Source organism: Acuticoccus sediminis, assembly GCF_003258595.1.
In the GTDB taxonomy this organism is placed as follows: Bacteria; Pseudomonadota; Alphaproteobacteria; order Rhizobiales; family Amorphaceae; genus Acuticoccus; species Acuticoccus sediminis.
In genome coordinates this window covers 224,253-279,018 of record NZ_QHHQ01000005.1, presented here as the reverse complement: position 1 = coordinate 279,018, position 54,766 = coordinate 224,253, and the positions used below count along the sequence as shown (strand labels likewise).

Genomic DNA, 54,766 nt, shown 5'->3' with positions numbered 1-54,766 from the left:
CCCGTTCGAGCGCATGGTGGACCCGTTCGCCGACTATGGGGACACCCGTCCCCCCTCGACGCTGGTCGCCTTCCTCAAGTGGAGCCTGCGCGACGTGCGCTGGACGATCGCACTCCTCGCCTTCTTCTCGCTGGCCGTCGGGGCGACGGAGGGCCTGACGTTCTACCTCGTCGGCGGCCTCGTCGACCGCGCGACCGAGGCGGGGCCGGAGCGGCTCTTCGCCGAGGAATGGAAGTGGCTCCTCGGGATCCTCGTCATCGTCGTCATCGGCAAGCCGATCACGACGCTGGGGCAGAGCGCGATGTCCTCGCTCGCCATCGGGCCGGGCCTCAACCCGATGTCGATCTGGCGCCTGCACCGGCACACGCTCGGCCAGTCCATGCGCTTCTTCGAGGAGGACTTCACCGGCCGCATCGCCCAGAAACAGACGCAGACCTCGAACGCGCTCACCTCCGTCGTGATCGACTCGCTGTCCTCGCTCGGCATGCTGGGGGCCTACATCGTGACGATCACGCTTCTGCTGGCGGCGGCGGAGCCGCTGCTCGCGGCGGTGGTGGTGGTGTGGACCATCGGTTTCGCCTTCGCGCTGCGGTGGGGCGTGCCGCGCATCCGCGCCCGCGCCAAGGCGAGGGCGGCGGCCCGCGCCATGGTGACCGGCCAGCTCGTCGACAGCCTCAGCCACATCAAGACGGTGAAGCTCTTCGCCCACGCGAACCGCGAGCAGGAGGCCGCGCGCAAGGCGATCGCCACCTTCCGCAAGACAGGCATCGAGTTCGGCCGCTCGATGATGGCGATGCGGATGATCCTGACGGTGATGAACGTCCTGCTCACGCTGGCGCTCATCGGCATCGCGCTGTGGCTCTACCACGTGGGCGCCGGGACCATCGGCGTGATCGCCATGGCCTCCATCATGACCCTGCGGCTGACGGCGATGTCGAACTGGATCGCGCAGTCGGCGCTGTCGATCTTCGGCGAGCTCGGCACGATCGAGGACGGGGCGCACACGCTCTCCCCGCCGCACGACATCGTCGATGCGCCGGACGCGGTGGACCCGAAGGCGACGCGCGGCCACGTCGATTTCCAGAACGTCACCTTCCGCTACGGCCGGCCCATCGGCGGTGTCGCGGGCCTGTCGCTGGACATCGCGCCGGGCGAGAAGGTGGGGCTCGTCGGCCGATCGGGTGCCGGCAAGTCGACGGCGGTGTCACTGCTCCTGCGGCTCCACGACGTGGAGGAGGGGCGCATCCTGCTGGACGGCACGGACATCCGCGACCTGTCGCAGGACGGGCTGCGCCGCGCGATCGCGACGGTCACGCAGGAGACCGCGATCTTCAACCGCTCGGCGCTCGACAACATCCTCTACGGCCGCCCGGAGGCGGGACGGGAGGCGGCGGTCGCAGCGGCCCGCCGCGCGAAGGCGCACGACTTCATCACCGACCTCGCCGACATGAAGGGCCGGCTCGGCTACGAGGCGCACCTCGGCGAGCGCGGCGTGAAGCTCTCCGGCGGCCAGCGCCAGCGCATCGCGCTCGCGCGCGCCATCCTCAAGGACGCGCCGGTTCTGGTGCTGGACGAGGCGACGAGCGCGCTCGACTCGGAGGTCGAGGCCGACATCCAGGAGGCGCTGACGGAGGTCATGGCAGGCAAGACCGTGATCGCCATCGCGCACCGCCTGTCGACCATCGCGGCGATGGACCGCATCGTCGTGCTCGACGCCGGCCGCGTCGTCGAGAGCGGCCCGCATGGCGAGCTGCTCGACCGGGGCGGTCTTTATGCCGAGCTCTGGGCCCGCCAGTCCGGAGGCTTCCTGCAGGCGGCGGAGTAGGCCGCCTCAGTTGGTCGCCGGGATCGTCCCGGCGTAGGCGTTGACGCCGATGGCGATGGGGCCGCCGAAGTGCAGCTCCGGCAGCCGCTCGAACGCGGGGCGGGCGAAATAGAAGCCCTGGAACAGCTCGACTCCCATGTCGACGAGGAAGCCGAATTCCTCGTTCGTCTCGATCCCCTCCGCGACGATCGCGATGTCGAGGTCGCGGGCGGTGGCGAGGATCCCGCCGACGATCGCCTGGCGCACCCGGTCGTGCTGGATCTCGTGGACGAGGTGCCCGTCGAGCTTCACGACGTGCGGCACGAAGTCGGCGAGGAAGCGCAGCCCCGCGAAGCCCGCGCCGAAGTCGTCGATGGCGGTGGTGAAGCCGCAGGAGGAATAGTGCCGGGCGATCCGCCTCAGGTGGGCGATGTCGGCGACGCGCTCGTGCTCGGTGAACTCGAACATCAGCCGCTTGAGGGGGAAGCCGTGCTCCTTCGCCGCCCGCAGGGTCGCGCGCAGGCACCGCACGGGGTCGTAGATGGCGTTGGGCATGATGTTGAGCGAGAGCCGCGCGTCCGTCTCGCCGAAGAGCCGGGCGGCCATCTCGATCGCCTTGACGCGGGCCTGCTGGTCGAACTGGTACCGGTTCGTGGTGTCCAGCCGGGAGAGGATGGTCTCGGCGCCTTCGCCCTCGGGCCCGCGCACGAGCGCCTCGTAGGCGAAGACCGAGCGGGTCATCACGTTGACGATCGGCTGAAAGGCGAACGAAAATTCGAAGCCCAGGCTGTCGCCGGATTGGCATTGGTCACAAAAGTCTCGCGGCATCGCCGAACGCGCTCCCAGTCCGTCCGCCCTGCCTAGCAGGCGAGACTGGCGGCAGCGTTGCCTGCGACGGCGTCAGCGCGGGAGGCGGGCGAGGATCTCCTGCGCGCCGACGCTCGGCGCAAGGTTGCCGGACCTGACGGCGTCGGTCGTGGCGGCGAGCGCGTCGCCGGCATACTGCGCGAGGTAGGCCTGGAGGCCGTCGGCGATCATGTCGCGCATCCAGACGACGTTCTGTTCGCGCCGCCGCACGTCGAGGGCGCCCGAGGACGCGAGTCGGTCGCGGTGCCCGACGATCGATGCCCACAGCGCGGCGAGCTTCTCGCCGGTGCGGGCGGAGACGGTGAGGACCTCCGGCGGCGCGTCGGTGGCGAGGATCTTCACGGCGCTGATCAGCTCGGCGGCCGCGATGCGCGCGGCCGAGACCGCGTCGCCGTCCGCCTTGTTGACGGCGATGATGTCCGCACGCTCCAGAAGGCCCTTCTTGATGCCCTGCAGCTCGTCGCCCGCGCCGGGCAGCATCAGCGCGAGGTACGTGTCGACCATGTCCGCCACGGCGAGCTCGGACTGCCCGACGCCCACGGTCTCGACGATGATCACCGTGAAGCCAGCGGCCTCCGCGAGCAGCATCGCCTCGCGCGTGCGGGCCGCGACGCCACCGAGCGATCCGGCCGAGGGGGAGGGGCGGATGAACGCCTCGCGCCGCGCAGAAAGGTTCGCCATGCGCGTCTTGTCGCCGAGGATGGCGCCGCCGGTGCGCGTCGAGGAGGGGTCGATGGCGAGAACCGCGACGCGCTCGCCCTGCTCGATCAGCATCGTGCCGAGGGCGTCGATGAGCGTCGACTTGCCGACGCCCGGGACGCCGGTGATACCGACGCGCAGGGCCTTGCCGGTGGCCGGCAGAACCTCCTGGATCAGCGCGGCGGCGTCGGCGCGGTGCTCGGCCCGGCGCGATTCGACGAGGGTGATCGCGCGCGCCAGGGCCGCGCGTTCCCCCGCGCGGACGCGGACGGCGAGGTCGGTCAGCTCTTGGCGTGCCACACGATCCGCTGCAGTTCGGCGCGTTGCAGGTCCTCGGACGAGGGGAGCTCGTCGAACGGACCGTCATATTGCGGGATGGAAAACACGAGCTGGATATGGGGCGCGCCGCGCGCCTTGCACACCGCCATGCCGCGCCAGAGCGACTCGCCGTTGCGGCAGTCGCGGCGGGAGACGCGGGCCTGCGCCATCGTCATGCCGATCCGCTCGCCGTTGGGGCCGATGAGGTGCTGCGAGACGCCGTGGATCTCGCCGATCGTGTTGTTCGGACCCTTGAAGAACTGCACCGCCTGCACTTCGCCGATGAACGCGGCCTGCGTCCATTCGGTCCGCGTCTCGTTCGCGGTCTGGATCGAACGGATCTCGGCGTTCGGCGCGACGACCGACATCGCATCTTCGCGGAACGGCGTGCCGGTGCGCAGCGTGCCGATCCCGTCGTCGGTCATCTGGAGCCAGGTGTCGGACGAGACCCGGTCCGCCGAGAGCGGTTCGGCCGCGACACATCCACCGAGTGCGGCACAAGCGAGGAGAAGAGGAAGAAATCGAGACATGTTCAGAACGCCCAGGAGGCCAAAGCGTCCGCACCCTGTGCATTGCACCCTTGAACGAAGCCCGAAGCGCTTGTGCGCAATTGTTCGGACCGGCGGGCAGCGGGCAAGCCTCGTTGTCGCACGTTGCCAATTCGCCACAATACCGTCCACCAAAAAAGCGCCGCTCCGGAGAGACCGGAGCGACGCGACCGACTGAAATCAATTCGGTCTAAATTGAGCCACACGCCGAAAACCATTGGCTGTGGGCCGCTCCCGGGCCGGCTTCGCCTTGAAAATCGGAACGAAGCGTGCCCGGGCAACTCCAACGGGATACTGAAACGACCGCAGACACTGAAAACCGATCCGTCCGCGGTGTCGGTGGGCGCTGTGCCCTTCGACACCACTGATATGGTCCCGTTGAGCCGCGAATGCTGTGGTCTGCATCACACTTCGGATGATCGAGGCCGCGTCAGGCGCCCGGGGCGTGCGGACCCGCGCGACGCCAGGGCCTCGCCGTTCCTGCGCAACGCCTTCATCGCGGCGATGGACTACTGCGACGGCGCGCCGGACCAGCCGGTCATCGGCATCGCCAACACCACACCTCCGGCGACAACGCCTGCCACCGCGACACGCCGGGCATCATCGAGGCGCTGAAGCGCGGCATCACGCTGGCGGGCGGGCCGCCGGTGGACGTCACCATCGTGTCGGGGCGCGAGGCGGGGACGTCCCGAAGCCCCGAGACGGGTCGGCCCCGCTTGGGGGGCGGCGGCAGCACGCACAGGTTCGTGAACGCTGCGGTTAACGTGTGGGGTGTGACGCTCCACACAGCCCGATCGCGCGGGCGGCGCGATCTGCTCCGTCATGGCGCCCTGACAGAGGGGGCCGCAACCGGAGAACGAGCATGGACAACAAAAGCCATTTCGACGTCTTCGTTGACCGCGACTCGCTGATGGGACCTGGATCGGAGCTGTCCTGGCGCAGCTTCAATCCGCAACCCGACCCGCCCATCGACGAGCGGGGCCTCAACCCGCAGCCGATCCCGCCCGGTGAGTTCGTGGGGCTCAATCCGCAGCCGATCCCTCCGGGGGAGATTGCCGGGCTGAACCCGCAACCGATCCCTCCCGGCGAGTTCGTCGGCCTCAACCCCCAGCCGATTCCGCCGGGCGAGCTGGTGGGCTTCAACCCCCAGCCGGAGCCGCCACCGTTCGACTTCGGCACCGTGGGCTTCAACCCCCAGCCGGAACCGCCGCCGTTCGACTTCGGCATCTTCGGCTTCAATCCGCAGCCGGAACCGCCCGCGGCCGGCGATCTCTTCCTCTTCTGAGGATGTCGGCCCCGGTTCGCTCAGGCGGATCGGGGCTTTCGTTCAGGGCTCGAGTTGCCGCGGACCGAAGGCGTGTGGGAGGAGCTCGCCGAGGGTGAGCGCGAGGACGCTGCTGCCGTCCGCGTCACCGATGATGACGCGCGCCTCGGGACCGGCGAACTCGTTGAGGACCTGCCGGCAGCGCCCGCACGGCGTGGCGAGCGCCGGTGCCGTCGGCGTCGCGGCGCGGTAGCCGACGACGGCGACATGGGTGAGGCGGCGCACGCCCGCGACGGCGGCCGCCATCGCCGCGTTGGTCTCGGCGCAGAGCGACAGGCCGTAGGAGGCGTTCTCGACATTGGCGGCGGTGAAGACGCGGCCGTCCTCCGCCCGGATCGCGGCGCCGACGTGGAAGCCCGAATACGGGGCGTACGCGCGCGCCGCGACCTCGCGGGCGGCCGCGAGGAGGGCGGTCTCGTCGGCCGAGAGCTCGGCCATCGCTACTCGGCGGCCTGGCGCGGGACGTAGCCGAGCCGGCGGTTCAGCTCCAGGATGAGCCCCTCCGCGGCGTCGGCGATGACCGTGCCCGGCGGGAAGATCGCCGCGGCGCCCATCTCCTTCAGCTCCGCGACGTCGCCCGGGGGGATGACGCCGCCGATGGCGATGAGGACGTCGCCGGCGCCCTCCTTGGCGAGCGCCGCCTTCAGCTCCGGCAGGAGCGTCAGGTGCGAGCCGGCGAGGGACGAGACGCCGACGATGTGGACGTCGTTGTCGACGGCCTGGCGGGCGCATTCCTCGGGGGTGGCGAAGAGGGGGCCGATGTCGACGTCGAAGCCGAGGTCGGCGAACGCGGAGGCGATGACCTTCTGGCCGCGGTCGTGCCCGTCCTGGCCCATCTTGGCGACGAGGATGCGCGGGCGACGGCCGTCGGCCTCCGCGAAGGCGTCGGCCATGCGGCGGACGTCGTCGATGCGCTTGCCCATCTTCCCGGCCTCCCGTTTGTAGACGCCGGTGATCGCCTTGATCTCGGCGGTGTGGCGGCCGAAGGCGCGCTCCATGGCGTCGCTCATCTCGCCGACGGTGGCGTGCGCGCGGGCCGCGTCGATGCAGAGCGCGAGGAGGTTGCCGCCGCCCTTCGCGCCGTTCTCCAGCGCGGCGAGTGCGGCCTTGGTGGCGACTTCGTCCCGCTCGGAGCGCAGCTTCTCCAGCTTGGCGAGCTGGCGGCGGCGCACGTCGGCATTGTCCACCTTGAGGACGTCGACGCCGGGGTCGACGTCGGGCTTGTACTTGTTGACGCCAACGACGGTCTGCTCGCCGGAATCGATCTTCGCCTGGGCGCGCGCGGCCGCCTCCTCGATGCGCAGCTTGGGCGTGCCGGCCTCGATCGCCTTGGCCATGCCGCCGAGGCTCTCGACCTCCGCGATGTGGGTCATGGCGCGGGCGACGAGGTCGTGCGTCAGCCGCTCCACCGCGGGCGCGCCGCCCCAGGGGTCGATGAAGCGCGTCGTGCCGCTCTCCTCGGCGATGACGAGCTGCGTGTTGCGGGCGATGCGGGCGGAGAAGTCCGTCGGCAGGGCAAGAGCCTCGTCGAGCGCGTTGGTGTGGAGCGACTGGGTGCCGCCCTGGGTCGCGGCCATCGCCTCGATCATGGTGCGGGCGACGTTGTTGTAGACGTCCTGCGCCGTCAGCGACCAGCCGGAGGTCTGGCAGTGCGTGCGCAGGGACGTGGAGCGCGGGTCCTTCGGCCCGAACTCCTTCTGCACCAGCGAGGCCCAGAGGTAGCGGGCGGCGCGCATCTTCGCGACTTCCATGAAGAAGTGCATGCCGATCGCCCAGAAGAACGAGAGGCGCGGCGCGAAGCTGTCGACGTCGAGGCCCGCCGCGACGCCGGTGCGGATGTACTCGAGGCCGTCGGCGATGGTGTAGGCGAGCTCGAGGTCCGCCGTCGCTCCGGCCTCCTGCATGTGGTAGCCGGAGATCGAGATCGAGTTGTACCGCGGCATGTGCTCGGCGGTGTAGGCGAAGATGTCCGACACGATCCGCATCGACGGGCGAGGCGGGTAGATGAACGTGTTGCGGACCATGAACTCCTTCAGAATGTCGTTCTGAATGGTTCCGGAGAGGGCCTTCTGCGGGACGCCCTGCTCCTCCGCCGCGACGATGTAGAGGGCCAGGACCGGCAGAACGGCCCCGTTCATCGTCATCGACACGGACATCTGGTCCAGCGGGATCCCGTCGAAGAGGGTCCGCATGTCGAGGATCGAGTCGATCGCGACGCCCGCCATGCCGACGTCGCCGGTGACGCGCGGGTGGTCCGAATCGTAGCCGCGGTGGGTGGCGAGGTCGAACGCCACCGAGAGGCCCTTCTGACCCGCGGCGAGGTTGCGGCGGTAGAAGGCGTTGGACTCCTCGGCGGTCGAGAAGCCGGCGTACTGGCGGATCGTCCAGGGCTTCTGGACATACATCGTCGGGTACGGCCCGCGGATGTAGGGCGCCTTGCCGGGGACGCTGTCGAGGGGGAGGCCCTCGACCGCGTCGGCGCCGGTCATCGGGGCGATGGCGATTCCTTCGGCCGTCATCCAGGGCTCGCCCGCGGCGGGCGCCCGGGCGGCGGCTTTCCTGTAGGCGAGGGTGCGGAAGTCAGGGACCATGGGTCAGCCTCCGAAGGACGCCGCGACGCGCGAGGGCGTCAGCGGGGGACAGGTGGCCGCGTCGGCAGGCGGCGCGATCGCGAGATCGGCGAGGCTCGAGCCGTCGGCGCTCGCCGCCTTGAGGCTCGCGAAGTCGCCGGCGGCGAAGGTGCCGGTGGGGAGCGGCGAGGCGGCCGGCTCCGGCGGCACCGGGGTCGCGGTCGTCGGCGGATGGATCGTGACGCCGATCATGACACGGTCCTTCGCCGCGAGCTTCTTTTCCGCGGACGCGCGGTCGGAGGCGACCATCTCGGCGACCTTGCCGCTCGCCACCGCGTCGCCCTCGCTCTCGAAGAGCTGGAAGCGCGTCCACGCGGCCTCGGCGAGGGCGTCGGTGTAGGCCTCGACCGCGCCCGACCCGGCACCCGCGTCAGACAGGCGGCCGACGTGGGACTCCTCGATGAGGAGCGACTGGATGTTGCGGGCCATGCGGCGGGCGAAAGGGCTCGCCTCGGCGTCGAAGGGGAGCACCGAGACGCTGTCCGCCCCGCCGACACCGGCGGCGAAGGTCGCGATGGTGAGGCGCAGGAGGTTCGTCTGCGGGTCGGAGTAGGCGAGCATCCGCCGCGCCGTCTCGCCGTGCAGCACGAGCGGGGCGTCGGAGCCGCACGCGTCGGCCACGAGGCGGTGCAGACGCCGCGCGGCGCGGAACTTGGCGATGGTCGCGAACTGGTTCTCGTTCGCCGACAGCGCCATCGACGTCGCGGCGAGCGCATCGGCGGCCGCGAGGCCGCCTGCGTCGGCGAGGCGCAGCATCGCGGCGAGGCTGTGCAGCGCGAAGGCGAGCTCGGTGGCGGGGGCGGCGCCGGCCTCGGCGGCGATGCGTCCGTCGGCGAGGAGGGCGGTGCCGGGCGCGCCGATCGCCTTTACGCCGGCGACGGCGTCGGCGAGCGCGGACGGGTCGGACCACGTCGGCGCGATGCCGGTGAAGGCGAAGGTGCCGACGGGGTCGATGCCGGCGTGGAGCGCGGCGGGCCGGGTGCCGCGCTTGTCCGCGAGCGCCGCGACCATGGCGGCGGCGGCGAGCGCGCCGTGGCCGGCCTCGAGGCGGAGCGGGACGATGTCTAGCATCACCCCGCCGAGCGCGGCGTCGAGCTCGCCGAGACTGCCGATGGCGAGGCCGCGGCCGAAGGCGGACGGCGCTCCGGCGAAGACGAGGGCGAGGGCGGCGACGCCGTTCTCGAGGTCGGTCCTGGCCTGCTCGGCGGCGTCGGCCGCGTCGGCGCGGGCGACGACCTGCCATGGGCCGAGCGTCGGACGGCCGAGATAGGAGGGGTCCGCGGCCGCGAAGAGCGGGCCCAGTCGGATGCCGCTCGCGGTCTCGGTATCGAGCGTGTCAAGGCTTTGGCCTTTCAACGCCTTTTCGGCCAGCGGCCGCCAGGCCCCCAGCAACGACTCTTGCGCTGTGCTACTCATATTGCTTTCCCCCCGGGTGCATTATTGTCAGACGACCCCGGAAGGCAACCTGAAGGACCCTCATGAACATCGACGCGATCCTGAAGCGCATCGACGACAACATCGACGAGAGCCTGGAGCGCCTGTTCGCCCTGCTCAGGATCCCGTCGATCTCGACCGATCCCGCCTACGACGAGCAATGCCGCGAAGCCGCCCACTGGCTCAAGGAGGACCTGGCGGCGCTCGGTTTCCTGGCGGAGGTGCGTGACACGGACGGCAAGCCCATGGTCCTCGCCAAGCCGGCGGAGCCGACCACGGGCGACAAGCCGCACATTCTTTTCTACGGCCACTACGACGTGCAGCCGGTCGACCCGCTGGAGCTGTGGGACGAGGACCCCTTCGCGCCGCGCATCGTCACCCGTGAGGACGGCTCGAAGATCATCGTCGCGCGCGGGGCCTGCGACGATAAGGGGCAGCTCATGACCTTCATCGAGGCCATGCGCGCAATCCTCGCCGTCGAGGGACGCCTGCCGGTGCCGGTGTCGGTGCTCATCGAGGGCGAGGAGGAGTCCGGCTCGCCGAGCCTTCCCGGCTTCCTGGCGAAGTCCGGCGAGGAGATCCGCTGCGACGCGGCCTTCGTGTGCGACACCGGGATGTGGGACGCCGAGACGCCGGCGATCGCGCTCAGCCTGCGCGGCCTCGTCGGCGACGAGATTACCGTGAAGTGCGCCAGCCGCGACCTGCATTCCGGCCAGTTCGGCGGTCCGGCCCGCAACCCGAACCACGTGCTGGCGAGCATCCTCGCCGCCCTCCACGACGAGACCGGCCGCGTCACCGTGCCCGGTTTCTACGAGGGCGTGACCGAGACGCCTGCCGAGACGATGGAGAACTGGGCCGGCCTCGACATGACGGCCGAGAAGTTCCTCGGACCGATCGGCCTCGAGACGCCGGCGGGCGAGGAGGGGCGGACCGTCCTCGAGCAGGTCTGGGCGCGTCCGACGCTGGAAGTGAACGGCATGTGGGGCGGCTACACCGGCACGGGCTTCAAGACCGTGATCCCCGCCGAGGCGCACGCGAAGGTCTCCTTCCGCCTCGTCGGCGACCAGGATCCCGACAAGCTCCGCGAGGCCTTCCGCGCCTTCGTGCGCGAGCGGGTGCCGGCGGACTGCACGGTCGAGTTCAAGAAGCACGGCAACGGCCCGGCCTTCCGCGTGCCGTCCGACTGGCCGATCCTGAAGATCGGCGAGGAGGCGCTGAACGCGGAGTGGGGCAAGCAGACCGCCATGGTCGGCATGGGCGGCTCCATCCCGATCGTGCACGACTTCAAGTACGGCCTCGGGATGGACACGCTGATGATCGGCTTCGCGCTCGAGGACGACAACGTCCACTCGCCGAACGAGAAGTTCAACCTGTCCTCGTTCCACAAGGGCATCCGCTCCTGGGCGCGGGTGTTGGCCGCGCTCTAGACCGTGCAGGCCCGGACCGCCGCGGACTGCGGCGGCCCGACGGTCGTTTCCGGGAGGACCGGCGCTCCCGGCCGGGGACGAAAGAGCGCGCGTTGCCGGCGCGCTCTACCGGCGCGGCGGCGTGTGTGCGACACTCCGCGGGACGGACTTGGTGCGGCCGGCGCGGACGGACGCGGCGGCGCCTCTGGGATGGGTGGACCTCCCGCGGCAACGCGACATTAACCAGTCCTCGTAACATTTGAGAAAGCATAGTTTCTAAAGGCCAACGCATGAGATCGCCGCTTCCTGCTGCGTTCCTCGCCCTCGTCGCGGTACTTCTCGCCGGGTGCCAATCGTCGAAGACGACCGGTTTCGCCTACAACAACCCGACAACCCTCACCATCGCCGCACCGACGGCCCCGGCTCCGGTCTATTCCGCGCCGCCGGTCTACTCGGCTCCGCCGTCGACCGCCGGCGCGCCGCAGTGCGGCCCGGTCCCGCAGCAGCCCGGCATGCTCGCCGGCCGCACGCTGCCGGTGAGCCGCGTCAGCGACATCAAGCTGGCGCGCGGCGAAGTGGTGCTGACCTTCGACGACGGGCCGCGCCCCGGCACGACGCCGCACATCCTCGACACCCTCGACGCGGCCGGCGTGAAGGCGACGTTCATGATGGTCGGGCAGATGGCCGAGGCCCATCCCCAGCTCGTGCGCAAGGTGGCCTCGCGCGGGCACACCATCGGCTCGCACTCCTACGACCACGCCAACCTGAAGCGGATGAGCCGGGCCGACGCGCTCGCCGAAATCGGGCGCGGGGAGCGGGCGATCGCGGCGGCGCTGAGCGGCACCGGCCATGGCCTCTCGCCGTTCTTCCGCTTCCCCTACCTCGCCGACACGCCGGGGCTGCGCAGCGCCATGGCCCAGCGCGGCACGGTGGTGATCGACGTCGACATCGACTCCAAGGACTACCTGCGCACCGACGGTACGACGGTGATGAACCGCACCCTGGCGGAGCTTCGCCAGCGCGGGCGCGGCATCATCCTGTTCCACGACATCCACCCGCGCACCGCGTCGATGCTGCCGGGATTCCTGAATGCGCTGCAGAGCGAAGGCTTCAGGGTCGTGCGGCTGGTCCCGGGCGGGGCGACCGCCTGCGGTGGCCGCACCTCGTAGGCCGCACGCGGGCTCGGCACGGGCCCGCTGCACCGCAAGGCCGTCGCGCGGTCAGCCGGCGAGTGGTCAGCCGGCGAGGGCGGTGCCGGCCTCCGCCGCCTCGTAGGCCTCGGACGCCTCGAGCCACGCCTCCTCGGCGGCCTCGCGGGCGCGGACCCACTGGGCGCGATCCTTGGAGATCTGCGCCGCCTTGGCGGGGTCCCTGGTGTAGAGCGCCGGGTCCTCGAGCCTGGCGTCGAGCCGGGCGATCTCCGCCTCCGCCCTGGCGATCTCCTTCTCCGCCGCCTGCACCTGCTTGCGCAGCGGGGCGAGCTGGGCCCGCGCCTCGGCGGCTTCGCGGCGGCGGTCGGCGGCGCTGACCTTGTCGGCCGGCTTCTCGTCGCCCGCCTTGCCCTTGCGGGCGTTGCCGAGGATCAGCGCGCGGTAGGCCTCCATGTCGTCGTCGAACGGGCTCACCGTCCCGTCCGCCACGAGCCACAGGCGGTCGACGCACGCCTCCACGAGGTAGCGGTCGTGGCTGATGAGGATCACGGCGCCCTCGTAGCCGTTGATCGCCTCGACCAGGGCGGCTCGCGAGTCGATGTCGAGGTGGTTGGTCGGCTCGTCGAGGATGAGGAGGTTGGCACCCCCCATCGTCGCGAGGCCGAGGAGGAGCTTGGCCCGTTCGCCGCCCGAGAGGTCCTTGGCGGGCGTGTCCATCCGCTCGCCGGGGAGGCCCATCTGGGCGACGCGCGCCCGCACGTCCTTCTCGTCCTCCTCGAACTTCAGCCGGGCCTGGACGTGGGCGACCGGCGTCTCCTTCGGCCGCAGCTCGTCGAGCTGGTGCTGGGCGAAGTAGGCGATCTGCATCCGGTCGGCGCGGGTGACGGAGCCTTCCATCGGGTCGAGGCGACCGGCGAGCAACTTGGCGAGCGTCGACTTGCCGTTGCCGTTGGCGCCAAGCAGCGCGATCCTGTCGTCGTCGTCGACGCGGATGTTCACCCGCCGCAGCACCGACTTGCCGTCGTAGCCGAGGACGACGCGGTCGGCCGCGATGATCGGCGGCGACAGGGCGCGCTTCGGGTTGGGGATCCTGATGGGTGGCATCGTCTCGTCGAGCACCGGCTCGATCGCGCCCATCTTCTCCAGCTTCTTGATGCGGCTCTGCGCCTGCTTGGCCTTGGAGGCCTTGTAGCGGAAGCGGTCGACGAAGGACTGCAGGTGCGCCCGCTCCACCGCCTGCTTCTCGGCCCGGCGGGCCTGCAGCTCGGCCTTCTCCCGGCGCTGGCGCTCGAACTCGGAGTAGTTGCCGCGGTAGGCGACGAGCTTGCCGTTGTCGACGTGGACGATCTGCCGGGCCACGCTGTCCAGCATGTCGCGGTCGTGGCTGATCACGATGACGGTGTGCGGGTAGCGCTGGAGATAGGTCTCCAGCCACACGGTGCCTTCGAGGTCGAGGTAGTTGGTCGGCTCGTCGAGGAGCAGGAGGTCCGGCTCCAGGAAGAGGATCGCCGCGAGGGCCACGCGCATCCGCCACCCGCCCGAGAAGGACGAGCAGGAGCGCCGCTGCGCCGCGTCGTCGAAGCCGAGGCCGGCGAGGATCGACGCCGCGCGCGACTCGGCCGAATAGGCGTCGATGTCGGCGAGGCGGTTGTGGATCTCGCCGATGCGGTGCGGGTCGGTGGCCGACTCGGACTCGGCGAGGAGGGCGGTGCGCTCGGTATCGGCGGCGAGCACGGTCTCGATCAGCGAGGCCTCGGTGCCCGGCGCCTCCTGCGCCACGCGGCCGATGCGCTGGCCCTCGGCGAGGGAGATGTCGCCGGATTCGGGCGAGAGGTCGCCGCAGATGAGGTTGAAGAGCGTGGTCTTGCCGCAGCCGTTACGCCCGACGAGACCGACCTTGGCGCCGGCCGGCACGATCGCGTCCGCCCCCTCAAGGAGAGTGCGTCCGTCGATGCGGTAGGTGAGGTTGCGGATCGTCAGCATGGCGCGCCTTATCGCGCCTGTGCCGGCCCCAACGCAAGGTCGCGAAGGCCACACCAGACCCGCACTTTGACGTGGGTCTCGCCGGCGCCCGCGACGGGCTCAGAAGCGGATGCACTCGGGGTGTTTGACGTAGAGCTGGTGGATCACCATGAGGTGCAGCGCCGAGCCGAAATAGGTCTCGGGGGTGACGTTGAGGAGGTCGGCCGGAATGGGGTTGCCGTCCGCCACGCAGTCCACCGCCGCGGCGATGAGCCGGTAGCCGCTCCCGGTGAGGTCGCCGACCCTCTCGCCGCGCTTCGGATCGTAGATCCCCGGCATGCCGCCGTTCATCTTGAGGCGGTTGTCGATGATGTCGACGTAGTCCCGGTTCGACGCCCACGGGACGGCGAGCATGTTCACCGGACCGCGCACCGCGTCGTACGACGCCTTGACCGGGAAATTGCGTGCCGGGACCGGGTGCTCCGGATCGGCGACGGAGGTCCAGTCGCTCGGCGTCCATGCCTCGATGACGTACCGGTAGAAGCCCCACCCGTCGGCGATCGCCTCCTTCCAGGGATAGCCGGGGGCGAGGTCGGCGACGATCTGCATGATGTCGAAGTGGTAGTAGGAGAGGTTGATGACCGGCCCGTCCGGCTGCGACGGCGGCATGAAGCCGACCTTGCCGGGCAGCATCACGACGTGCCCCTTGTGCCTCACGAGGACGGACCGGCCCAGCGAATCCGCGGTCCTGGCGGCGTCGCCGAGGTAGTCCCCCCGGTTCCAGCGCCTGGCGGCGACGCTCAGGGTGGCGGCGATGATGAGGTCGGCGTCGGTCGCGTTGTTGCGGTCGACGACACCCTGGCCGGGCACGTAGCGCCAGGCGTGCAGTCCGTCGGCGTTGCGCAGCGTGCGCCTCGTCCAGCCCCAGATCGTGTCGAAGAGCTCCGGCGCGTTCGCCGCGAGGGCGATCGCCATTCCGTAGGCCTGGCTCTCCGAGTGGCTGATGCCACCGTTCTCCGGATCGAAGATCCGCCCCTCCGGCGCCATGTAGGACTGGAAGAATCCGGCCGCCTGGTGCTGGTACCAGGCGTAGAATTCCGGGCTCATCTCGCTGGCGATCGGGCCCTGGTAGAGGTCCTGGGCACGGACCGGCGCCGTCTCCGCGCCCGAGAGGGCGACGAGCAGCACCATGGTCCACAGGGTCGAGCGCGACATCCGTCCCATCCTTCGCTGGCGGTTCCCTCTTTATAGGCACGGCGGGCGGCGGCGTCCGGAGGGAAAAGGCCTGCGGCCGCCGCTGGGTCGGGGCGCCTTCATGCCCTACCTGTCCGCGAACGCGGGTCGGAGACGGGGGAGCGGCATGGCGCAGGGGAAGAAGCCGGCGGGCCGGGCGACGGCCGCCGCCGGGCCGCGACGCACCGCGAAGGCCCGCCCGCCGCTGCAGGCGGGGCCGGACGGGGTGGTGCTCCTCGCAGGCGGCAACCCGCAGATCGCGATGGCGGACGGGGATGCGCCGGTGCAGCGGTACATCGCGGCCATGCCCGGCTGGAAGAGCGACCTCGGCCGCCGCCTCGACGCGCTGATCGTGCGGGCCGTTCCGGACGTCCGCAAGGCGGTGAAATGGAACTCGCCGCTCTACGGGGCCGAGGGAAACGGCTGGTTCCTCTCGTTCCGGGTCTTCACCGCCTACGTGAAGGTGACCTTCTTCCGGGGCGTCTCGCTCGACCCGCTGCCGCCCGGCGGGACGGACCGCAGCAAGGATTCCCGCTGGATCGACATCCGCGAGACCGACGTCCTCGACGAGGAGCGGTTCGCGGCCTGGGTCAGGCAGGCCGCCGCGCTGCCCGGCTGGGTCCCGTGAGGTCCGCGGCCCGGCCGAGGGGCCGGGTGGCTCAGACGCCTTCGCCCGCCTCGCGCTGGTAGTAGAGGAGGTCGAACGGCGGTGCCTGGCCTGTGAGGCGGGTAAGCATCGCGTGGACCTGGCCGCGATGGTGGGTCTGGTGGTTGAAGAGGTGGAGGAGGCCCGGCGCCAGCGGCTGGGTGATCTTCTCCGGCGTCGTCGCGCGCACGTAGGAGATGGTGGCCGCGAGCTCCGCGTCGGACAGGCCCTCGACCCAGGCGACGATCTCCTCGTCGAGTGCCTCGCGCACGGCCTTCAGCCCGGCGAAGTCGTCGCACGCGGTCGCGTCGAGGGCGGCCTGCGGGTAGGGCCGGCCGGTGAAGCGGTACATCCAGATCCGGTCGGTGACGACGAGATGGTTGAGCGTGCCGTGGATCGAGACGAACGCGGCGCCGCAGTCGGCGCGGTAGTCGGTGTCGGAGAGGTCCGCGGCGGCGGCGTAGGCCGTTCGGTTGGCCCAGCGGTTGTAGCGGGCCAGCATCGGGAATGCGTTCACGCCATCACCTCCTGTTGCGGTTGTAGGCTGGGCCTGTTTATAGCGAGCGCAACACAGCGGCGCGACGATCGCCCGCGACGTCACGGAACACACGCCGCGCGGCGGCAACCCTCGAGGATGAGAATGGCCATCGAACGTACCTTTTCCATGATTAAGCCCGACGCGACCAAGCGCAATCTGACGGGCGCGATCACCGCCAAGCTCGAGGAGGCGGGTCTGCGCGTCGTCGCCGCCAAGCGCGTGTGGATGTCCAAGCAGCAGGCCGAGAAGTTCTACGAGGTCCACAAGGCGCGCCCGTTCTACGAGGAGCTCACCACGTTCATGTCCTCCGGCCCGACGGTCGTGCAGGTGCTGGAAGGTGAGAACGCCATCGCCAAGAACCGCGAAGTGATGGGCGCGACCAACCCGGCCGACGCCGCGCCGGGCACCATCCGCAAGGAGTTCGCCACCTCCATCGGCGAGAACTCGGTGCACGGCTCCGACGCCGCGGAGACGGCGGCCGAGGAGATCGCCTTCTGGTTCGGTGGCAACGAGATCGTCGGCTGACACCGGCCCCCTGACTGCCGAGGCCGCCCATCCAGCGTATCGCTTCGAACCTGCGGTTCGTGGCGGGGGCGGCTGACGCGGCGGCCTTCTACTGCGGCATCGCCCCCGGCCGGCGCGTCGGGGGCACGATGGCGCGCCGATCCAGTGCGCCCGGCCGAGGGATCGCTACGGCCTTATCTGGCAGATCGTGCCGACCCGCTTCCTCGAAATTCTGGACGATCCGGATCGCGAGGGAGCCGGCCGCGCCATGGGGGGCGATGCCCGGCAGGGTGATGTTGGACATCACCGGGCTCGAATCCGCCTACAAACAGTGAAATAAAGCGTCGGCGAAATTATAAGAACGACCGATCGGGTGCGCCTTCGCACTCGCGGGGAGGATAACGATGAGCGAGACGATGACGCTGGTGGGCCGCAACCTGTCGCCCTATGCGCGGCGGGTGGCGATCTGGTGCGCCCTGCAGGGCCGCGAGCTGGAACGGCTGGACGTCGCGGCGACGGATCCGTCGCAGGCCGACATCATGAAGTCCTACCACCCCGGCATCCGGGTGCCTGTCCTGGTGCTGGCCGACGGCACGCGCCTCATCGAGTCGATGCCGATCTGCGACTGGCTCGACGATTCCATGCCGGATATGCGCCTCGTTCCGGCGACGGGGCTCGCCCGCCGCGACTGCCTGCAGCGCATCGCCCTGGCGCACTCCACCGTCGAGAAGGTCGTCTCGCTGGTCTACGAGAAGAACCGCCGGCCGGAGGAGTTCCACTGGAAGGACTGGCAGACGCGCGTCATCGGCCAGATCGAGGGCGGCCTCGCCGCGCTGGAGGAGATCACGCCGGAAGCCGGGTTCTTCGGTGGCGACAAGCCGGACGGATCCGACGTCGCGGCGGTCTGCACCTACCAGCAGGCGGAGGTGACGAACCCGTTCCTGGTGGAGGGGCGCTACCCGAAGCTCACCGCGCTCGCGGCCCGCGCGATGAAGCTGCCGGCATTCGCCGACACCTACCCGGGCTGACGCGCGGTCCCGGACGGAAGCGAGGGCCGCGCGCGACGCGGCCCGGTCCAGCGACCGGCGCGCCGGGGCGCCGGTGAAGGGAGGCCGGGCATGGCCCGGCCCGAACGCCTCGCCCTCAGGCCCCGACGCGCGCCAGCAGCTGCTGCGCGTTGATGAGGTGGGGCCGGTCCACCATCCTTCCGTCCAGCGAGACGACGCCAGCGCCGGGGTTCTCCTCGAACGCGGCGACGATGCGCCTGGCCGCGGCGACCGCCTCGGCCGACGGAGTGAACGCCTCGTTGATGACCGCGACCTGCGCCGGATGGATCGCGAGCTTGCCCAGGAAGCCGTCCGCCGCCGCCTCCCGCGACTCGCGGGCGAGACCCTCCGAGTTGCGGAAATCCGTATAGACCGCGTCGATGGGAAGGACGCCGGCGGCCTTCGCCCCGGCGAGGCACATCGTGCGCGCGAAGGCGAACGGGTCGGTGACGCGCCCGTTTTCGTCGCGCGTGCGCGACACGCCGAGCGCGGCGGAGAGGTCCTCGAGGCCCCAGGTCATCGCCGCGAGGCGGGGGCCGGCGGCATCGTAGGTGCCGAGGCCGAACATCGCCCGCGCCGTCTCGGTGGCGATGGCGAGGACCCTGGTGGCGCCGTCAGCGACGTCCTGCTCCGCCTCGTGGACGGAGAGCCTGGCGGAGAGATGCGCGACGTCCGCCCCGGTCTCGCTCTTCGGCAGGACGATCATCGCCGGGCGGGCGGCCATCACCGCGGCGAGGTCGTCGTCGACGAGGCCGGTGTCGAGCGCGTTGACGCGGATGGCGACGGTGCCCGGCGCGTCCGCCGCCGCCTCGCGCACCAGGGCGCGCGCGGCGGGCTTGCGGTCCGCCGAGACCGAGTCCTCAAGGTCCAGGATGACGACGTCGGCGCCCGAATCGTAGGCCTTGGCGAGCTTCTTCTCCGAATCGCCCGGGACGAACAGGAACGAGCGCATCAGGAGAGCGCCGGCCGGCGGGTTCGGCGGTGGGTCATCGTGGTCCTTCCTCCCTCTCGTCGCATGCGCCGTGGCCCGGTCGCGGCGGGACGTTGGCGCGCCGGCCGCGCAAGGTCAAACCGCGGGGCGGGGAGGGCGGGCCGTCGCGGCGGACGACCCTGAGGGCCGGTCAGGCCGTGCGGTCGACCGGGACGGACCAGGCCGGATCGGTGTGCTTGTCCCAGTAGAGCGCCTTCAGCCGGGCCGCCTGCGGGCCGGGCGTGCCGTCGCCCACCGGCCGCCCGTCCACCGCGGTGACGGGCATGACGCCGCCGGCGGTGGTCGTCACGATCACCTCCTCGGCGCCGAAGAGGTCGTCCTCGGTCATCGGCCGCACGGACGAGCCGACGTTCATCTCGGCGAGGAGGTCGAGGACCGCGCCGCGCGTGATGCCTTCCAGGACGTTGGTGTCGGGCGTCGACCACACGCCGTCACGGTAGGCGAAGACGTTGTAGCCCGGCCCCTCGGTGAGGTTGCCGTCGATGTCCATCAGGAGGACCGAGTCGGCGCCGTCGTCGAGCGCATGGAGGAGCGCCATCTCGAGGTCGAGCCAGTGGTAGTTCTTGGTGCGCTGGTCCACCGAGCGGCGCGAGATGCGGGCGACGTCACGCGCGATCTTGAGCGCGAGGCCCTTGGCCTGCTGCGCCTCGTTGGCGAGCCACACGTAGGGGATCGCGTAGGCGTAGAAGTTCGGGACGCACTGGCGCGGGTCGCGCGGCGCGGCGGGGTTCGGGCGGCCGCGCGTCAGGGTCATGGAGACGTAGGCGTCCTCGAGCCCGGTCAGCGCGACGAGGCGGTGGAGCGTCGCCTCCAGTTCCTCTCGCGACAGCGGCAGGGCGAGGCGCAGCCGCTCGCAGCTCGCCTCGAACCGGTCGAGGTGCCTGTCGAGGCGGAAGAAGCGGCCCTTCCACACGCCGACCACGTCGTAGGTGCAGTCCGATCGCGTGAGGCCGAAGTCGAGGACGGAGATCTTGGCGTCCTGGACCGGCACGAACGCGCCGTCGATGAAGGCGCCGCCCTGGGCCATCTTCGGGTCGGGAAGGGTCGTTTCGGCTTCGGCAAGTGCCATGGCGCGCCTCTCGGGAGCGGGGTGTGCGACGGGGCGGTATCGGACGATCAAACGCCGCCCGATGCAATAGTGGGCGGAAAATGAGGGTCATTCCGGTACTTCGCCGGCCCGCTCCGGGACGCGGCGCGGCCGAACGCCTGGGTTGTGGCGGCGATGGAGCACACCGGTCCCAAGTGGCACCCGCCGCAGCAGGGCTGTCCCGCACGGTGCCGGTGTTCACATGGCATGCAAGTGGGCTAACGTGGCCCGCAACATGCACCGGCGGGTCGTCCGCGAGGCCACGCTGTCCTCGCCTCGGCCCATGGTGCGGGGACGATCGTGGAGCCCGGGCCGGCCGCGCGGCACGCCCGGCCGGACACCCCGATCGAAGCGGATGCGCGAACCGGCTCGACGGCCGGAAACAGACCCGGGCGCGGCTCACCGACCCGCCCGAACGATGCGAGGAGAGAACCAACGATGATGAAGCTCAAGACCGCAATTGCTGCTGGCGTCCTCGCCGCGCTCGGGGCCACCGGAGCGTCGGCGCAGGACAAGATCTGCATCGGCTACCAGCTCCCGCTGACCGGCGACACCGCGCAGTACGGCCAGGGCTTCCGCAACGCGGCCGAAATCCAGCTCGAGAAGTTCAACGCCTCTGGCAAGCTGCCGGTCCCGGTGGAGATCATCTACGAGGACAGTCGCTCCGACGCCAAGGAAGGGGTGACCATCGCCCGCAAGTTCGTCGACAACCCCTGCATCGTCGGCGTCCTGGGCGACTTCACGTCCACCGTGTCGATGGCGGCCGCACAGGTCTACAGCCGCGCCGGCATGCCCCAGCTCTCGCAGACCGCCTCGCACCCGGACTACACGAAGATCTCCGAGTGGCAGTTCCGCAATATCACCACGCAGAACCAGGAAGGCCCCTACAACGCCGACTGGATGACCGAGCTCGGCATCAAGAAGGTTGCGGTGATCGCGGAGCAGACCGACTGGGGCCAGTCCGTCGTGGCGGGCTTCACCAAGCAGTTCGAGGCGGACAGCGGCGAGGTCGTCTTCTCGGAATACTTCAACCGCGGTCTGAAGGATTTCCGCTCGGTGATCACCAAGATCCAGCGGTCCGAGCCGGACGCGGTCTATACCGGCTACTTCTATGAGGACGGCGCCAACTTCCTGCGCCAGATGAAGCAGCTCGGCGTCGAGATCCCGGTGTTCTCGACCTCGGCGGCCTACAACCCGGCGCTGATCAACCTCGGCGGCGACGCGGTCAACGGCATGAAGCTCACCGTGACCTTCCTGCCGACGAGCGACGCGGAGAACGTCAAGGAGTTCGTGTCCGAGTACGAGTCGCGCTACGGCGAGGCGCCCGGCCAGTTCCCGGCCCAGGCGTTCGACGCGGTCGGCATCATGCTCGACGCCATCGTCGCCTCGTACCCGGACGTGACGCGCGAGAAGGTGCGCGATGCGCTCGCCGCGACGAAGGACTACCCCGGCGTCACCGGCGTCACGACGTTCGACGAGAACCGCGAGCCGGCCAAGGAGCTTACCAAGGCCGAAGTGATCGACGGCGCGTTCGTCGGTATCGAATGACCCCCTGGGGCCGGGTTCGCGCCCGGCCCCGCCTCAAGGCCCGGACGGCTTGATGATCGATCCATATTATCTTCAGCAGCTCGTCATCGGGCTGTCCCTCGGCATGACCTACGCGCTGATGGCGATCGGCTTCACGCTGATCTTCGGCGTGCTCAACGTGGTCAACTTCGCTCATGGCGAGGTCTACACCATCGGCGCCTTCGCGAGCCTCGTGCTCATCACCGCGTTCGCGCCGCCCTTCTTCCTCGTGGTGCTCTTCGCGCTGCTGGTCGGCGCGCTCGCGGGCTTCTCGCTGGAGCGCATCGCCTTCAAGCCGTTCCGGCGCTTCACGGACGAGGCCTCGCTGAAGTCGCGCGCGATGCGCGAGGCGACGCTGATGTCCTCGCTCGCGGTGTCCATCATCGTGCGCGAGCTGATCGAGCTCGTCTTCGGCTCGCAGCAGCAGCAGGTGCCGTTCGAGTACCTCATCAACGATCCCATCCACGTCGGTCCGGTGGTGATCACGACGGGCGACGTCATCATCTTCGTCGTCTCGGTGGCGATGCTGGTGGGGCTGCAGTTCCTGCTGACGCGCACGCACGTCGGCCTGTCGATCCGCGCCGTCTCCAACAATCCGCTGGGGGCGCGCTACGTCGGCATCAACGTCGACCGGACGATCATCATGACGTTCGTGATCGGCGGCATGATGGGCGCCGCGGCGGGCATCCTCGTCGGGCTATACTACGGCGTGATCTTCCCCGCGATGGGCTTCGTGCCGGGGATCAAGGCGTTCGTGGCGATGGTGATGGGCGGGCTCTCGTCGATCCCCGGCGCGGTCATCTGCGCCATCATCCTCGGCCTGTCGGAGAGCATCGCGGTGACGTTCATCTCGTCCGGCTGGGCCGACATCGTCGCCTACAGCTTCCTGATCCTGACCCTGATCTTCTTCCCGCAAGGGCTGTTCGGAGCCAAGCGCGAACGTGTCTGACCCCGTTTCCCGTCCCGCCATGCCGCAGGCCGGCCGCTCGCTCATGAGCCGCGTGCTGCCGCTCGTCGGCGCGCTCCTCGTGTTCGCGCTGATACCGGCGCTGCTCGCCCACTTCGGCAAGGGCTACTTCTACCAGATCGCCAACCTGGCGCTGATCTTCGTCCTGCTCGCCGCCTCGCTCCACGTGGTGACCGGCGTCGCGGGCCTCCTGCACCTGGGCCACGCCGCCTTCTACGGCGTCGGCGCCTACACGGCGGGCCTGCTGGCGTCCCACTTCGACACGACGTTCGTGCTGACGATCCCGGCGGCGGCGGTGGTCACGGCGGCGATCGCCTTCCTGGTCGCGCTGCCGACGATGCGGCTCGTTTCGATCTACTTCGCGGTCGCGACGCTCGCGATCGGGCAGATGATCTACCTCGTCCTTCTCAACTGGGTGAGCTTCACGAACGGGCCGAACGGCGTCCTCCTGTTCGGCGGCCTCAGCGTCTTCGGGATCGACCTCTCCTCGCCGACCGCGACCTACTTCGTGGTGGCGCTGGTGGTGGTCGCCTCCCTCGTCGTGATCCACCGCATCAGCCACTCCTACTACGGCAACGCATTGAGGAGCCTGCGCGAGGACGACCAGTGCGCCGACGCCATGGGCGTGCGCACCGTGGCGATGAAGATGCAGGCCTTCGTCATCTCCGCCGCCTTCGCGGGCGTCGCGGGGGCGCTCTGGGCGCACACGACGGGCTACATCGCGCCGCCCGACTTCGACTTCGCCGAATCGATCCTCATCCTGTCGATGATCGTCGTCGGCGGGCTCGGCAGCCTGCCGGGCGCGATCATCGGTGCGCTTCTCCTCATCCTGCTGCCGGAGTTCCTGCGGCCGCTGGGGGACGTGCGCAACATCATGGTGGGCTGCGTCCTGTTCTTCTCGATCCTCCTCCTGCCGCGCGGTCTGTTCGGTGAGGTGAGCGCGCTCGCCCTGGTGCGCCGCCAGCTCGGCGACGCCTGGACGACGGACGCGAAGGGCCGCGGGGTGGGCTGGCGATGAGCGACTTCCTCGTCATCGACGGCGCCACGCGCCGCTTCGGCGGTCTCACCGCGGTGGACAGCGTCTCGACCCACGTCGGGGAGGGCGAGCTCGTCGGGCTGATCGGTCCAAACGGGGCGGGCAAGACGACGCTCTTCAACCTCATCTCCGGCTTCACGCCGCTGTCGTCCGGCGAGGTGCGGTTCCGCGGCACGCGGCTGAACGGGCTGAAGCCGAACCGCATCGCGCGCCTCGGCATCGGCCGCACGTTCCAGAACCTGCGCGTCTTCCCGAACATGACGGTGTTCGACAACGTCTCGGTGGGCGCGTTCGGAACGCATCCGCAGTCGGCCTTCGCGGCGCTGCGGCGCGGCGGCAGGCGCGCGGAGGAGATTTCCGAGCGGGTGTGGCGGGCGCTGGAGCGCTCCGAGCTCGCCGGCGTCGCGACGGAGCTTGCCGCGAACCTCTCCTACGGCCGGCGCAAGTACCTCGAGATCGCGCGGGCGCTGGCGATGCAGCCCGACCTCCTCATCCTCGACGAGCCGGCCGCCGGCCTCAACGATTCCGAGACGCGCGACCTCGCAAGGTTCATCCGCTCGCTCCACGGCGACGGGCTGACCGTGATGCTGGTGGAGCACGACATGGGGCTCGTCATGTCCGTCTGTCAGCGCATCGTGGTGCTGGCGTCGGGGCGGAAGATCGCCGACGACGTGCCGGCGGTGGTCCGCAAGGACCCGGCGGTGCTCGAAGCCTACCTGGGAACGGAAGCATGAGCGGCGAAGACGACCACCTCGTCGAGATCCGCGACGTCGCGGTGAAGATGGGCGTGCAGCAGATCCTGTCGGGTGTCTCGCTCGACGTGCCGCGCGGGTCCATCGTCGCGGTGCTGGGCGCCAACGGCGTCGGCAAGACGACGCTGATGCGGGCGATCTCCGGCATCTACAAGGTGACGTCCGGCGAGATCCTGTTCGAGGGCCTGCCGATCACCAACCTCGCCTCGCACAAGATCGTCGAGCGGGGCATCTGCCAGGCGCCGGAGGGGCGGCAGATCTTCTCCAACATGAGCGTGCGGGAGAACCTGCTGCTGGGCGGCGGATCGCTCGGGATGGAGGAGCTCGACACGGTGCTCGAACTGTTCCCCGTGCTGAAGGACCGGATGGGGCAGGGCGCGGGCTCGCTCTCGGGCGGCGAGCAGCAGATGCTGTGCATCGCGCGGGCGCTGATGGCCCGGCCCAAGCTCCTCCTCCTCGACGAGCCGTCGCTGGGGTTGGCGCCGAAGCTCGTCGGGCTCATCTTCGACCTCGTGGCGAAGATCCGCGAGGAGGGGGTCTCCATCCTCATCGTCGAGCAGAACGCGCGCGGCGCGCTGAACGTGGCCGACGTGGCGCACGTGATCGAAGGCGGCACCATCGTGCTGTCCGGGCCCGCCGCCGAACTGAAATCCGATCCGCGGATCGTGGACGCCTATCTGGGAGGACACGTCCAATGAGCGAGAAGGTCGAACTGACGGACGACGAGACCGTGCCGGTCGGCCGCGACGAGACCGCCGAGGCGATCGACGCCGCGATCGCGGCACTGCCGATGCTGGCGCGGCGCAAGATCGAGGCGGAGATCATCCGCCCCATCTACACCGCGCTCGTCGACAAGATGGGCCGGGCCGAGGCGGACAAGCTCCTCTCCGGCGTCATCCGCGAGAGCGCCATCGCGCAGGGCAGGCAGATGGCGGCCGAGCAGGGCGGCGAGACGAGCCTGCAGGGCTTCATCGACCTGCAGCCGCGCTGGACCGCCCACGGCGCGCTCCAGACCGAGACGGTCCACCGCGACGCCGAGCACTACGACTTCAACGTCGTGCGCTGCCGCTACGCCGAGCTCTACAAGGACATGGGGCTCGGCCATATCGGCCACATCCTCTCCTGCAATCGCGACGGGACCTTCTGCGAGGGCTACGATCCGCGGTTGAAGCTGGAGCGGAGCCAGACGATCATGCAGGGCGCCAGCCACTGCGACTTCCGCTACCGGATGGAGCGGAAGTAGGCGTCTTTGCGGCATGGCCGACACGGAGAGGTGCGGATGAGCGAGCGGTTTGAGCGAGTGATTGCGGCGATCGACGCGGCCAACGCGGCCGACCCGAACCTCGACGAGGCGACCGGGCGCCCGGCGTCGGTCCTCTACGGCGAGCGCATGTCCGAGGAGCTCGACCGCCTTGCCCCCGACGCGGCGGAAGCGGTGAAGATCGCTGCCCGGGGCCAGCACATCGAGCGCTGGACGAGCCCGCGCGAATCCTACCCGGAGGGCAGGGCCGGCTACCTCGCCTGGCGCACGGACCTCGCGACGTTCCACGCCGGGCGCGTCACCGGCCTGATGGCCGAGGCGGGCTACGACGAGGCCGAGCGCGACGCGGTCGCGAGCCTCCTGCGCAAGGAGGGCATCAAGCGCAATCCGGACATGCAACTCCTGGAAGACGTCATCTGCTTCGTCTTCGTCCGGCACTATTTCACGCCGTTCGCGGCCAAGCACGCCGACGAGGACGTCATGCGCATCCTCACCAAGACCGCGCGCAAGATGTCGGCGGAGGCACGGGCGCGCATGGCCGAGGAGTTCGACCTCCCGCCGCATCTGGCGCCCGCCCTCGCCTGAGGCGCGGTCGGCACTTCCCTCGCCACGGACGTATTCAGGCGCCACGCGCTCCCGGGCGGAGCGCGTTCGCACGTCCGGTTGCCGGCTGGTCCCGCCGCCGGAATGAAATCGTCATCCAGGCGAGACGGCGGTGTCACAGACGGCGCCTAGGGCACGTCCGTCCGGGCGAGCCCGCTCGGGCGTGACAGACGTGCCCGCTCTCCGACCGACGGAGCGTCCGATCCGCCCTCGACCGGGTGGGGGATGCTCGAACGAAGGAGCGCCGGCGGGACGAGGGGCTAGCGATATGATGCCGATGGCGTCCGGCTCTCGACGGAGCCGATCTGCGGCGGGGCGGGACCCTGCCGTCGGGCGGCTGCGGGCCGCGTCCGGAGTGTGTTGCGCGGTCGGAGCGCTGGTCATCGGCGCCGGGGTGGCGGTTCTCGCGGCCGGTTCCGCGCCGGCGGAGGCGGCCGGCTGCGGTGATGGCGAGTGGCGGGCCTACATCGCCTTCGAGAGCGGCCAGAGGACGAAGCGCTACAGCGGCTGTGCCGCCACGGAACCCGCATGCTGGGCCTGGATCGGCCGGAAGACCGGCAGCGTGCAGGGCCGCTTCCTGACCGCCTACTGCCGCAATGACGACCGGATGGTCTACGCCAACGAATGGATCCGGCGGCGCTACCGCCAGACCCACCCGAATTAGACGCCCCGTCCTCGCCCCCGCAGTCCGGACACCGCTGCCGGGGCACGGCAACGCGGAGCCCGCCGCGGCCGGCAGGTTCAGGCGGCGGGGCCGAGGCGCGCGGCGCAGTACTTGAACTCGGGGATCTTGCCGAACGGGTCGAGCTTCGGGTTCGTCAGGAAATTCGCCGCCGCTTCGTTGAAGCAGAAGGGGATGAAGATCATCCCCGGCGTCACGTCGCGGTCGGCGCGCAGCGTCAGCGTGATCGCGCCGCGCCGGGTCTCCACGCGGACCTTCTGGCCGGGGGTCAGGCCGCCCTCGCCGATGTCCCTCGGGTGCATCGCGACGATGGCCTCCGGCTCCTGCGCGTCGAGGGCGGCGGAGCGGCGGGTCATCGCCCCGGTGTGCCAGTGTTCCAGCAGGCGCCCGGTGGTGAGGACGAGGGGGTAGTCGGCGTCGGGCATCTCGTCCGGCGGGACGAGGTCGGTCGGCACCAGCCGGGCCCGGCCCGTCGGCGTCGGGAAGGCCTCGCGGAAGATGATGTCGGCGCCCGGGAGGTCCGGTCCGGCAGAGGGGTAGGTCACCGCGTGCTCGCGGTCGATCCGCTCCCAGGTGATGTTGTCGAGCGAGTGCATGTGGCTAGCCATCTCGGCATAGACCTCGTCGACGCCGCCGTACCGCCAGTCGAGGCCGATGCCGTTGGCGAGCGCGACGATCAGCTCCCAGTCCTGCCGCGCCTCGCCAGGCGGGGCGATGGCGGCGCGGTTCATCTGCACCTGCCGGTTGGTGTTCGTCGTGGTGCCCCACTTCTCGGCCTGCGCGGAGGCCGGGAGGATCACGTCGGCGAACCATGCCGTCTCGGTGAGGAAGATGTCCTGCACCACGAGGTGGTCGAGCCGGGCGAGGGCGGACCGGGCGTGGTTCTGGTCCGGGTCCGACATCGCCGGGTTCTCGCCCATCACGTACATGCCGTTGATCCTGCCGGCTTCGACGGCGTCCATGATCTCGACCACGGTGAGGCCGGTGACGGGATCGAGGGCGCGGCCCCAGGCGTCCTCGTAGTGGGCGCGCACGTCCGGGTCCTCGACGGATTTGTAGTCAGGGTAGAGCATCGGGATGAGGCCGGCGTCGGACGCGCCCTGCACGTTGTTCTGGCCGCGCAGCGGGTGGAGGCCGGTGCCGTCGCGGCCGACCTGGCCGGTGATCAACGACAGGGCGATGAGGGCGCGGGAGTTGTCTGTCCCGTGGACGTGCTGGGAGATGCCCATGCCCCAGAAGATGATCGACCGCTCGGCGGTGGCGTAGGCGCGGGCGATGTCGCGGATCGTTTCGGCCGGGACGCCGCAGACCTCGGCCATCGCCTCGGGCGTGAATTCCATCACCTTGGCGGCGAGGGCCTCGTAGCCGTCGACGTTGGCCTGCACGTACTGCCGATCGACGAGATCCTCCGTGATGATGACGTTGAGCATCGCGTTGAGGAGGGCGACGTCGCGCCCGGGGGTGAAGACCACCGGGTGCGTGGCGTATCGCATCAGGCCCTGCCGGCGGGGATCCATGACGATGAGTTTGGCGCCCCGCTTGGCTGCGGCCTTGAAGAAGGTCGCGGCGACCGGGTGGTTCTGTGCAGGGCGTGCGCCGATGATGATGATGCAGTCCGCGTCCTCGACCGCGGTGAAGGGGGCCGAGACGGCGCCCGAGCCGACCCCCTCGATGAGCGCGGCGACCGACGAGGCGTGGCACAGGCGCGTGCAGTGGTCGACGTTGTTGGTGCCGAAGCCCTGGCGGATCAGCTTCTGGAAAAGGTACGCCTCCTCGTTGGTGCCCTTGGCCGAGCCGAAGCCGCAGAGGGCGGGGCTGCCGCGCGTCTCGAGGATGCGGGTGAAGCCTTTCGCCGCGCGCTCCAGCGCCTCCTCCCATGTGGCCTCGCGGAAGACGGAGGGGATGTCGGCGAAGGTCATGCTCGCGTCGGCCCGCTTGGGCGCATCCTCGCGGCGGACCAGCGGTCTGGTCAGCCGCTCGGGGCTGAGGACATAGTCGAAGCCGAACCGGCCCTTGACGCAGAGGCGGTTGCGGTTCGCCGGACCGTCCCGCCCGTCGACCTTGATGATGCGGTTGTCCTTGACCGAGATCTCGGTCTGGCAGCCGACGCCGCAGAACGGGCAGACGCTCTCGACCACCTTTTCGGCGACGACGGCGCGGCTGGTGGCGTCGGCGTTGAGGACCGTGCGCTCCATCAGCGCGCCGGTCGGGCAGGCCTGGACGCACTCGCCGCAGGCGACGCAGGTGGAAAGGCCCATCGGGTCGTGCGCGTCGAACGCGGGGAGCGCGCCCATCCCGCGCTCCATCATGCCGATCACGTCGTTGGACTGGACATCGACGCAGGCCCGTTCGCACAGGTTGCAGGCGATGCAGGCGTCGAGGTTGACCGCGATCGAGGGGTGGGAGTTGTCGCGGAAGATGCTCTCGACCGGGATGGCCTTGCCCGCGCCGGGGCGGGTGGAGGGGAAGCGGCGCCGGTCGCCGACCCGGGTGAGGGCGGCCTGGGTCCAGAACGGCGCGTCGGGGTCCGGGCTCGTCGCGCGGTCCGGCATGTCGGAGGCCAGCAGCTCGAAGACGAGGGCGCGGTTCTTCTCCACGCGCTCGCCGGACGTTGCGACCTTGATGCCGGCAGCGGGATGGCGGACGCAGGAGGCCGTCAGCGTGCGCTCGCCCTCGACCTCGACCATGCAGGCGCGGCAGTTGCCGTCGGGCGCATAGCCGGGCTTCGGGCGGTGGCAGAGGTGGGGGATCTCCTTGCCGAGGCGCATCGCGACGTCCCAGATCGTCTCGCCCGGGAGCGCTTCCACCTCCTCGCCGTCGAGCGTGAAGGCGATCGACTTCAGGTCCTTCGCGGGTGCGTTCATGGGACGTCCTCCGGGAAGTGTTTGATGAGGTGGGCGACCGAATTGGAGGCCGCCTGACCGAGGCCGCAGATCGAGCTGTCACGCATCACGAGCATCAGCTCCTGCGCCAGCTCGCGGTCGAGGCCGCCCGCCTCCAGCATGCGCACCATCTTGTCGGTGCCCGAACGGCAGGGCGTGCACTGTCCGCAGCTCTCGTCGCGGAAGAAGCGCATGAGGTTGAGGGCGACGTCGCCGACGGAGTCCCGGTCGGAGAGGACCATCACGGCATGGCTGCCGATGAAGCCGCCGTGCTTCTCGAAGGTGCCGAAGTCGAGCGGCAGGTCGGCCATCGAGGCCGGGAGGACGCCGCCGGAGGCGCCGCCCGGCAGGAAGGCCTTGAAGGTGTGCCCGTCCGCCATGCCGCCGCAATAGTCCTCGACGAGGCGGATGACCGGAATGCCGGCGGGGGCGAGCTTGACACCGGGCTCCTTCACGCGGCCGGAGACGGAATAGGAGCGCAGGCCCGCGTGATCGCCGCTCCACCCCTTGGAGGCGAACGCCTCCGCGCCCTCGGCGAGGATCGCCGGGATCCAGAGCAGCGTCTCGATGTTGTGGTTGAGCGTCGGCCGGCCGAAGAGGCCGACCTCGGCGATGTAGGGCGGGCGGTGCCGCGGCAGGCCGCGCTTGCCCTCGATGGACTCGATCATCGCGGATTCTTCGCCGCAGATGTAGGCGCCGGCGCCGCGCCGGAGTTCGATCGGGGCGTGGGCGGTGAGGCCGGCGCGGTCGAGCGCCGCGATCTCCCGGCGCAGGATCTCGAGGACGCCCGGGTACTCGTCGCGCATGTAGAGGTAGATGCGCTCCGCCTCGACCACCCTGGCGGCGATCAGCGCGCCCTCCAGCATGAGGTGCGGGCGGCGCTCCAGCCAGTAGCGGTCCTTGAAGGTGCCGGGCTCGCCCTCGTCCCCGTTGACCGTCATCAGCCGCGGTCCGGGGTAGGAGCGCACGACGCCCCACTTGCGCCCGGCCGGGAAGCCCGCGCCGCCGAGCCCGCGCAGCTTCGCGTCCGAAAGCGTGGCGATCGCGCCGTCGACGGTGATCTCGCCGGACAGCACCCTGGCGAGCATCGCGTAGCCGCCTCCTTCGCGGTAGGCGTCGAGGGTCTCGTAGTTGGCGATGACGGGCGACTTCGGGCCGGCGAGGGCCTCGGTCAGGCCGGCGAGGGTCGCGCGGTCGACGGCGCGGCGGCCGACGTGGGCCGCCGGAGCGCCGTCGCAGCGGCCGATGCAGGGGGCGGCGACGACGCGCACCCGTGCCGGGTCGGTCGCGGCCTTCATGGCGTCCAGGAGTGCGGCGGCGCCGGCGAGCTGGCAGGCGAGACCGTCGCAGATGCGCACCGTCACCGACGGCGGCGGCCGCTCGCCCTCCTTCACGATGTCGAAGTGGTGGTAGAAGCTCGCCACCGAGTGTACCTCGGCCTGGGAGAGGCGGAAGATCTCTGCGAGCGCGGCGATGTGGCGGGCGTGGATGTAGCCGACCCGGTCCTGGACGACGTGCAGCGCCTCGATCAGGAGGTCGCGGCGGATGGGCATGGGACGCAGGATGGCTCGGACATCCTCGACGGTCGCCTCGTCGACCTGGCGGCCCTTCGGGGCGCTCGGATTGCGCCGGGCGGGTCCGGAACGCGGTCCGCGACCCGCCGAGTGATCAGCGGAACGTCCGTCCATGTCCATCAGTGTGCGCGTCCATCGCTGGCGCGGGCGTTGCCTCGCGCGGCTGCCCCCGGAACGGCCATATATCTGACGGGCCGGTCACTTAACCGGTGTCGAACTCGTGCTGAGGTTGCCGGTCGGGTCATGCCTCGTTGTCCAGCAATTCCAAGAAACGGTAAAGCCCGCCGCCCGGTCTCAGAGCGCGACTATAGTCGGATACTTGCGTGACAACGTCGCAGCGAAGCCCGAAATCGCTTCGGAATCTCGTGAATTGCGGGCAAGCGGAACCGACACCACGTCGACCACATGGGCCGGCCGCTCGCTCAGAAGAACAATCTGATCCGCAAGCTGGATCGCCTCGCGGACGTTGTGCGTGACCATCAGGATCGTCATCGGATTGCGCGCCCAGAGCGACAGCAGCAGCGCTCTCAGGTTCTGCGCGCTGGTCTCGTCGAGCGACACGAACGGCTCGTCCAGGTAGAGGACGTCGGGCTTGACGGCGAAGGCGCGCGCCAGCGCCGCGCGGCGGGCCTGGCCGAGCGACAGCTCCGCCGGGAACCGCTCGCCCAGCCCGCCGAGGCCGACGTCCTCGAGCGCGGCGGCGACGCGCGCGGCCTTGTCCGCCTCGTCCGGCAGCGCGAGGGCGACGTTGTCGGCCACGGTGCGCCAGGGGAGGAGGCGCGGCTCCTGGAAGGCGACGGCGATCCGCGCCTCGCCGAGTGCCGGGTCGACGGTGCCGGCGAAGTCCGTGTCGAGCCCGGTGAGGATCCGCAGCGTCGTCGTCTTGCCGCACCCCGACGGGCCGATCAGCGCCGTGAAGGTGCCGTGCGGCATGGTGAAGGCCAGGCCGTCGAGCACCGCCACGGCGCGCCCGTCCGCGTCGCGGTGCGCCTTGGTGCGGATATCGACGGAGTATCCGTCCACCGGAGCCTCAGACGGGTCTGGGCCGCCAGCGATTGGCGCGAGCCTCGAGCGGTTGGACAATGAAGAACTCCACCACGAGCATGATGGCCACGAACGCCAGCGTGTAGCCGAGGATCGCACGCACATCGAACATCTGGAAATAAAGGTGGATCTGGAAGCCGACGCCGTTGGAGCGGCCGAGCAGCTCCACCACCAGGACGATCTTCCAGATCAGCGCGATCCCCGAGCGGGCGGCCGCGGCGATGTACGGCTGGAGCTGCGGCAGGGTGACGTTGGCGAGGGTCTTGCCGCGCGAGAAGCGGTAGACCTTCGCCATCTCCATCAGCGCCGGGTCCATCGCCCGCGCCCCCTCGCGGATCGTGACCGTCACGTTCGGGATCTTGTTGAGCGCCACCGCGAGGATCGCCGCGCTCTCCGTCAGCCCGATCCAGATGTAGGCGAGGACGATGACGATGAGCGCAGGGGCGTTCAGCAGGAGGATCAGCCACGGCTCGCCGAGCGTGTTGGCGAGCGTCGAGCGGCCCATTGCCAGCCCGGCGGCGGTCCCGACCGCCATCGCGATGACGAACGCCGCCGCGACACGCGCGAGGGTGACGCCGAGGTGGTAGGGGAGCTCCCCGGAGGCGGTCTCGCTGGCGATGAAGCCGAACACGGAGACCGGGCTCGGGCAGAGGCGCGGCCCCATCCACCAGGTGCCGAGGAGCCAGAGCGCGAAGAAGGCCGCGACCGACAGCGCCGTAGCGATCAGCCGGGGCGACAGGACGCGGGGGCGTGCCAGCGCGGCGCGGTGCTCCAGGGCGGTGGGTGCGTCGGTCATGATGTGCGTTGCATCGGCTCAGTTGCCGGCGGTGAGGCCGGACCAGAAGGTCCCGGGCGCCATCTCGGTCGCCGGACCGACGAGCTCGGTCCCGCCGGCCTTGGCGAGGTAGGCGTAGACGGCGGCGGTGTCGGCCTCCTCGCGCGCAGCGTCGCCGGTGGGGATCCCCTCGCGCCAGCGCTTGCGCAGCGTCTCGAAGACGGCGTCGTTCTCGGCGTTCATCGCCTCGCGTAACGGCTCCCAGGCGGCGTCGTCCTCGAGAAGGTGCGCCTTCGCGGCGCGCGAGGCGGCGAGGAAGCCGGCGACGAGCTCCGGATTGGCGTCCGCCCACTCCTCGTTGAAGATGTAGCCGATGGCCGACAGCTTGCCCCTGGCGCCGAGCGCCTCCGCCGCGTCCTGGGCGGAGACAAGCTCGCAGTAGCCCTCCGTCTCCAGCCGCGCGTTGTAGTGCCAGTAGTTGAGCGCGGCATCGAGCTCGCCCTGGCGCAGCTTCTCGGCGAGGAGCGGCGGGGCGCCGAACACCTGCCGCGTCCTGCCCTTGAGGTCGAACCCGAGCTCGCCCTCGGCCATGCCGATCAGCATCAGCCAGCTCTTGTCGAGCGGCCCGCCCGCGACGCCGATGGTCTTGCCCTCGAGGTCCTCCAGCGACTTCAGGCCGGAGTCGCAGGGGACCATCAGCCCGCCCATCGACGTGGAGTAGGGGATGAAGGTCATCGGCGCGCCCATCGCCCGCTGGCGCGAGGCGAAGAGCCAGTCGCCGGTCGACATGTCCACGTCGCCCGACAGCAGCGCCACCTGCGTCGCGTTGGCGCCGGCGAAGGGGACGATCTCGAGGGTGAAGCCGTTCGCCTCGTCGTAGCCCTCGCGCTTGATGGTGTCGGCCTCCCAGTTGACGGTGCCGAACTTCAGGAGGGCGAGGCGCACGACCGGTCCCTCCGCGTACGCCGGACCCGCCGCGAGCAGCGCGCCCGTCACCGCCGCCGCCAGTATGGGCGCGGCCAGGGCGATCAGCGATCGGCCGAAGCGTGTCATGTCTCACTCCCTGGCACCTTGCGTGCCGTAATCCGGCGCTTCGAGGCGCCTTGTCGTCGGGCGCCGTCAGGCGCCCCGATGGTCCCGGCCGCAGCCGGCGCCGCGCGCTCAGTCTGACGGACGGCCCCGAACACGCAAGCCCTTGGACGGGTCGTAGCCCCAAAGTCCGAGGACGAGGAAGACGACGAGGACGGCCGCGACGATCCCCGCCGCCGTCCAGTTGGCCTTGCCGTAGAGGGCGAAGCGCAGCATCTCGACGGCGTGGGTGAACGGGTTCGCCGAGGAGATCTGCCACAGGATAAGGCTCGATTCCTTCATCCGCCACAGCGGGTAGAGCGCCGAGGACAGGAAGAAGGACGGGAAGATGACGAAGTTCATCACCCCGGCGAAGTTCTCGAGCTGGTTGATCGCCGAGGACAGGAACATCCCGACCGCGCCCAGCATCATCCCGCTGAGGATCAGGGCGGGGAAGATCGCGACGTAGCCCTGCCAGGTGAAGGTGATCCCGAACATCGCGGCGATGGCGAGGAAGGCGTAGACCTGAACGATCGAGACGATGACGCCCGCCATCAGCTTGGCCGACAGCAGGAACGGGCGCGGCAGAGGCGTCGTCATCAGGACCCGCATCGACCCCATCTCGCGGTCGTAGACCATCGAGAGGGAGGACTGCATGCCGTTAAAGAGCTGGATCATGCCGATCAGCCCGGGGACGATGTAGACGTCGTAGGTGATGTAGGTCTGGTACGGCGGCTGGATGGCGACGCCGAGGACCGCGCGGAAGCCCGCCGCGAAGACGATGAGCCAGACCAGCGGCCGCACCAGGGCGGCGATGAAGCGGCCGCGCTGCTGGACGAAGCGCAGCAGCTCGCGCTGGGTGATGCCGACACCGGCCCGCACATAGGCGCTCATGCCCCACCTGCCGATTTGCGGGAGGCCCGCTCCAGAGCCGCGTCCACGGTGGGCGCGGTCGCGGACGCGGCGCCGGTGAGCCGGGTGAAGGCGCCGGCAAGGTCCGCCGCGCCCGTGGACTGGACGATGTCGCGCGCGACACCCTTGGCGAGGATCTCGCCGCCGCCGAGGACGATGAGGTCGTCGTCCGGCCACACCTCGTCGATGAGGTGGGTGGACCAGAGGACGGCGAGGCCGCGTTCGCGGGCGAGCGCGTGGACATGCTGGCAGATTTTGGCGCGGGACTCGACGTCGAGGCCCACGGTGGGTTCGTCGAGCAGCAGGATCGACGGGTTGTGCAGGAGGGCGCGTGCCAGCTCCACGCGCCGGCGGTGGCCGCCGTTGAGGGCGCGCACGCTCTCCTTGGCGCGCTCGGCCATCTCGAGCCGTGTCAGCTCGGCCTCGATGCGGGCCCTGGCGTCGCGCCGGCCGATCCCGCGCAGCGCCGCGAAGTAGGTGAGATTCTGCCGGACGCTGAGGTCGAGGTCGAGCGTCGGCTGCTGGAACACGAGGCCGAGGGGGGCGAGTGCGGCGGACCCGGCACGGATGTCCGTGCCTTCGATCCTGATGCTGCCCGACTGGAGCGCGAGGAGACGGGTGAGGAGCGCGAAGAGCGTCGTCTTGCCCGCGCCGTTCGGTCCGAGCAGGGCGGTGAAGCGCCCCGGCTCGATGGAAAAGGACACGCCTTTCAGCGCAGCCTTGCGCCCGTAGGTGTGATGGACGTCATCAACCTCCAGCGCGGGCTGCGCCGGGTCGATCAAGCGTCCTGTTCGTCGGCCTTCGGATAGCTGCACTTCCAGCTCTTGATCTTGTACTGCGGGTGCTCACCCGCCCACTGGGCAAGGTAGGGCATGGCCCGCATCGTGCAGGATTGCGGTGTCGTCTGCTCGAGGAACGAAAATCGCTCTTCGCTGCAAACCGAGGGATTGGTGTTGAGGCAGACGGCCACCACAAGTTGGATGATCGGCATCATGTGTCCCTTTGCACTGAACTAAAGTCTTGGTTGACGCCTTCAGGGTGCAAACGGAATGCCCGTTCGGGCCTATTCTGGTATTTTCAGGCTCAAACGATTGCGGATCAGCCATGCAAGCCCGCGCTGCCAGGACTGGTTCGTATTGCCGCGGATGTCCGCGCTCATAGCCTGTAGCATCTCACCGGTGTCGACGTCCTTCACGTATACGTTGATGTTGAGGATAAGGTTCGAGACTTTCTGAACCGTTCCGGTGACCGACCAATCCGCGTCCAAACGATCGGCAAACGAAACATCGCAATTGCCACAATGCTGTAGGTTCCGCTCGGCCGCCTCGGCGGCGACCGGCGCGATGTCGACGACGCCGAATCCGGGCGCGGCGGCGATCGCCTCACGGAGCTGGCCGGTCAGAAGATCGAGGCGCCGGGTCTCGGCCGGATCCTCGGCCGTCGCGACGAGCGTCCCGCCGCGCGAATAGTCGATCAACTCGAACTCGAAGACCGCGACGCGGGTCTCCGGCCGGGCGACCTTCGTGTCCGCTGCTCCGAGAGCTGCCGTTCCCGTCAGCACCGCGACCAAAACTCCGGCGGCGGAGCCGCTGCGGACGATGGTCGCACCCCGGCCGATCACCCCGGCGATGATGCCGGGGCCGTCTCGCGCCGAAAACCGTTCTGTTCCCATGATCGGGCCCACCATCGTGCCGCCAGTCAGTTCAGGAATAGATCGCCTGAGCGGAACTGCACTTGTACTATAGTCGCACGGCAAAACCGTTGACTTGGGGTCTAATTTGGCTTCGGCTGAGGATGCGTGTTCGGTGTAACAATAACGAAATAAAGACTTAGGGTGGAAAAGTGAGGAGCCAACTGGCCCGCGCGATGGCAGGGCTGGGCCTCCTTGTCGCCGTTTGGCTGGGGGCATCTCCGGCCGTGATGGCGGCCGAGGCCGACCGTATCTCCATCGGCTACATCTTCCCGGCGGAGCGCGAGCTCACGCTGTCGATCCTCGATCGGCCGACGGCGGACTTCGGCCTTGCCGGCGCCGAGCTCGCGATCGCCGACAACAACACCACCGGGCGCTTCACCGGCCAAGAGTACAAGCTGCTGCCGGCGCCGGTCGAGGCGGTCGAGGACGCGTTCGCCGCCATCGACGCCTTCGCCGAGGCGGGCGCCGCGGCCGCCGTCGTCGACCTTCCGGCCGAGGAACTCGTCGAGGTCGCGGCCGCCGCGGCCGAGCGGGACATGCTCGTCTTCAACGTCGGCGCCCCCGACGACCGGCTGAGGGTGGAGACCTGCCCGGCCAACGTCGTCCACATCGTGCCGAGCCGCGCGATGCTGGCGGACGCGCTCGCCCAGTTCCTCGCCTGGAAAAAGTGGAACCGGTGGTTCCTGGTCACCGGCTCGCACCCCGAGGACGCCGCGTTCGCCGCCGCCATCAAGCGCGCCGCCGCCCGGTTCGGCGGCCGTATCGTCGAGGAGCGCGTCTTCGAGGACACCGGCGGCGCCCGCACCACCGACAGCGGCCACGTCCAGGTCCAGCGCCGCCTGCCGGTCTTCCTGCAGGGCGCGCCCGAGCACGACGTCGTCATCGTCGCCGACGAGAGCGAGGTGTTCGGCACCTACGTTCCCTACAACACCTGGTCGCCGCGTCCGGTCGCCGGTACCGCAGGGCTCGTGCCGACGGCGTGGAGCCCGGCGCACGAGCAGTGGGCGGGCATCCAGGTGCAGAACCGCTTCCGCGACGCGTTCAACCGCCGCATGCAGGCCGTCGACATGCTCGCCTGGATGGCGGTGCGCGCGGTCGGCGAGGCGGCGACGCGCGCCTCCACCAGCGACCCGGCCGCGATCCGCCAGTACATCCTCGGTCCCGACTTCGAGCTCGCCGCCTTCAAAGGCGAGGCGCTCACCATCCGCGACTGGAACCGCCAGCTCCGCCAGCCGATCCTTTTGACGAGCGACAAGTTCGTCGTGTCCGTTTCGCCGCAGGAGGGCTTCCTGCACCCGACCTCGTTCCTCGACACGCTCGGTTACGACCGGGCCGAGAGCCGCTGCGCCTCGTGACCGCACCCGCAATGGGGACGGCCTGAAGGGACGGGACGGGCCGACGACCTGATCCGGCCGGAACGGCGCGACAGACGCCGCGGCCCATAACGCGTTCGACTGGGAGGAGCGCATGCGCACGTTGATGGGCGCCATCGCCGCGATGGCCCTCGTGGCCTCGGCGGGCGAGGCCGCAGCCTACAAGATCTTCGTCTCGAACGAGAAATCGAACACCGTGTCGGTGATCGACTCGGAGACCATGGCGGTGGTGGAGACCATCGACGTCGGCCAGCGCCCGCGCGGCATCACCGTGGCGGACGGGAACAAGCACCTGCTGGTGGCGGTCGGCGACGACGACACCGTGGAGGTCTACGACACCGACACCTACGAGCGCCTCTACACGCTGCCGTCCGGCCCGGATCCGGAGCTTTTCGTGCTGCATCCGGACGGCGTGCACCTCTACATCGCCAACGAGGACGACAACCTCGTCACCGTGGTGGACCTGAAGAGCCGCTCCATGGTGAGCGAGATTCCGGTCGGCGTGGAGCCGGAGGGAATGGGCGTGTCGCCGGACGGGACGTACATCGTCAACACGTCCGAGACGACGAACATGGCGCACTTCATCGACACCGAGAGCCACGAGATCACCGCCAATGTGCTCGTCGACCAGCGCCCGCGCTTCGCCGAGTTCAAGTCGGACGGCTCGGAGGTGTGGGTCTCGTCGGAGATCGGCGGGACCGTGAGCGTCATCGACCCGGTGGAGCACAAGGTGACGCACAAGATCACCTTCGAGGTTCCCGGCCTGCGCCCTGAGGCGATCCAGCCCGTCGGCATCGCGATCGCCAAGGACATGTCGATCGCCTTCGTCGCGCTGGGGCCGGCCAATCGCGTCGCCGTCATCGACCCCGCGACCTACGAGGTGCTCGACTATCTCCTCGTCGGGCAGCGCGTCTGGCAGCTCGGCTTCTCGCCGGACCAGGACCTCCTCTTCACGACGAACGGCGTCTCCAACGACGTCTCGGTGATCGACGTCGCCGACCGGGAGGTCGTCAACACCGTCCAGGTGGGCGAGTTCCCCTGGGGTGTGGTGGCGCGCCCGGAATAGATCCCGCCGCAACGACACAACGAAAAGAAGAGGAACGACCCATGAAGCCGACCGCCATCACCGCCGCCCTCGGGTTCGCGGCCATCCTCGCCACGGGCCCCGCCTTCGGCCAGGCCGGGCTGCTCACCGGCGGCGCGGAGGACCTGCCGCCGATCACCCTGTCGTCCGGCAAGCCCCTCGCCGAGAAGCCGTACGAGATCAAGGCGGGCAAGTACTACGAGCTGCCGATCCAGGCGGACGGGTCGGCGGAGCTGGCGCTGTCCGGACCCGAGTTCTTCCGCAACGTCTGGATCAACGAGGTCGTCATCAACGATATCGAGATCCGCCCGCTCGGCGTCGACTCGCTGGAGTTCGACGACGAGGGCGAGGCGACGATCTCCTTCATCGCCATCCGGCCCGGCCGCTTCGTGCTGCGCATCCCCGGAACGACGGGCGAGTCGCAGCAGGCGATCTTCAACGTGACGGACTAGGGCCATGGCCTCCCTGCGCCTTGCTGCGCTCCTCGCCGCCGTGATCGCCGCTGCCCCGGCCGTCGCGGCGGGACAGGGGACGTCCGACTGGCCCTGCGTGCAGCGCAAGGTGCCGGCGCTGACGCCGGCCGCCGTCTGGACCGGTCCCGACATCGAGGCGCTGGAGGCCGACTGGCGCGACGACGAGGAGGTGGCGGCGCTGGTGCGCCGCCTCTCCCAGCGCCGCGTGCCGATCGAGGAGGCGGAGGCCGACATCGCAGCGTTCGCGGCCGAACTCGACGCGGACAAGACGGAGCGCCTGACGCTCCTGTTCGCCGGCCTGTTCGAGACGATGAACACCGAGCGCGGCCAGATCATCGACGGCATCGAGCGCTACGCCCACCGCCAGCGCGAGGTGGCGCAGAAGGTACGCTCCATGGCGAGCGAGCTCGGCGCGCTGCGCAAGGACCCGAACGCGGACGCCGCGGCCATCGACGAGGCCAAGACGGCGCTCGACTGGCAGACGCGCATCTACAACGAGCGGCGCGCCTCGCTCCCCTATGTCTGCGAGGTGCCGCGCTTCGTCGAGCAGCGCCTATTCGCTCTCGGCCGCGCCATCGTGAAGGCGATGCCGAACTGAGGCGCCGCCGCGCTGCGGGGTGGCGCGGGGTGCTCGGCGCCGCACGACCGGACTGGTTGCAGCGCAATCGAGTTTCGCTTTGAGGTCGAATGTGGGAATATTCGGCCCCGCGCGTCGTTCGTCGATGAGGGGGCGCGGTCCACCTCGATGCGAGGCGCGCGGATGTCCATGCAGAAACAGGGCTACGTGCTTCCGCTCACCGCGGAGGAGACGCGGCGGCTCCACAACCAGGCGCACTACCTCGACCGGTGCACCGACCCGCTGCTCGCCCGGTACGTGCGCCCCGGCATGCACTGCGTCGAGCTCGGCTGCGGCGTCGGCTCCTCGACGCAGAGCATCCGCCAGATCCTGGGGCGGACCGGGACGCTCACCACCGTCGACCAGGGCGTCGCCTTCCTGGACTACACGCGCCAGCGCCTGGACCAGACCGGCAACGACGGCGTGACCTTCGTCCACGCCTCGGCCGAGTACTACGCGTTTCCCGCCGAGCTCGACCTCGTCTTCGGCCGCGCCGTGCTGCATCACACGCGCGATCCCTGGGACGTCTACGCCCGCGCGGCGGCGGCGCTGGAGCGGGGCGGCTTCATCATCTTCCAGGAGCCGGCCATGTCGGCGATCTTCCGTCACGCGCTGCCGCGCGGGGTGGAGAGCCTCTGGCGCTGGTACATCGCCCTCGGCGAACAGGGGGGCTTCCACTTCGACATCGGCGACGACCTCGCCCGCTTCGCCACCCGCGCCGGCCTCGAGATCGTGGAGATGGCGGGCTACGAGCCCATCCTCGTGTCCGACGAGGACCGCTCGGTCTACCCGAAGCTCCTGCGGGTCATCGGCGACCAGTTGCTGGTCGCCGGCCTCGCCTCGCGCGAGGCGCTGGAAAAGGTGCAGGACGAGCTTGAGGAGGCCGCGCGCGAGGGGATCCCCATGTCCTACATCCCCTTCATCCACTGCGTCGCGATGCGCCCGCTCCACGCCGCTCCGGCCGGCGAGCCGGCACACTAGTTTCCCTCGCGCACTGCGCGTCCCGGCGTCCTCCGGCCCCGTCGGCGCGGTACTGTGCCGCCCACGCGGGCCGGTACCACGACGCGCCTGCAGTCCCGGTCGAAGGGGGGCGAGTCGGGGTGGCGCCGTGGCCGGGAAAGGGGGGCGGCGATCGTGCGGCGCCGCCGGGGCCGGGCCGCGTCAGCGCGTCAGTTCGTAGGGCTCGCGGTGTTCGAGGGGGAGGCCGGAGTTCGACCAGCCGTCGGTGCCCTCGGGGTACCAGCTGACGTTGGTGTAGCCGTACTCGAGCGCGCGCCGGGCGGCGTTCCAGGACATCCAGCACTCCGACAGGCAGTAGAAGACGAGGGGCGCGTCCGCGTCTCCGTGGGTAATCTCCGCGAGGGCTGCGGTGTAGTAGGCGTCCATCTCGGTGGAGAGACGGTCGTAGCCGGTGTTGGCCAGCCAGACGCTGCCGGGGACGTCCTCGCGCGGCGGGGCGCGCCAGAGCGTCCCCTCGGGAAGGTTCGCCGGCCGCTTGGGCGTGGGGAGCGTGTCGACGAAGAGCGCCGCCTTCATCTCCCAGAGAGCCTTCGCCTCGGCGGTGGTCAGCACCGAGGCGCCAACGAGCGTCGCCGGGACGGGGGCGCGGTAGGGCGGGCCGCGGTAGTCCTCGGGCTCGGGCACGACGTCGGCCCGGGCCGGTACGGTGGCGGAGACGGACACCGCGGCGACGGAGGCAAGGATGAGGGAGGCCGCGGCGAGGAACGCCGCTGCCAGGCGTGACGGGGGGCGCATACGCCTCAATCCGGGCCTCGTGTGATCGGCCGGCCCTGCTCGTCGATCAGGGGCACGCCGTAGTCGAGAAGGATCGCGTTGATCTGGTCCTGATTGTCCCGGATGACCTCGTTGAGGGTGCGTTTCCACTCCTGGTCGGAGGGGCGCACGCCCATGGTGATCCGGTAGGTCATGCGCGGCCCGTTGTCCTCGTGGACGAGGGGGATGATCACGAGCGGCTTGGCGGACTTCTTGGCGTACCAGCCTGCCATCGGCCCCCAGGCGAGAGCGCCGTCGATCTCGCCGGCGGCGAGGTCGGCGAACATGTCGGCGACCGGGTGGTCGACGCGCGTGTCCACCATGAGCTGGTACGGGCGGGCGTGGCCGATGAGGCCGTTGCGCGCCAGGCTCGTCGCGGGCGGCGTCCCGGCCACCACGCCGAGCCTGGCGTCCTTCAGGACCGGGTCGGAGAGGTTGGTGACGCCCGCCAGGGGCGAATCCTCCGGCACCACCAGCGCGTAGGACGTGCGGTAGTAGGGGTTGGTGTTCTGGACCAGCTCATTGCCCTGGGCGAAGCCGATGATCACGTCGCACTGGAAGGCGCGCAGCGTGTTGCGCACGAAGCCGACGCCCTGCGGGAAGAAGGCGTAGGTGACACCCTCCCGCCCGGTCTTCTCGGCGACGAGGTCGGCGATCTTGTTCTCGAACCCTTCACCCGCCTCATTGGAGAGGGGGAGGTTATCGGGGTCGGCGCAGACCCGCAGCACGGTCGGGTCGACGAGCTCGAGGTCGGCGCCGAGGCTGTTGGTCTGCGCGAGCGCCCCGTGCGGGGAGAGTGCCCCGGCGATGCAGGCCGCTAGGCCCGCGAGCGCCATGCGGGCGACCGCGCGGCCGACGTGGCGTGCGGCCGGCAGCCGGCCGGGCCGGAGCGCGCCGGTTGCCGCAGCGGCGGGCGAGGGCAGCCCGGCGGTCACGCGGGACCCGACGGCGGCGCCCGTCCCGGGGGAGGGCGCCACGGACAGACCGCTCCGTTGCGCGCCGGGGGCGTGCCGCGAGGCATGCGGGCGGGGATCAGCCTCCCATACAGGCATTTTCGGCCTCGACGAATCCGTCCGGCTTGGCCTCCTTCTTGGCCGGCCGGCCGCGCGGCAGGCCGCCTTGAGCGCGGGCCCTCAGGTAGACGTAGATGTCGTCGAGATAGCACATGACGTTGGGGTTGGTGCCGAAGGCGGGCATGACCTGGTTGGCCTGACCCGTCCCGACGGCCTGTTTGCCGTTCACGACGACTTCGTAGAACGTGTAGTAGTCGATATTGGCGACGCTTTCGGCGAGCGCCGGCGCGTAGCTCGACCCCATCCCGTCCGGTCCGTGGCAGACGTGGCATTCGGCGTGGTAGCGGCGGAAACCGGAGTAGGTGTACCAGTCGACCGTGCCGTCTTCGGCGATGTTGAAGGTGGGGACACCGTCAGCGTCGAAGTACTTTCCGTCGACGTCTTCGGCCGGTTTGGGATCTCCGGGGCCGACCGCGAAGGCGGCCGTGGTCGCGGCGAGGAGGGCTGCCCCGATGAGTACGCGTCTTATCATTGGTTGCACCTTTGGGAACTGCGTGCCTTGCAAATGGGGCGGCCGCTCATGGGACCGCCCCGTTTGACACGTGTGCGTTGCGCAAGCGGTGGAGCCGCCGGCGACGGGTGCCGGCGACTCTCCGCGATTACTTCGTGGCGCTGTCGGGGAGCGCGAACACCGTCAGCTGGCCGCCGAGGTCGGTGTACTGCTTGAGGCCCGCATAGCCGCCCACGGCGCCCAGACCCGCGTTCGGGTCGGTGAGACCGGCCGCGAGGCCGATACCGGCCCAGCCGCCGATGCCGGAGAGAACGGCCACGTACTGCTTGCCGTCGTTCTCGTAGGTCATCACGTTGCCGATGATGCCGGAGGGGGTCTTGAACTTGTAGAGCTCGTCACCCGTCTCGATGTCGACGGCCTTCAGGTACCCCTCGAGGGTGCCGTAGAAGACGACGTCGCCGGCGGTGGCGAGAGCGCCGGACCACACCGAGAACTGCTCGGGGATCGACCAAACGATCTTACCCTTGGTGGCGTCCCAGGCGATGAAGTTGCCCATGCCGCCATGGCTGTCCGGCGCGGGATACATCGACAGGGTGGCACCGACATACGGCTGGCCCGCGGTGTAGGAGACGCGGAACGGCTCGTAGTCCATGCAGACGTGGTTGGTCGGGATGTAGAAGAGACCGGTCTTCGGCGAGTAGGCCGACGGCTGCTGGTCCTTCGTGCCGAGCGCCGCCGGGCAGATGCCGGTGGTGTTGACGTCCTCGCCGTTCTGCTCGGTCGAGTAATCGGCGACGACCTGCGGACGACCGTACTGCGGGTCGTTCTTGTCCATGACGACGTGGGTCGCCCAGTTCACCGCCGGGTCGTACTTCTCGGCGACGAGGAGCTCGCCCGTCTCGCGGTTCAGGGTGTAGTTGAAGCCGTTGCGGTCCGGGTGGACGAGGGCCGGGACCTTGCCGCCGTCGAAGTCGAGGTCGGCGAGCATCATCTCGTTGACGCCGTCGAAGTCCCACTCGTCGTGCGGGGTCATCTGGTAGACCCACTTGGCCATGCCGTCGTCCGGATCGCGGGCGAAGATGGTCATCGACCAGCGGTTGTCACCGGGGCGCTGCGCGGGGTTCCAGGTCGAGGGGTTGCCCGAGCCGTAGTAGATGAGGTCGAGCTTGGGATCGTAGGAGTACCAGCCCCAGGTGGTGCCGCCGCCGATCTTCCACTGGTCGCCTTCCCACGTGGCGGTGCCGGAATCCTTGCCGACAGGCTTGCCGAGGTGGGTGGTCTTCTCCGGATCGAGCAGGGTCTGGTCGTCCGGACCGGTGGAGAAGGCGCGCCAGACCTGGCTGCCGTCGGCGAGGCTGTAGGCCGTGATGTGGCCCTGAACGCCGAACTCACCGCCGGAGATGCCGGTGATGACCTTGTCCTTCACGATCATCGGCGCCATCGTGGCGGTCTGGCCCTTGGAGGGATCGCCGTTGGTCACCTCCCATACGACCGAGCCGTCCTCGGCGTTGAGGGCGACGAGCTTGGTGTCGGCCTGCTGGAGGAGGATCAGCGCCGGCTGGTCACCGCTCGCCGGGGCGTAGGAGACGCCGCGATAGACCGTATCGCAGCACATCACGCCGATGACGTTCGGGTCCTGCTTCGGCTCGTACTTCCATTTGATCTTGTTTTCGTTCGCGAGGTCGATCGCGAAGACGTTGTTGGGGAACGGTGTGGCAAAGTACATCATGTCGCCGATGACGATGGGCGACCCTTCGTGCCCGCGCAGCACGCCGGTCGACATCGTCCAGGCGACTTGCAGCTGACCGACATTGTCCTTGGTGATCTGGTCGAGCTCGGAATAGCGCCAGTTGGCATAGTTGCCGGTCGGCATGACCCAGTCGGCCGAGTTGCCTTCCATCTTCACGAGGTCGTCGTTGGCGACGACTGCCGTCGAGGCGACCGCGAGCGCCAAAGCGCTGCAAGCCGAGGTCAATATAAATCGCTTCATCAGCACCTCCCAATCGATCTTGTCCCGGCGGTGAGACCCCCCGGTTCGATGCGGTATCCCATCATGATCTCGCCAGAGATTGCAATGGGACTTCAAGACCGTTGAACGTCCTGACGCATACGACCAAAGTCCAGCTGCTCAAGGCGTCTGTGCTGTATACTTTGCGGATGATACAGTTGCGCATCGTGTGAACAAAAGCGACTTGCAAAGATGCCACTGTCCGCAAGATGGATTGTCTCGAAGACATCCCCCTCCGCCCGCCCTTCAAAGTATATTACGACTAAAGTGCTAGGTTTCGGTGCGGCGCGGCATGGTCCGGCGAGGGGGCGTCCGGCGAGGGTCGCGGCCCTCTTTCTCCTGATGGTCGCCGGCGGCGCGCCGGGTCCGGCGGCGGCTGCGACGGCGCTCGCGGTGGTGGAGGTCGCGCCGGGCGTCTTCGTGCACGAAGGGGCGGTCGCGCTGGCGGACGGCGTCAACCGCGGCGACATCGCCAACCTCGGCTTCATCGTCGGCGGCGAGGGGGTCGCGGTGGTCGACACCGGCGGCAGCGTCGAGGTCGGCGCCGGGCTGCTCGCCGCCATCCGGGCGGAGACGGACCTTCCGGTGCTCGCCGTCGTCAACACGCACATGCACCCGGACCACGTCTTCGGCGACGCGGCCTTCCGCGGGACAGGCCCCGGCGGCGCCGACCCCGAGTTCTTCGGCCACGCCAAGCTCGGGCGCTCGCTGGCGGCCCGCGCCGCCTACTACCTCGAGATCTCCGAGCGCGACATCGGCGCGGCGCTGACCGGGCCGGAGGACGTGGTCCTCCCGAACGAGGCGGTCGACGACCACCGCGAGATCGACCTAGGCGGGCGCGTCCTCGAGCTCGACGCCTGGCCGACCGCGCACACCGACAACGATCTCACCGTGCTCGACCGTGACACGGGAACGTTGTTTGCCGGAGACCTCGTCTTCATGCATCATCTACCTGTGGTGGACGGGAGCATCGCCGGCTGGCTGGCGCTGCATCCGCGTCTGGCCGCGATCGAGGCGGCGCGCGTGGTCCCGGGCCACGGTCCCGCCAGCGCCGACTGGCCGGAGGCGCTCAACGCGCAGCGCCGCTACCTGGACGCCGTCGCCACCGGCGTCCGCGAGGCCATCGCGGCCGGGCGGCCGATGGCGCAGGCGGTGGAGGACGCGCCCGAACCGGGCGGCACATGGGTGCTGGTGGACGCCTTCCACAAGCGCAACGTCACCGCCGCCTATGCCGAGCTGGAGTGGGAGTAGGCCGCACGCGCCGATCCGCGGGACCGGGACGCGGCGGGCAGATGGGACAATAAAGTAGAGAGTGGCGGGAGGATCCGATGATGAAGATCTTGAGACAGGGGACCCTCGCAGCGGCGCTCGTCGCGGGCACGCTGGCGGGCGGAGCGGCCCTCGCGGCCGAGAGCGACGGAACGGCGTGGTCCGACATCCGCGGCAGCCTCTTCGGCGATACCGCGATGAAGGACGACGGGCTGATCGCCATCGAGGCGCCCTACAGGGCCGAGGACGCGGCCATCGTGCCGGTCACGATCCGCACCGACGTGCCGCAGGGCGACCCGCGCCACGTCGCGAAGATCACGCTGGTGATCGACGAGAACCCCGCGCCGGTCGCCGCGACCTTCACCCTCGGCGAGGGCGCGAACGTCACCGCGATCGCCACCCGCGTCAGGATCAACGCCTACACGCCGGTCCACGTGGTCGCCGAGCTGTCGGACGGCTCGCTGCACGTCGCGGAGACCTACGTGAAGGCGTCCGGCGGCTGCGCGGCGCCGATGGCGAAGGACCAGGACGTCGCCGACGCCAACATCGGCAAGATGAAGATGCGCTGGTTCGGCCGTCCGCTGACGGACATCGACGCCACGCCCGATCCGATCCACGCGACGGCGCAGCTGATGATCCGCCACCCGAACAATTCCGGGTTGCAGATGGACCAGGTGACGCGGTTCTACATACCCGCCCACTTCGTCTCGAACGTGACGATCCGTCAGGGGAACGCGCTGGTGCTGACGATGGAGGGCGGGATCTCGATCTCCGAGGACCCGAACTTCCGCTTCGCGTTCGTATCGAACGGCGAGCCGCTGGTTGTCGAGGCGACGGACACGGAAGGCAACGACTTCGGCCAGACCTTCCCGGTTCCGGGGTCCTGAGGCCGGCTGCCGCCGCGTCCGTCGACCCGCGGGGAGGGCGCCCGGTCCGCGGCGCCCTCGCTCGTGCCGTTCCGGGTGCTTCGCCGACCGGGCGAGGGTGGGGTCAGAAGCAGCGCAGCTCGGCCTCCACCTGGGCGCGGCGCAGGTCCTGCACGGCCGCCTTCGACTCCTCGCTGGTGCGGAAGATCACGCCCCTTTCGCCGGAGATCTGGCCGAGGCTGAGGAAGGCCTCGGCCTCCTCGTAGCGCGAGTAGGGAATCAGGGTGGTGATGACGTCGATCGAGCAAGAGCACTGCTCCAGGACCGTGCGCGTCTCCTGATTGGCCTTCATGCAGCCGAGGACGTAGTCGGCGATCGCCACCGTCGGGTAGTCCGGGCCGCGGCGCACCGCGTCGTCCGCCATCGCGCCCGGTGCACTGCACACCAGGCCGGCGATCACACAGACTTTCAATCCAAAGTTGGCGAGATCCGGCATTACGACTTTCCTCCACCTTGCTTTCGGGCACGCGCCTTTGCCCTAGTTGGCGCCGTTGTCCAGCCATCGGTCGGACTGTGCAACTGAGACATAGGGACGGGGGAATCCATGCAAACGCGTGCAGCCGTGGCCATTGCGGCCGGCAAGCCGCTCGAGGTCACGACGGTCGAGCTCGAGGGTCCGAAGGCAGGCGAGGTCCTCGTCGAGGTCAAGGCGACCGGTATCTGCCATACCGATGAATTCACCCTCTCCGGCGCGGATCCGGAAGGGATCTTCCCGGCCATCCTCGGCCACGAGGGCGCGGGCATCGTCGTCGACGTCGGTCCCGGTGTCACCAGCGTGAAGAAGGGCGACCACGTCATTCCCCTCTACACGCCCGAGTGCCGGGAGTGCGAATACTGCCTCAACCCCAAGACCAACCTGTGCCAGAAGATCCGCTCGACGCAGGGCCAGGGCCTGATGCCCGACGGCACCAGCCGGTTCTCCCTCGAAGGCAAGCCGATCTTCCACTACATGGGCTGCTCCACCTTCTCGAACTACACGGTCCTGCCCGAGATCGCCGTCGCGAAGGTCCGCGAGGACGCCCCGTTCGACAAGATCTGCTACATCGGCTGCGGCGTGACGACGGGCGTCGGCGCGGTGGTCAACACGGCCAAGGTCGAGCCCGGCTCCAACGTCGTCGTCTTCGGCCTCGGCGGCATCGGCCTCAACGTGATCCAGGGCGCGAAGATGGTCGGCGCGGACAAGATCATCGGCGTCGACCTCAACCCCTCCAAGGTCCCGCTCGCCAAGAAGTTCGGCATGACCGACTTCATCAACCCGGACGAGGTCGGCCGCGACAAGGTCGTGCAGGCGATCGTCGACCTCACCAACGGCGGCGCCGACTACTCGTTCGAGTGCATCGGCAACGTCCACGTGATGCGCCAGGCGCTCGAGTGCTGCCACAAGGGATGGGGCGAGAGCGTCATCATCGGTGTCGCCGGCGCGGGGCAGGAGATCTCCACGCGGCCCTTCCAGCTCGTCACCGGCCGCGTGTGGCGCGGCTCGGCCTTCGGTGGCGCCCGTGGCCGCACCGACGTGCCGAAGATCGTCGACTGGTACATGAACGGCAAGATCAACATCGACGACCTCATCACGCACACGATGCCGCTCGACGAGATCAACAAGGGCTTCGACCTCATGCACGAGGGCAAGTCGATCCGCGCGGTGGTCGTCTACTGATGTCGGTGCTGGTCCGGCTGGGTGTGGCGGCGCTCTTCGCCGTCCACATCGCCAGCGCGTACGCGGCTGCCGCCGAGCCGCTGTCCTTCACGGTCGAGGGCGACAGCTACGTGGTGCCGCGGGACGACCTCGTCAGCGTCGAGACGCACGAGACGGGCGGGCTCACCTTCTGTCTCGCCCCCGGCGCGGAAAAGGCGCTGACCGACTTCACCGCCCGCCATCCCGACGAGACCGTGTCCATCGCCATCGGCGACACGAACGTCTTCTACCTGAAGATCGTGAAGCCCTACGGCGGCGGCTGCATCAACTGGCCGCTCCACCCGAAGGTGGCGCAGAACTACCGCAACATGCTGCTCGGCGAGGTGACGGCCCAATGACGGTGTCGATCCTCTCGCGTTTCGCCGCGCACGGCGGCCGACAGCTGGTCGCGCGGCACACCTCCCGCGCGACCGGGACGGAGATGACCTTCGCGATCTTCCTCCCGCCGCAGGCCGACAGCGGGCCCTGCCCGGTGGTCTGGTACCTGTCCGGTCTCACCTGCACCCACGCCAACGTCATGGAGAAGGGGGAGTACCGCAAGGCGGCGGCCGAGGCCGGGCTGATCGTGGTCTGCCCCGACACCAGCCCGCGCGGGGAGGGCGTCGCCGACGACGAGGCCTACGACCTCGGCCAGGGCGCGGGGTTCTACGTCGACGCCACGCAGAAGCCATGGGCGACTCACTTCAGGATGAAGACCTACATCGAGGTCGAGCTTCCCGAGGTGGTCGCGGCGAACTTCCCCGTGGACCTCGACCGGCAGGGGATCTTCGGCCACTCGATGGGCGGGCACGGGGCGTTGACGATCGCGCTGCGCAATCCCTCCCGCTTCCGCTCGCTCTCGGCGTTCGCGCCCATCGTCGCCCCGTCGCAGGTGCCGTGGGGGCAGAAGGCCTTCCCCGCCTACATCGGCCCCGACCCCGCCAAGTGGCGCCGTCACGACGCCGTTGCGCTGATCGAGGACGGGGCGCGGTTCCCGGAGATCCTGGTGGACCAGGGCGAGGCGGACACGTTCCTCGCCGATCAGCTCAAGCCCGAGCTCCTCGCCAGGGCGTGTTCGGACGCGGGGATCGGCCTCACACTGCGGATGCAGCCGGGGTACGACCACTCCTACTACTTCATCTCGACCTTCATGCCCGATCACATCGCCTGGCACGCCCGGCGTCTGGCGGCCTAACGATGGGTCCGAGGCCGCGGGGTGTCGATCGGGACGGGCGCGCCTGCGCCCGGGCCGGGAACGCGGCGCACGACCGGCCGGGGTTTTCGACACTTTCGGACGATGGCACCCCGACTTTGCGCGATTTCATGTCGCGCTTTGCCGCCGCTGCCCTAGAACAATTCCACGTCTAGTTTGGAGGAACACAATGAAGAAGCATGTGCTCGCCGCCGCGGCCCTCGCCGCGCTCGCCGTCGCCCCGCCGGCGATGGCGCAGGACCCGGCCGCCGGCGAGAAGGTCTTCCGCATGTGCATGGCGTGCCATGCTGTCGGCGAGGGCGCCAAGAACAAGATCGGCCCCGAGCTCAACGGAATCATCGGCCGCCAGCCCGGCCACATGGAAGGGTTCCAGTATTCCCCGGCCATGGTCTCGTTCGGCGAAGGGAAGGTCTGGGACGAGGCGCTGCTCGACCAGTACCTCGAGAATCCCCGCACCGTCGTGAAGGGCACGAAGATGGCCTTCGGCGGCCTGCGGCGTCCGGAGCAGCGCGCCGACGTCATCGCCTACCTCGCGACCTTCTCCCAGTAATCGCGGACGGCGCCCGCCGACGGCGCGCCACGCCGCACCCGCCCGGGTCGCGGCGTGGCCGGCTCTCCTGCGGCCTGAGGCGGCCGAACCGCCCGCCATTCCCGCACGTCCCGGGCCTGTCGGGACCTCATCCTCACCGCGCGGGGGGTGAGATGTCCCGGCGCGGAACATAAATCGAACAGAGTTGCGCCGGTCACGGATACTCAGCGGATCTGCGCTGTACTGTCTCCGTGGATCTCCGTGTGTAAACAATCACCCGCCGAATATGCTTTAGAAGTCGTCAACACTTTCGCTCCATTGTGGCGGCGTCTGAGGACTTCGGCTGTCCTCCCCACTCCATTGGAGGTGGATGAGAATGTGGTTCTTCACTGAGTTTCTGGAGCGTTATACCCGCAACTTTACGCGTTCCATCATGCGTATGGCCGCCGCGGAATTCGAGGCGAACCAGAGAGTTGCCTCCGGAATCACCCTGGCGCGGGACGGCAACAACATGATCCTGCCGGAGCGCTCGCTCAATGTCCCGCCGGCCTACGTCCCCGAGCGGCGCGCGGCGGCCTCGACCGACGCCGCCCCCGCGGCCGACGCCCACCAGGAGGCGCTGCAGCCGGCGGAGAACGCGCACCACGCCAGGAGCGAGCCGAAACCTGCCCGGCGGCTGATCACGCTGGCCACCATGCCGGTCGGCGTGCGTGGCGAGCTGGTGCTGCGCTACATCGAGGCGTTCGGCGAGACGCCGGCCGCGGAGGCGGAAGCGCTCATCGACAGGCTGGGCCGGGACAAGAAGATCCGCATCGCCGAACTGCAGCTCATCGTCGCGGAGGTTCTCGCCGAGGCGGTGACCCGCCGCACCAAGACCGAGCACCTGGACGCGCTGCGCCTGCGCCTCGTCCCCGAAGCGGCCTCCCCGGGCACCTCGGCGGGCGTCCAGGCGCGCCCGGAGCTTCGCCCCAACTGATCCGAATCTGTCCGCGCAGGCGGCAGAATCAGATCAATTCGTGCGCGTTACGCCCAAGGCATTCACAATCCCGTCGTAAACCGTCTATGAGGGTCGCGACGGGAGGTCACGCTCCCAACTCATCAAACCAGTAGGGAGCAACTATGCGCGTCTACTACGACCGCGACGCCGACATCAGCCTGATCAAGGGCAAGAAGATCGCTGTCGTCGGCTATGGCAGCCAGGGCCACGCCCACACCCTCAACCTGCGCGATTCGGGCTGCCCCGACATTGTCGTGGCGCTGCGTCCCGGCTCCGCCTCCGCCAAGAAGGCCGAGGCCGAGGGCATCAAGGTGATGACGGTGGAAGAGGCCGCCAAGTGGGCCGACGTCGTCATGATGCTGACGCCGGACGAGCTTCAGGGCGACATCTACGCCGACCAGCTGCACGAGAACATGAAAGAGGGCGCCGCGCTCCTCTTCGCGCACGGTCTGAACGTGCACTTCAACCTCATCGAGCCGCGCAAGGACCTCGACGTCCTGATGGTCGCGCCGAAGGGGCCGGGCCACACGGTGCGCTCGGAGTACCAGCGCGGCGGCGGCGTGCCGACCCTGATCGCCATCGCCCAGGACGCCTCCGGCAACGCCCACGACCTCGGCCTGGCGTACGCCTCGGCGATCGGCGGCGGCCGTGCCGGCATCATCGAGACCACCTTCAAGGAAGAGTGCGAGACCGACCTCTTCGGCGAGCAGGTGGTGCTGTGCGGCGGCCTCGTCGAGCTGATCCGCGCCGGCTTCGAGACGCTGGTGGAAGCCGGCTACGCCCCGGAGATGGCCTACTTCGAGTGCCTCCACGAGGTGAAGCTGATCGTCGACCTCATCTACGAGGGCGGCATCGCCAACATGAACTACTCGATCTCCAACACCGCCGAGTACGGTGAGTACGTCACCGGCCCGCGCATCATCACCGACGAGACCAAGGCGGAGATGAAGAAGGTGCTGACCGACATCCAGTCGGGCACCTTCACGCGCAACTGGATGCTGGAGAACAAGGTCAACCAGACCTCGTTCAAGGCGACGCGCGCGAAGAACAACGCGCACCAGATCGAGGCGGTCGGCGAGGGTCTGCGCGCGATGATGCCGTGGATCAAGGAGAAGGCGCTCGTCGACAAGGAGCGCAACTAAGCGCTTGGCGCCGCCCGCGATCGAAGGGCGGCGCATTCGACCCGGCCCCGGCCGACGGCCCGGGCACCCGGGCTGCCAAGGGTTTCGGCGCGCCGGTCGAGCCGGTCGCGCCGCCCGCACCGTGGGACCCACGAGGTCGCAGGGAATTCCCCGTGGATCGCATCGCCCAACTCGCTCGCCGGCTCGTCGCTGTCGCCGCACCCGCCGCGCTGAGCGTCATGCTCGTCGCGTTGAGCGCCGCCGTGCCCTCCGGCGCGTGGGCCGAGGGCCCTGGAGGGGTGCCGGACGCGCCGGCAGCCGCTGCCCCGCAGTCCACGCCCGCGGATACGGCGCCTGAGGCCCGTCCCGCCGCGTCCGGCGGTGAGGCGCTGGCGGACCGGGTCGTCGTCATCGGCCTGGCGGAGCGGCCGCCTTACGCGATGCGTGCGCAGGACGGGAGCTGGCAGGGCATCGGCGTCGACCTCTGGCGGATGACCGCCGAGCGGCTGGGCCTTGCCTACCGCTTCGAGGAGGTCGCGATCGAGCAACTGGCCGACGCCCTCTCCAGGGGACGGATCGACATCGCCCTGCCGCTCGACGCGACACCGGAGCATGAGGCCGTCGTCGACCTGCTGTTCCCCTTCTACACCTCGACCCTCGCCATCGCGACGGAGAAGGGCTCGACCCCCTGGCTCGTCATGCGGGAGCTCGCGACCTACCAGTTCCTGCGCATCGTCCTCTTCATCAGCGGCGTGCTGCTGGCGGTGGGCGCGACGGTCTGGCTCGTCGAGCGGCGCCACAACCGGCAGTTCGACCGGCGGACATTGCGCGGGCTCGGGGACGGCTTCTGGTGGGCCGGCGTCACGCTGACGACGGTCGGCTACGGCGACAAGGCCCCCGTCACGGCGCTCGGCCGGGCGCTGGCGATGATCTGGATGCTGGTCGGGCTCGGCGTCTCGTCGGCGCTGACCGCGTCGGTCGTCGCGGCGATGAACATTGCCAGCGGCGGCGATTTCAACATTCCGGCGGACCTGCGCGACATGCGCGTCGCAGTGGTGGCGGGGAGCACGTCGGAGCTCTACCTGCGCGGCCACAGCCTCGAGGTCATGCCGACGACGGGGCTCGGCGATGCGCTGAAGGCGCTTCGCCACGGGGAGGTGGAAGCCGTGGCGGCCGGCTCGG

Annotated in this window: 55 protein-coding genes (2 of these 55 only partly in view); 29 read left to right on the top strand and 26 right to left on the bottom strand. The window is 69.6% G+C overall.

Annotated elements, in window-relative coordinates; genetic code table 11:
• Positions 1-1,825 carry the 3' portion of an ABC transporter ATP-binding protein gene (locus DLJ53_RS22915; RefSeq protein WP_211100659.1) on the top strand. 71 nt of this gene lie to the left of the window's left edge, so 1,825 of the gene's 1,896 nt are visible here — the last part of the coding sequence; its start codon lies beyond the left edge, outside the window; it ends in the stop codon at positions 1,823-1,825.
• A 6-nt stretch (positions 1,826-1,831) separates the two neighbouring features.
• Here the strand turns inward: DLJ53_RS22915 and DLJ53_RS22910 are convergent, their stop codons facing one another.
• From DLJ53_RS22910 to DLJ53_RS22900, 3 genes are all read right to left on the bottom strand, one after another.
• On the bottom strand, positions 1,832-2,632 hold the full coding sequence (locus tag DLJ53_RS22910) for an EAL domain-containing protein (RefSeq protein ID WP_202913305.1): 801 nt from the start codon (positions 2,630-2,632) through the stop codon (positions 1,832-1,834).
• Positions 2,633-2,704: 72 nt separating this feature from the next.
• Positions 2,705-3,670 (bottom strand): methylmalonyl Co-A mutase-associated GTPase MeaB, encoded by a 966-nt coding sequence (meaB, locus tag DLJ53_RS22905; protein WP_111349537.1) that lies wholly within the window; start codon positions 3,668-3,670, stop codon positions 2,705-2,707.
• Positions 3,652-4,113, bottom strand: a complete 462-nt coding sequence (locus DLJ53_RS22900; RefSeq protein ID WP_202913304.1) for a DUF1131 family protein — start codon at positions 4,111-4,113, stop codon at positions 3,652-3,654. The genes meaB and DLJ53_RS22900 overlap by 19 nt, the downstream gene beginning before the upstream one ends.
• Positions 4,114-5,098: 985 nt before the next feature.
• Between DLJ53_RS22900 and DLJ53_RS22895 the strand changes: the two genes are divergently transcribed.
• On the top strand, positions 5,099-5,521 hold the full coding sequence (locus DLJ53_RS22895) for a hypothetical protein (protein ID WP_111349534.1): 423 nt from the start codon (positions 5,099-5,101) through the stop codon (positions 5,519-5,521).
• A gap of 42 nt (positions 5,522-5,563) precedes the next feature.
• Here the strand turns inward: DLJ53_RS22895 and DLJ53_RS22890 are convergent, their stop codons facing one another.
• The 3 genes from DLJ53_RS22890 to DLJ53_RS22880 are packed head-to-tail and all read right to left on the bottom strand — an operon-like array spanning position 5,564 to position 9,606.
• A complete protein-coding gene (locus DLJ53_RS22890; protein WP_111349533.1) occupies positions 5,564-5,998 on the bottom strand; it encodes a cytidine deaminase in 435 nt (144 codons plus the stop codon).
• A 2-nt stretch (positions 5,999-6,000) separates the two neighbouring features.
• The gene (gene scpA, locus DLJ53_RS22885; RefSeq protein WP_111349531.1) at positions 6,001-8,151 is read right to left on the bottom strand and encodes a methylmalonyl-CoA mutase; all 2,151 of its coding nucleotides are present in this window, start codon (positions 8,149-8,151) and stop codon (positions 6,001-6,003) included.
• A gap of 3 nt (positions 8,152-8,154) precedes the next feature.
• Positions 8,155-9,606 (bottom strand): methylmalonyl-CoA mutase family protein, encoded by a 1,452-nt coding sequence (locus tag DLJ53_RS22880; protein ID WP_111349530.1) that lies wholly within the window; start codon positions 9,604-9,606, stop codon positions 8,155-8,157.
• 62 nt (positions 9,607-9,668) lie between these two features.
• Between DLJ53_RS22880 and DLJ53_RS22875 the strand changes: the two genes are divergently transcribed.
• Together DLJ53_RS22875 and DLJ53_RS22870 are read left to right on the top strand one after the other, a co-directional pair.
• Positions 9,669-11,051 carry a dipeptidase gene (locus tag DLJ53_RS22875; RefSeq protein WP_111349528.1) on the top strand — a complete coding sequence of 461 codons (1,383 nt, stop codon included), beginning with the start codon at positions 9,669-9,671 and terminating at the stop codon, positions 11,049-11,051.
• 269 nt (positions 11,052-11,320) lie between these two features.
• Complete coding sequence (locus DLJ53_RS22870) at positions 11,321-12,199, top strand: polysaccharide deacetylase family protein (protein ID WP_111349527.1); 879 nt, start codon at positions 11,321-11,323, stop codon at positions 12,197-12,199.
• Between the two features lie 66 nt (positions 12,200-12,265).
• On the opposite strand, the gene DLJ53_RS22865 is transcribed toward DLJ53_RS22870, so the two are convergent.
• Positions 12,266-14,164 (bottom strand): ABC-F family ATP-binding cassette domain-containing protein, encoded by a 1,899-nt coding sequence (locus DLJ53_RS22865; protein WP_111349525.1) that lies wholly within the window; start codon positions 14,162-14,164, stop codon positions 12,266-12,268.
• A 99-nt stretch (positions 14,165-14,263) separates the two neighbouring features.
• The gene (locus DLJ53_RS22860) at positions 14,264-15,358 is read right to left on the bottom strand and encodes a family 8 glycosyl hydrolase (RefSeq protein ID WP_162409489.1); all 1,095 of its coding nucleotides are present in this window, start codon (positions 15,356-15,358) and stop codon (positions 14,264-14,266) included.
• A 145-nt stretch (positions 15,359-15,503) separates the two neighbouring features.
• Between DLJ53_RS22860 and DLJ53_RS22855 the strand changes: the two genes are divergently transcribed.
• Positions 15,504-16,004 carry a DUF1801 domain-containing protein gene (locus DLJ53_RS22855; RefSeq protein ID WP_111349522.1) on the top strand — a complete coding sequence of 167 codons (501 nt, stop codon included), beginning with the start codon at positions 15,504-15,506 and terminating at the stop codon, positions 16,002-16,004.
• Positions 16,005-16,035: 31 nt separating this feature from the next.
• On the opposite strand, the gene DLJ53_RS22850 is transcribed toward DLJ53_RS22855, so the two are convergent.
• A complete protein-coding gene (locus DLJ53_RS22850) occupies positions 16,036-16,539 on the bottom strand; it encodes a DinB family protein (RefSeq protein ID WP_244935139.1) in 504 nt (167 codons plus the stop codon).
• Positions 16,540-16,662: 123 nt separating this feature from the next.
• Here DLJ53_RS22850 and ndk point away from each other — a divergent pair, with 123 nt between their 5' ends.
• On the top strand, positions 16,663-17,085 hold the full coding sequence (ndk, locus tag DLJ53_RS22845) for a nucleoside-diphosphate kinase (RefSeq protein WP_111349521.1): 423 nt from the start codon (positions 16,663-16,665) through the stop codon (positions 17,083-17,085).
• A gap of 88 nt (positions 17,086-17,173) precedes the next feature.
• Here the strand turns inward: ndk and DLJ53_RS22840 are convergent, their stop codons facing one another.
• On the bottom strand, positions 17,174-17,368 hold the full coding sequence (locus DLJ53_RS22840; RefSeq protein ID WP_111349519.1) for a hypothetical protein: 195 nt from the start codon (positions 17,366-17,368) through the stop codon (positions 17,174-17,176).
• 100 nt (positions 17,369-17,468) lie between these two features.
• Here DLJ53_RS22840 and DLJ53_RS22835 point away from each other — a divergent pair, with 100 nt between their 5' ends.
• A complete protein-coding gene (locus tag DLJ53_RS22835; protein ID WP_111349518.1) occupies positions 17,469-18,092 on the top strand; it encodes a glutathione S-transferase family protein in 624 nt (207 codons plus the stop codon).
• 115 nt (positions 18,093-18,207) lie between these two features.
• Here the strand turns inward: DLJ53_RS22835 and DLJ53_RS22830 are convergent, their stop codons facing one another.
• Together DLJ53_RS22830 and DLJ53_RS22825 are read right to left on the bottom strand one after the other, a co-directional pair.
• Complete coding sequence (locus tag DLJ53_RS22830; protein WP_111349516.1) at positions 18,208-19,062, bottom strand: HpcH/HpaI aldolase/citrate lyase family protein; 855 nt, start codon at positions 19,060-19,062, stop codon at positions 18,208-18,210.
• Positions 19,063-19,231: 169 nt separating this feature from the next.
• Positions 19,232-20,170, bottom strand: a complete 939-nt coding sequence (locus DLJ53_RS22825; RefSeq protein WP_111349514.1) for an aminotransferase class IV — start codon at positions 20,168-20,170, stop codon at positions 19,232-19,234.
• 456 nt (positions 20,171-20,626) lie between these two features.
• Between DLJ53_RS22825 and DLJ53_RS22820 the strand changes: the two genes are divergently transcribed.
• The 8 genes from DLJ53_RS22820 (at position 20,627) to DLJ53_RS22785 (ending at position 27,037) form a co-directional block, all read left to right on the top strand.
• Positions 20,627-21,736: an ABC transporter substrate-binding protein gene (locus DLJ53_RS22820; protein WP_111349513.1), complete on the top strand. Its 1,110-nt coding sequence runs from the start codon at positions 20,627-20,629 to the stop codon at positions 21,734-21,736.
• Positions 21,737-21,788: 52 nt separating this feature from the next.
• Positions 21,789-22,703: a branched-chain amino acid ABC transporter permease gene (locus DLJ53_RS22815; RefSeq protein WP_111349511.1), complete on the top strand. Its 915-nt coding sequence runs from the start codon at positions 21,789-21,791 to the stop codon at positions 22,701-22,703.
• On the top strand, positions 22,696-23,739 hold the full coding sequence (locus DLJ53_RS22810; RefSeq protein ID WP_226579632.1) for a branched-chain amino acid ABC transporter permease: 1,044 nt from the start codon (positions 22,696-22,698) through the stop codon (positions 23,737-23,739). The genes DLJ53_RS22815 and DLJ53_RS22810 overlap by 8 nt, the downstream gene beginning before the upstream one ends.
• Positions 23,736-24,491 carry an ABC transporter ATP-binding protein gene (locus DLJ53_RS22805; RefSeq protein ID WP_111349510.1) on the top strand — a complete coding sequence of 252 codons (756 nt, stop codon included), beginning with the start codon at positions 23,736-23,738 and terminating at the stop codon, positions 24,489-24,491. Before DLJ53_RS22810 ends, DLJ53_RS22805 begins: the two co-directional genes overlap by 4 nt.
• Complete coding sequence (locus DLJ53_RS22800) at positions 24,488-25,207, top strand: ABC transporter ATP-binding protein (RefSeq protein WP_111349508.1); 720 nt, start codon at positions 24,488-24,490, stop codon at positions 25,205-25,207. Before DLJ53_RS22805 ends, DLJ53_RS22800 begins: the two co-directional genes overlap by 4 nt.
• Positions 25,204-25,752: an L-2-amino-thiazoline-4-carboxylic acid hydrolase gene (locus DLJ53_RS22795; protein ID WP_202913303.1), complete on the top strand. Its 549-nt coding sequence runs from the start codon at positions 25,204-25,206 to the stop codon at positions 25,750-25,752. Before DLJ53_RS22800 ends, DLJ53_RS22795 begins: the two co-directional genes overlap by 4 nt.
• 36 nt (positions 25,753-25,788) lie before the next feature.
• Positions 25,789-26,355, top strand: coding sequence for a DUF4202 domain-containing protein (locus tag DLJ53_RS22790; RefSeq protein ID WP_111349507.1), 567 nt, complete (start codon positions 25,789-25,791; stop codon positions 26,353-26,355).
• A gap of 412 nt (positions 26,356-26,767) precedes the next feature.
• Positions 26,768-27,037, top strand: coding sequence for a hypothetical protein (locus DLJ53_RS22785; RefSeq protein WP_111349505.1), 270 nt, complete (start codon positions 26,768-26,770; stop codon positions 27,035-27,037).
• Positions 27,038-27,114: 77 nt separating this feature from the next.
• On the opposite strand, the gene fdhF is transcribed toward DLJ53_RS22785, so the two are convergent.
• The 9 genes from fdhF to DLJ53_RS22740 all read right to left on the bottom strand — a co-directional run bounded on the left by fdhF (position 27,115) and on the right by DLJ53_RS22740 (position 36,997).
• Entirely contained in the window at positions 27,115-29,919 is a 2,805-nt protein-coding gene (fdhF, locus tag DLJ53_RS22780; protein WP_111349504.1) for a formate dehydrogenase subunit alpha, read from the bottom strand.
• Positions 29,916-31,625: an NAD(P)H-dependent oxidoreductase subunit E gene (locus DLJ53_RS22775; RefSeq protein WP_111349918.1), complete on the bottom strand. Its 1,710-nt coding sequence runs from the start codon at positions 31,623-31,625 to the stop codon at positions 29,916-29,918. The genes fdhF and DLJ53_RS22775 overlap by 4 nt, the downstream gene beginning before the upstream one ends.
• A gap of 180 nt (positions 31,626-31,805) precedes the next feature.
• Complete coding sequence (locus tag DLJ53_RS22770; RefSeq protein ID WP_202913301.1) at positions 31,806-32,534, bottom strand: ABC transporter ATP-binding protein; 729 nt, start codon at positions 32,532-32,534, stop codon at positions 31,806-31,808.
• 7 nt (positions 32,535-32,541) lie between these two features.
• Positions 32,542-33,219: an ABC transporter permease gene (locus DLJ53_RS22765; RefSeq protein ID WP_202913325.1), complete on the bottom strand. Its 678-nt coding sequence runs from the start codon at positions 33,217-33,219 to the stop codon at positions 32,542-32,544.
• Between the two features lie 150 nt (positions 33,220-33,369).
• Positions 33,370-34,383 carry an ABC transporter substrate-binding protein gene (locus tag DLJ53_RS22760; protein WP_111349499.1) on the bottom strand — a complete coding sequence of 338 codons (1,014 nt, stop codon included), beginning with the start codon at positions 34,381-34,383 and terminating at the stop codon, positions 33,370-33,372.
• Between the two features lie 108 nt (positions 34,384-34,491).
• Positions 34,492-35,292 (bottom strand): ABC transporter permease, encoded by an 801-nt coding sequence (locus DLJ53_RS22755; protein ID WP_111349498.1) that lies wholly within the window; start codon positions 35,290-35,292, stop codon positions 34,492-34,494.
• The gene (locus DLJ53_RS22750; protein WP_244935137.1) at positions 35,289-36,092 is read right to left on the bottom strand and encodes an ABC transporter ATP-binding protein; all 804 of its coding nucleotides are present in this window, start codon (positions 36,090-36,092) and stop codon (positions 35,289-35,291) included. The genes DLJ53_RS22755 and DLJ53_RS22750 overlap by 4 nt, the downstream gene beginning before the upstream one ends.
• Entirely contained in the window at positions 36,089-36,304 is a 216-nt protein-coding gene (locus DLJ53_RS22745; protein ID WP_111349497.1) for a hypothetical protein, read from the bottom strand. Before DLJ53_RS22745 ends, DLJ53_RS22750 begins: the two co-directional genes overlap by 4 nt.
• 69 nt (positions 36,305-36,373) lie before the next feature.
• The gene (locus DLJ53_RS22740) at positions 36,374-36,997 is read right to left on the bottom strand and encodes a DUF3280 domain-containing protein (protein ID WP_202913300.1); all 624 of its coding nucleotides are present in this window, start codon (positions 36,995-36,997) and stop codon (positions 36,374-36,376) included.
• Positions 36,998-37,176: 179 nt separating this feature from the next.
• On the opposite strand from DLJ53_RS22740, the gene DLJ53_RS22735 reads away from it, so the two are divergent.
• The 5 genes from DLJ53_RS22735 (at position 37,177) to DLJ53_RS22715 (ending at position 41,530) form a co-directional block, all read left to right on the top strand.
• Positions 37,177-38,358, top strand: a complete 1,182-nt coding sequence (locus DLJ53_RS22735; protein ID WP_111349496.1) for an ABC transporter substrate-binding protein — start codon at positions 37,177-37,179, stop codon at positions 38,356-38,358.
• A 112-nt stretch (positions 38,359-38,470) separates the two neighbouring features.
• Entirely contained in the window at positions 38,471-39,442 is a 972-nt protein-coding gene (locus tag DLJ53_RS22730) for a PQQ-dependent catabolism-associated beta-propeller protein (RefSeq protein WP_202913299.1), read from the top strand.
• Between the two features lie 41 nt (positions 39,443-39,483).
• Positions 39,484-39,912 carry a cupredoxin domain-containing protein gene (locus DLJ53_RS22725; protein ID WP_111349495.1) on the top strand — a complete coding sequence of 143 codons (429 nt, stop codon included), beginning with the start codon at positions 39,484-39,486 and terminating at the stop codon, positions 39,910-39,912.
• A 4-nt stretch (positions 39,913-39,916) separates the two neighbouring features.
• Positions 39,917-40,531: a hypothetical protein gene (locus tag DLJ53_RS22720; RefSeq protein WP_111349494.1), complete on the top strand. Its 615-nt coding sequence runs from the start codon at positions 39,917-39,919 to the stop codon at positions 40,529-40,531.
• A gap of 162 nt (positions 40,532-40,693) precedes the next feature.
• Entirely contained in the window at positions 40,694-41,530 is an 837-nt protein-coding gene (locus DLJ53_RS22715) for a class I SAM-dependent methyltransferase (protein ID WP_162409485.1), read from the top strand.
• Positions 41,531-41,710: 180 nt separating this feature from the next.
• Here DLJ53_RS22715 and DLJ53_RS22710 read toward each other — a convergent pair whose 3' ends face one another.
• The 4 genes from DLJ53_RS22710 to DLJ53_RS22695 form a co-directional block, all read right to left on the bottom strand.
• Positions 41,711-42,304 (bottom strand): PQQ-dependent catabolism-associated CXXCW motif protein, encoded by a 594-nt coding sequence (locus tag DLJ53_RS22710; RefSeq protein ID WP_111349492.1) that lies wholly within the window; start codon positions 42,302-42,304, stop codon positions 41,711-41,713.
• 5 nt (positions 42,305-42,309) lie between these two features.
• Positions 42,310-43,158, bottom strand: coding sequence for a substrate-binding domain-containing protein (locus tag DLJ53_RS22705; protein ID WP_111349491.1), 849 nt, complete (start codon positions 43,156-43,158; stop codon positions 42,310-42,312).
• A gap of 196 nt (positions 43,159-43,354) precedes the next feature.
• Positions 43,355-43,867 carry a c-type cytochrome, methanol metabolism-related gene (locus tag DLJ53_RS22700; protein ID WP_111349490.1) on the bottom strand — a complete coding sequence of 171 codons (513 nt, stop codon included), beginning with the start codon at positions 43,865-43,867 and terminating at the stop codon, positions 43,355-43,357.
• Positions 43,868-43,994: 127 nt separating this feature from the next.
• Positions 43,995-45,836, bottom strand: a complete 1,842-nt coding sequence (locus DLJ53_RS22695) for a methanol/ethanol family PQQ-dependent dehydrogenase (RefSeq protein WP_111349910.1) — start codon at positions 45,834-45,836, stop codon at positions 43,995-43,997.
• A gap of 285 nt (positions 45,837-46,121) precedes the next feature.
• Here DLJ53_RS22695 and DLJ53_RS22690 point away from each other — a divergent pair, with 285 nt between their 5' ends.
• Entirely contained in the window at positions 46,122-47,105 is a 984-nt protein-coding gene (locus tag DLJ53_RS22690; protein WP_202913298.1) for a quinoprotein relay system zinc metallohydrolase 2, read from the top strand.
• A gap of 80 nt (positions 47,106-47,185) precedes the next feature.
• Positions 47,186-48,010: a quinoprotein dehydrogenase-associated SoxYZ-like carrier gene (locus tag DLJ53_RS22685; RefSeq protein WP_202913297.1), complete on the top strand. Its 825-nt coding sequence runs from the start codon at positions 47,186-47,188 to the stop codon at positions 48,008-48,010.
• Between the two features lie 103 nt (positions 48,011-48,113).
• Here the strand turns inward: DLJ53_RS22685 and DLJ53_RS22680 are convergent, their stop codons facing one another.
• Positions 48,114-48,413, bottom strand: coding sequence for a hypothetical protein (locus DLJ53_RS22680; protein ID WP_226580105.1), 300 nt, complete (start codon positions 48,411-48,413; stop codon positions 48,114-48,116).
• Between the two features lie 180 nt (positions 48,414-48,593).
• Between DLJ53_RS22680 and DLJ53_RS22675 the strand changes: the two genes are divergently transcribed.
• The 7 genes from DLJ53_RS22675 to DLJ53_RS22645 all read left to right on the top strand — a co-directional run.
• The gene (locus DLJ53_RS22675; protein WP_111349484.1) at positions 48,594-49,706 is read left to right on the top strand and encodes an S-(hydroxymethyl)glutathione dehydrogenase/class III alcohol dehydrogenase; all 1,113 of its coding nucleotides are present in this window, start codon (positions 48,594-48,596) and stop codon (positions 49,704-49,706) included.
• Positions 49,706-50,083, top strand: coding sequence for a hypothetical protein (locus DLJ53_RS22670; RefSeq protein WP_111349482.1), 378 nt, complete (start codon positions 49,706-49,708; stop codon positions 50,081-50,083). Before DLJ53_RS22675 ends, DLJ53_RS22670 begins: the two co-directional genes overlap by 1 nt.
• Positions 50,080-50,919, top strand: coding sequence for an S-formylglutathione hydrolase (gene fghA, locus DLJ53_RS22665; RefSeq protein WP_111349481.1), 840 nt, complete (start codon positions 50,080-50,082; stop codon positions 50,917-50,919). The genes DLJ53_RS22670 and fghA overlap by 4 nt, the downstream gene beginning before the upstream one ends.
• A gap of 187 nt (positions 50,920-51,106) precedes the next feature.
• A complete protein-coding gene (locus DLJ53_RS22660; RefSeq protein ID WP_111349479.1) occupies positions 51,107-51,487 on the top strand; it encodes a c-type cytochrome in 381 nt (126 codons plus the stop codon).
• A 355-nt stretch (positions 51,488-51,842) separates the two neighbouring features.
• Complete coding sequence (locus DLJ53_RS22655) at positions 51,843-52,442, top strand: hypothetical protein (protein ID WP_111349478.1); 600 nt, start codon at positions 51,843-51,845, stop codon at positions 52,440-52,442.
• Between the two features lie 143 nt (positions 52,443-52,585).
• Positions 52,586-53,605, top strand: coding sequence for a ketol-acid reductoisomerase (gene ilvC / locus DLJ53_RS22650; RefSeq protein ID WP_111349476.1), 1,020 nt, complete (start codon positions 52,586-52,588; stop codon positions 53,603-53,605).
• Positions 53,606-53,757: 152 nt separating this feature from the next.
• Positions 53,758-54,766, top strand: partial view of a transporter substrate-binding domain-containing protein gene (locus DLJ53_RS22645; RefSeq protein ID WP_111349474.1) — the 5' portion only. 203 nt of this gene lie beyond the right edge of the window; only the first 1,009 of its 1,212 coding nucleotides appear in the window; it begins with the start codon at positions 53,758-53,760; its stop codon lies beyond the right edge, outside the window.

What these genes read in the sequence shown, in the direction of transcription:
- DLJ53_RS22910 (WP_202913305.1), bottom strand. Translation starts at nt 2,632, where the DNA reads ATGCCGCGAGACTTTTGTGACCAATGCCAATCCGGCGACAGCCTGGGC.
- DLJ53_RS22900 (WP_202913304.1), bottom strand. Translation starts at nt 4,113, where the DNA reads ATGACCGACGACGGGATCGGCACGCTGCGCACCGGCACGCCGTTCCGC.
- DLJ53_RS22895 (WP_111349534.1), top strand. Translation starts at nt 5,099, where the DNA reads ATGGACAACAAAAGCCATTTCGACGTCTTCGTTGACCGCGACTCGCTG.
- DLJ53_RS22890 (WP_111349533.1), bottom strand. Translation starts at nt 5,998, where the DNA reads ATGGCCGAGCTCTCGGCCGACGAGACCGCCCTCCTCGCGGCCGCCCGC.
- scpA (WP_111349531.1), bottom strand. Translation starts at nt 8,151, where the DNA reads ATGGTCCCTGACTTCCGCACCCTCGCCTACAGGAAAGCCGCCGCCCGG.
- DLJ53_RS22880 (WP_111349530.1), bottom strand. Translation starts at nt 9,606, where the DNA reads ATGAGTAGCACAGCGCAAGAGTCGTTGCTGGGGGCCTGGCGGCCGCTG.
- DLJ53_RS22875 (WP_111349528.1), top strand. Translation starts at nt 9,669, where the DNA reads ATGAACATCGACGCGATCCTGAAGCGCATCGACGACAACATCGACGAG.
- DLJ53_RS22870 (WP_111349527.1), top strand. Translation starts at nt 11,321, where the DNA reads ATGAGATCGCCGCTTCCTGCTGCGTTCCTCGCCCTCGTCGCGGTACTT.
- DLJ53_RS22865 (WP_111349525.1), bottom strand. Translation starts at nt 14,164, where the DNA reads ATGCTGACGATCCGCAACCTCACCTACCGCATCGACGGACGCACTCTC.
- DLJ53_RS22860 (WP_162409489.1), bottom strand. Translation starts at nt 15,358, where the DNA reads ATGTCGCGCTCGACCCTGTGGACCATGGTGCTGCTCGTCGCCCTCTCG.
- DLJ53_RS22855 (WP_111349522.1), top strand. Translation starts at nt 15,504, where the DNA reads ATGGCGCAGGGGAAGAAGCCGGCGGGCCGGGCGACGGCCGCCGCCGGG.
- ndk (WP_111349521.1), top strand. Translation starts at nt 16,663, where the DNA reads ATGGCCATCGAACGTACCTTTTCCATGATTAAGCCCGACGCGACCAAG.
- DLJ53_RS22840 (WP_111349519.1), bottom strand. Translation starts at nt 17,368, where the DNA reads ATGTCCAACATCACCCTGCCGGGCATCGCCCCCCATGGCGCGGCCGGC.
- DLJ53_RS22835 (WP_111349518.1), top strand. Translation starts at nt 17,469, where the DNA reads ATGAGCGAGACGATGACGCTGGTGGGCCGCAACCTGTCGCCCTATGCG.
- DLJ53_RS22830 (WP_111349516.1), bottom strand. Translation starts at nt 19,062, where the DNA reads ATGCGCTCGTTCCTGTTCGTCCCGGGCGATTCGGAGAAGAAGCTCGCC.
- DLJ53_RS22825 (WP_111349514.1), bottom strand. Translation starts at nt 20,170, where the DNA reads ATGGCACTTGCCGAAGCCGAAACGACCCTTCCCGACCCGAAGATGGCC.
- DLJ53_RS22820 (WP_111349513.1), top strand. Translation starts at nt 20,627, where the DNA reads ATGATGAAGCTCAAGACCGCAATTGCTGCTGGCGTCCTCGCCGCGCTC.
- DLJ53_RS22815 (WP_111349511.1), top strand. Translation starts at nt 21,789, where the DNA reads ATGATCGATCCATATTATCTTCAGCAGCTCGTCATCGGGCTGTCCCTC.
- DLJ53_RS22805 (WP_111349510.1), top strand. Translation starts at nt 23,736, where the DNA reads ATGAGCGACTTCCTCGTCATCGACGGCGCCACGCGCCGCTTCGGCGGT.
- DLJ53_RS22800 (WP_111349508.1), top strand. Translation starts at nt 24,488, where the DNA reads ATGAGCGGCGAAGACGACCACCTCGTCGAGATCCGCGACGTCGCGGTG.
- DLJ53_RS22795 (WP_202913303.1), top strand. Translation starts at nt 25,204, where the DNA reads ATGAGCGAGAAGGTCGAACTGACGGACGACGAGACCGTGCCGGTCGGC.
- DLJ53_RS22790 (WP_111349507.1), top strand. Translation starts at nt 25,789, where the DNA reads ATGAGCGAGCGGTTTGAGCGAGTGATTGCGGCGATCGACGCGGCCAAC.
- fdhF (WP_111349504.1), bottom strand. Translation starts at nt 29,919, where the DNA reads ATGAACGCACCCGCGAAGGACCTGAAGTCGATCGCCTTCACGCTCGAC.
- DLJ53_RS22775 (WP_111349918.1), bottom strand. Translation starts at nt 31,625, where the DNA reads ATGGACGGACGTTCCGCTGATCACTCGGCGGGTCGCGGACCGCGTTCC.
- DLJ53_RS22765 (WP_202913325.1), bottom strand. Translation starts at nt 33,219, where the DNA reads ATGGGGCCGCGCCTCTGCCCGAGCCCGGTCTCCGTGTTCGGCTTCATC.
- DLJ53_RS22760 (WP_111349499.1), bottom strand. Translation starts at nt 34,383, where the DNA reads ATGACACGCTTCGGCCGATCGCTGATCGCCCTGGCCGCGCCCATACTG.
- DLJ53_RS22755 (WP_111349498.1), bottom strand. Translation starts at nt 35,292, where the DNA reads ATGAGCGCCTATGTGCGGGCCGGTGTCGGCATCACCCAGCGCGAGCTG.
- DLJ53_RS22745 (WP_111349497.1), bottom strand. Translation starts at nt 36,304, where the DNA reads ATGATGCCGATCATCCAACTTGTGGTGGCCGTCTGCCTCAACACCAAT.
- DLJ53_RS22740 (WP_202913300.1), bottom strand. Translation starts at nt 36,997, where the DNA reads ATGGTGGGCCCGATCATGGGAACAGAACGGTTTTCGGCGCGAGACGGC.
- DLJ53_RS22735 (WP_111349496.1), top strand. Translation starts at nt 37,177, where the DNA reads ATGGCAGGGCTGGGCCTCCTTGTCGCCGTTTGGCTGGGGGCATCTCCG.
- DLJ53_RS22730 (WP_202913299.1), top strand. Translation starts at nt 38,471, where the DNA reads ATGCGCACGTTGATGGGCGCCATCGCCGCGATGGCCCTCGTGGCCTCG.
- DLJ53_RS22725 (WP_111349495.1), top strand. Translation starts at nt 39,484, where the DNA reads ATGAAGCCGACCGCCATCACCGCCGCCCTCGGGTTCGCGGCCATCCTC.
- DLJ53_RS22720 (WP_111349494.1), top strand. Translation starts at nt 39,917, where the DNA reads ATGGCCTCCCTGCGCCTTGCTGCGCTCCTCGCCGCCGTGATCGCCGCT.
- DLJ53_RS22715 (WP_162409485.1), top strand. Translation starts at nt 40,694, where the DNA reads ATGTCCATGCAGAAACAGGGCTACGTGCTTCCGCTCACCGCGGAGGAG.
- DLJ53_RS22710 (WP_111349492.1), bottom strand. Translation starts at nt 42,304, where the DNA reads ATGCGCCCCCCGTCACGCCTGGCAGCGGCGTTCCTCGCCGCGGCCTCC.
- DLJ53_RS22705 (WP_111349491.1), bottom strand. Translation starts at nt 43,158, where the DNA reads ATGGCGCTCGCGGGCCTAGCGGCCTGCATCGCCGGGGCACTCTCCCCG.
- DLJ53_RS22700 (WP_111349490.1), bottom strand. Translation starts at nt 43,867, where the DNA reads ATGATAAGACGCGTACTCATCGGGGCAGCCCTCCTCGCCGCGACCACG.
- DLJ53_RS22695 (WP_111349910.1), bottom strand. Translation starts at nt 45,836, where the DNA reads ATGAAGCGATTTATATTGACCTCGGCTTGCAGCGCTTTGGCGCTCGCG.
- DLJ53_RS22685 (WP_202913297.1), top strand. Translation starts at nt 47,186, where the DNA reads ATGAAGATCTTGAGACAGGGGACCCTCGCAGCGGCGCTCGTCGCGGGC.
- DLJ53_RS22680 (WP_226580105.1), bottom strand. Translation starts at nt 48,413, where the DNA reads ATGGCGGACGACGCGGTGCGCCGCGGCCCGGACTACCCGACGGTGGCG.
- DLJ53_RS22675 (WP_111349484.1), top strand. Translation starts at nt 48,594, where the DNA reads ATGCAAACGCGTGCAGCCGTGGCCATTGCGGCCGGCAAGCCGCTCGAG.
- DLJ53_RS22670 (WP_111349482.1), top strand. Translation starts at nt 49,706, where the DNA reads ATGTCGGTGCTGGTCCGGCTGGGTGTGGCGGCGCTCTTCGCCGTCCAC.
- fghA (WP_111349481.1), top strand. Translation starts at nt 50,080, where the DNA reads ATGACGGTGTCGATCCTCTCGCGTTTCGCCGCGCACGGCGGCCGACAG.
- DLJ53_RS22660 (WP_111349479.1), top strand. Translation starts at nt 51,107, where the DNA reads ATGAAGAAGCATGTGCTCGCCGCCGCGGCCCTCGCCGCGCTCGCCGTC.
- DLJ53_RS22655 (WP_111349478.1), top strand. Translation starts at nt 51,843, where the DNA reads ATGTGGTTCTTCACTGAGTTTCTGGAGCGTTATACCCGCAACTTTACG.
- ilvC (WP_111349476.1), top strand. Translation starts at nt 52,586, where the DNA reads ATGCGCGTCTACTACGACCGCGACGCCGACATCAGCCTGATCAAGGGC.